We start from the raw sequence: 43,943 nt of genomic DNA on the forward strand, positions 1-43,943 counted from the left end.
TGGCTGCATTATCTTCTATTTTATCAAAAAGCACAGGCACATTATAAAGCTTAGCCGCTATTTTAGAGCAAATTGCTGCTGCATATTTATCTTGCGAAGCTAGATAAGCCGCATTAGCTGTAGATTTTGAAGGAACAAATTCTATAGCACTAAGTTCATGACTTTCTAAAAATTTACGACATTGATTATAACCTTGTGGATGCGAATAAATACGTTTGATTTCTTTTAAATTTTCATTAATTCCCACAAAAGAATGATGAATATCCATATAAATTTCACCAAAAATTTTAAGCTCATTATACCTACCTAGACAATCTAAAGTAATACCTACTGCACCTTCGGTATTATTTTCTATAGGCACAACACCGTATTTTGCTTCTTTGTTGCTTAACTCTTTAAAAACATCTTCGATATTAGCCAAGGCTATATAACGACTCATCGCTCCAAAACGACTTCTTGCTGCTTGATGAGTATAAGTTCCTTCAGGCCCTAAATAAGCTATAGTTTGAGGCATTTCTAAATTTCTTGAAACTGCAAAAATTTCTTGATAAATTGCCTCTATGGCATTTTGATCTAAAAGTCCTAAATTTGCATTTTTTAAACGATTGATAATGGCTCTTTCGCGCTCAGGACGATAAATACTTCCCCCGCTACTTTGTTTAAGCTCGCCTATGCTTTTAACATAAGTCATTCTTTCGTTTAAAAGTTCTAAAATTTTATCATCAACCGCATCGATTTTATTTCTAAATTCTTCTAAATTTAGCATTTTAGCTCCTTTAAAAACTCAAAAACACTAGGATAAACTCCATCAAGCAAATCCGTATCAAGCCCTTTTGTGTCGCTTATTTTGCCGCTTAAAACTAGTAAGGTTTTCATGCCGAGTTCTTTTGCCTTAAGCAAATCTCCTCTAAAATCATCACTAATGATTTTAATATCTTCAAAATCGATTTTTGAATTTTGTCTTCTTATCAAATTTAAAGCTTCTTTATAAAAAGCAATGCTAGGCTTACCCACAACCTCGTATTTAAAATCAATAGCATTTTTAAGCATAGCCATAATGCTACCTACACCAGGATAAGGCCTGCCATCTTTTTTATAAATGCTAGTTTCGTGCATAGCTATAAACCTAACTTCTCTTCTAGCAAATTCTATCATACTAGCAAAATCTGCAAATTTAAAATCATCATAACTAGCTACAAGCACAGCACTAGGATTTACAAAATCGAGCTCAAAACCAAGATTTTCAAGACTTTTTACAAACTCATCTGCACCAAAAGCCGCAACTTTACAAGGTTTTAAAAGGTGTTTTAAAACGCTAAAAGGATCAATATAAGCATTTTCTTTTATAGCCAATCCTTTTTGCTGTAATTTTTCTAAAAAATCAAGTTTTTTTGTATTGTTAGTAATAATAACATAAGGAAGATTTTTTGCATTTAAAAAATCGATCAATTCTTTAGCGCCATGGATTAAACTCTTATCATGATCAGAAATTAAAGTCCCTTGAACATCCAAAAAAAACATTTTAAGCCTTTAAAAATTTCTCTTCTAAAGCGATTTGATCTTCAAAATTTTCTCTTTGACGAATCAATCTTACCTGTCCTTCTTCGAGGGCTAATTCGCAAACTTTATTACGAGTATTGTAATTACTACTCATGCTAAAACCATAAGCTCCAGTATTTTTAATAACCATTATATCACCACTTTGAGTGCTGGGTAAAGACCTTGCTTTAGCAAAAAAGTCTCCACTCTCACAAATTCCGCCCACAACATCACATAAACTCTCTTGAGCTTGATTATAAGGTAAGATTATTTCATGATAAGCCTCGTATAAACTTGGGCGTATAAGATCATTCATCGCTCCATCTACTACAACAAAACGCTTGGTTTTATTTTGTTTTTCATAAAGCACCGAACAAACAAATTCTCCACTTTTAGCAACTAAATACCTTCCAGGCTCCATTCCTATAGTTAAATCAAGCCCATGAAGTTGTGCTAATACACCTTGTGCATAATTATAAAGATCAACTTCACACTCATCTTTTTCATAAGCCACACCCAAACCACCGCCTATATCAAAAAATTTAAGATCGATTTGCAAGGCTTTTAACTCTCTTACAAGTTTTGCAACGATGCCTGCTGCTTCATGAATGGGAGAAATATCTAAAAGTTGCGAACCTATATGAAAATGTACTCCAACGGGCTCTAAAAAAGATGAATTTTTTGCATAAAGATACATTTTTCTTGCTATATCAATTTCAACACCAAATTTATTTTCATTTAATCCTGTAGAAATATAAGGATGGGTTTTTGCATCAACATTTGGATTAACACGAATACTGATTCTTGCTTTTAGATTAAGTTCTTTAGCTACACTTTCTAAAAGCATCATTTCAGCTTCGCTTTCAAGGTTAATATATAAAATATCATATTCTAAAGCTTGTCTTAACTCTTCTTTGGTTTTTCCTGCCCCGCTAAAAATAATCTTATAAGCTTTTGCTCCTGCTTTTAAGGCACGCTTTACCTCGCCTATACTCACACAATCAAATCCACTATCTAAATTTGCAAGCATTTGCAACAAACTTAAATTTGAATTGGCTTTTACAGCGTAAAAAATTTGAGATTTTCTAGCCTTAAAAGCCTCTTTGAGATTTAAAAAACGCTCTTTTATGAAATCAAAATTGTAAATATAAAAAGGAGTATTAAATTCTTGCTTTAATTGTTTATAATCCATATTTAACCTTTAATTTTTATAATTTTACTACACAAAGCTTAATTTATCGATGCTTATAATACATATAAGCACTTAAACAACCCAAAATTATAGTAGGCGCTACAATGCCAATTTCACTTGCAATCACACTATTTTCGCTTAATCTAGTAAGCAAAAACAAGACTCCCCAAATCATCAAAGTCGCTACAAAAGCTATAAAAGTTACAAAAGCAAGATTAAAAAATCTTGCTATTACAGGAAAAAAATAATACATAATAAGCATTAAAAATGGTGCAAAAAAAGGAGTAAAAACAAATTTATAAAGATTGATTTTAAGAGCATCTGTATTGACATTTTGTGCTTTAAAAAGCTCAAAACTTTCAAGTGCATCAGATATTGAATAATCACTATTACTAGCAACCCCTTCTATAATCTTTGGTTTAAAACCCTCAAGTGATTTAAGCTCGGAGAAATCTTGTATTTTTAAACCATCATTAGCAAGTTCATAGTTTTTAGGTAATAATGTAATATTACCATCTCGCAAAATCCAACTTTCACCTTCAAAATGGGCATTTTTAGCACTTACAAAAGAGCTTAAATTTAAATCATTGATATTAAAAATTTTTATATTTTGAGCACTATTTTGTCCATTGTTTATCTTTGAAATATAAACAAAATTATTGTTAAATTTCAAAAACACTTCTCCACTTTGATTCATAATAGTGCCATTTTTTAAAATATTTCTCTTATAATCATTTGCATAAGCAAAAGAAGTAAAATTCAATCCTATATAAACACAACAAAAAAATAAAGCCCATAAAAAAGGAAATAAAATAACATAATTTCTGCTCAGTCCTAACGCATAAAGACTTACAAATTCATTTGCTCTGATCATAGAAATCAAAGAAACTACCAAGGCAAAAATCAAGGAAATGGGTAATACATAAGGCACTGCCGAGAAAGATAAAAACATAACATAAAGCAAATCAAGATTTGCGGCTTTTGGTAGATCTTTAAAATTTAAGAGCAAATCAATACCGCAATAAAAACCAAGTAAAGAAAAAAATATAATAAAAAAATTTTTTAGATAAATCCCTGAAATAAAACGAAAAAATATCCACATCTTAAGCCTTTAGGCTGTATTTGGATGATATAGCAGACAAATCATCATTTTCAATAAGCTCAAGCAAAGCTTTTTTTGTATGCTCTAAAACTTTGCTTAAGGTTATTTCTTCTTCGGATTTAAATTTACCTAAAACATGGGAAATCACATTTTCACCCTTTCCCACTCCTATACGCACTCTTTCATAATCATTTCCACATAAAGTATCTATGCTTTTAAGCCCATTATGTCCACCACTTGAACCGCCTTTTTTAAAGCGCAAGGCTCCTAAATTTATATCTATATCATCATGGATAACTATCATTCTTTCGCATTTATAAAAATCATTCACTGCTTTTACACTAAGTCCTGAATTATTCATATAAGTGCTAGGTTTAAGAAGAAGTAAAGAAGAACCTATTTTAAAAAGTTCTCCTTTAAATTTAGAGTTTGTAAGATTTGTAAAATTGCTTTCTTTTAAAAGCAAGTCAATTAGCATAAAACCGACATTATGACGGGTATTTTCATACTCTACGCCTATATTGCCAAGCCCTACGACTAAAATCATCTAGCTTTTTCTACGCCTACAACCGCTACTCTATCAGCATCAATCATAGTTACTCCCGCAGGAACTACAATATCACGAACAAGTAAAGCATCACCCACATCAAGTTTACTTACATCAAGTTCGAAGAAATTTGGTAAATTTTCAGCTGCACATTTTACTTTTAATCTTCTTTTTGATTGGATTAAAACACCTTTATTTTTAAGACCTATAGCTGTTCCTGTGATTTTAACTGGAACCATGTATTTAGAAATCACACCTTTTTGTGCAACTTTTAAATCCACATGTTTAAGTTCTGCAGTTACAGGATCTTTTTGATAATCCACAACTACAACGCTTAAAGTTTGAGAACCTACTTTTACATCAAAAATTAAAGTAGTTTTTTTACGAACTTCTTTAATAAACTCATTTACTTTAAAAGCGGCATTGATGTTTTCTAATCCTTTTCCATAGATGTTTGCAATTAGATAACCATCTCTTTTTAAAGCTTTAGCAGCTTTTCTACCGATACTCTCTCTAACGATACCTTCTAACATCTTTTGTCCTTTCTTAAAAAATGAGCTTCGATTATATCTAATTTTGGCTTATGGAAAAGTAAATTTATAGCTTCTTTTAATTTCTTTAAGATATAATTTGTTTTATAAATTATGTTAATTTAAGGCTTCATGTGAATGAAAAATTCAATATCAATATAGCTTGGTTTTTAATAATCTTAGGTGGGATTATAGAATGCTTTTGGGTAAGCGGACTTAAATATTCTACAGAAATTTGGCATTATATTTTAACAGCCATTGGAGTTTGTATTTCTTTTACTTGTTTTTTAAAAGCTTGTGAAAGACTTGAAGTAAGCATTACTTATAGTGTTTTTGTAGGCATTGGCACTATAGGAGTGGTTTTAAATGAAATGTTTATTTTTAACGAGGCTGTTTCTGTAATTAAACTTGTGCTTATAGCGATTTTACTTTTAAGCATTATAGCCCTTAAATGGGTAAGCAAGGAAGCTTAGTTATGGAATGGTTTTATTTGTTTTTAGCTACTGCTTGTGAAATTTTTGGTGTGGTGATCATGAAAGAACTTGTGAGCACTAAAAACAAGCTTTACCTTTTGGCTTTGATAGTGTGTTTTGGATTTTCTTTTACTTTTTTAAGCTTAAGTATGCAAAATATCGCTATGAGTGTTGCTTATGCTATATGGACAGGAGCTGGAACTGCTGGTGGGGTAATGATAGGAGTACTTTTTTATAAAGAAAGTAAAAGTTTTTTAAAACTTTTTTTAATCGCTGTGATTATTGCTTGTACAGTAGGTTTAAAATTTCTTTCTTAAGGATTTTTTGTGCAAATTTATGTGAGTGGAATACATACTGATGTAGGAAAAACACATTTTAGTGCAGCTTTTTGCGCGAATTTTAACTATGATTATTTTAAACTCATTCAAGCAGGAACTCCAACAGATAGCGAGTTTATTGCAAAATTTAGCCCAAAAACAAAGGTTTTTAAAGAAGGTATTTTTTTGCAAACTCCAGCTTCTCCTCATCTTGGAAAAATCAAAGAAAAGCTTGATTATAAAGCCTTAGATATTATTTTACCAAAAAGTGAGAACCTACTTATTGAGCTTGCGGGTGGGCTTTTTTCTCCTATGGATGAAAATTACACTATGATTGATTTTGTAAATATTTTTAAACACCCTACGATTTTAGTAGCAAAATACTATCTTGGAAGTATTAATCATATTTTACTTAGCATTGAAGCTTTAAAGCAAAGAAATATCAATATTTTAGCTCTTGTGATGATGGGTAAAAAAGATATCTTACAAGATGATTTTATAAAAAATTATGCAAAAATTCCCATAATCAATCTTGATTTTTTTGATGAAAATAGCATTTTAAATGAAGATTTTAAAGAGCAAATGCAAGAAATTTTACAACTTAAAATTCATTAAAAATCTGCTCTAAACTTTCCACCACATAAACGATTTGTTCTTTTGTGATGATGTAAGGAGGCATAAAATAAATCGTATTTGCTAAAGGTCTTAAAAGCAAGCCTTTTTCTAAGGCTTTTTGAAATACAAAAAGTCCCATGCGTTCGTGTTTATGGCTTAAAATATCAAAAGCACTAATCATTCCACAAGTTCTAAAATTTCCTAAAAAATCAAATTTTTTAAGTTTGGAAAATTCTTGCTGGATAAAGGTACTTAAAATTTGATTTTTTTCTAAAATATTTTCATTTTCAAAGATATCTAAAACCGCATTAGCTGCTGCACAAGCTAGAGTATTTCCTGTATAACTATGAGAGTGTAAAAAGGCTTTTTGCTCACTATAGGGTGCATAAAAGGCATTATAAATTTCATCCTTTGTAAGCACTACAGAAAGAGGCATAAATCCTCCTGTAATTCCCTTTGAAAGACAGATAAAATCGGGGCTTTGTTTGCATTGATGTAAGGCAAACAAAGTGCCTGTGCGTCCAAAACCCACTGCAATTTCATCAAAAATCACTTGCACATTAAAATCATGGCAAAGCTTGATCGCTTCATCAATAAAACCAGCTTCATACATGTGCATATTTCCCGCACATTGCACCAAGGGTTCAAGTATTAAAGCGCAAATTTCATTCGAGTGTTTTTCTAAAATATCTTTTAAAATTTCAAGCTCTTTAGTATAGTCTTTGCCTTGTGGCACAGGAGTGCTTAAACACTCTAAAAGCAAGGCTTTGTAAGTATCTTTATATAGCGCAACATCGCCCACGCTTAAAGCCCCTAAGGTTTCACCATGATAGGAATTGCTTAGGGATAAAAATTTATTTTTTTTCAAACCTTTATTTAAATGATAATGAAAACTCATCTTAAGTGCTACTTCAATGGCACTTGAGCCATTATCCGCATAAAAACATTTATTAAAATCACACCCCACTTTTTCACAAAGCCTAGCCGAAAGTTTGATGATAGGCTCATGTGTAAAACCTGCTAAAATCACATGTTCAAGCTCATCAACTTGTTTTTTAATGGCATTTGCGATTTTTTCATTACAATGACCAAAAAGATTTACCCACCAAGAACTCACGCAATCCATATAAGCTTTATCATCAAAATCATAAAGCCACACGCCTTTTGCTTTTTTTATAGGGATTAAAGGCAAGGTTTCGTGATCTTTCATTTGTGTGCAAGGGTGCCAAATGTGTTTTAAATCGAGATTTTTTAAGATTTGATTTTGCATTATAACTTCTTTTTTAAAAATATTTTGGCAAAATAATACTTTAAATTTTTAAATTTACAGGAAAAAAATGAAGCTTGAAAAAATTTTGCAAGATCTAGAGCAAAATCACAATCTAAGAACTCTAACGCCTTTAAAACATGAAAATAAATTTGTTTATAAGCAAAATCAAAAACTTTTAAATTTAGCAGGAAATGATTATCTTTATTTGGCGTCTTCTAAAGAGTTAAAAGCTGAGTTTTTAAATACCTTAAAAGAGCAAGATTTGTTTTTTTCAAGTTCTAGTTCAAGAAGTTTGAGTGGAAATTTTGAAATTTATGAAGAATTAGAAAGTTTTTTAAAGACTAAATTTAAAGATAAGGAAATTTTACATTTTAATAGTGGCTATCATCTAAATATCTCTTGTATAGCAGCACTTTCTAGCGTTTCTAAAACGCTTTTTTTAGCCGATAAATTAATTCATGCAAGTATGATTGATGGCTTAAGACTTGGCAGGGCTGATTTTTTTCGTTTTCATCATAAAGATATGAATCATTTAGAGAGTTTAATCCAAAAACATTATGATAAATATGAAAATATCATCGTTTTAAGCGAAGCTTTGTTTAGTATGGATGGAGATTTTAGCGATTTTAAAACTTTGTGTGAGCTTAAAAAACATTATGATAAAATTAAGCTTTATATAGATGAAGCACACAGCGTGGGTTGTTTTGATGAAGAAGGTTTGGGGCTTGTTAAAAAACTAGCCTTAGAAAATGAAGTGGATTTTTTGGTTTTTACCTTTGGAAAAGCCATTGCTTCCATGGGTGCTTGTATAATATGTGATGAAAAATATAAAAAATTTTTCATCAACAAGGCTAGAGCTTTTATTTATTCTACAGCCTTGCCACCTATTAATGTAGCTTGGACGCAATTTATTTTTAAAAAAATACCTTGTTTTAAGAAAGAAAGAGAAAAATTAGAGCTTTTAAGTACTTTTTTTAAAAGTAAATTGCAAGAAAAAAATCACACTGTTTTAGGTGATGCTTATATTATTTGCTTGCTTTTAGGTGAAAATAAAAAAGCCTTAGAAATTTCACAAAAACTCCAAAAAGCTGGATTTTTTGCTCCTGCAATCAAAGAACCTACCGTGCCAAAGAATACAGCCAGAATTCGTTTTTCTTTACACGCAGGACTTAACACAGAAGAACTTGAAAGGATAATAGAGCTTTTATGAAATATGAATTTTTATGTAAAAATCCTGATTCAAAAAAACTTATAGCGATATTTGGGGGATTTGCTTCACATCCTAGTCATTTTTCGCATTTAAAAAGCGATAAAAATGTGATTTTATTTTATGATTATGAAAATTTTGATTTAAATTTTGATTTCAAAGCTTTTGATGAACTTTTTTTAATCGCTTTTTCTATGGGAGTTTGTGTGGCAAATAGACTTTTAAAAGAGCTTAATTTTAAACAAAAAATAGCCATAAATGGCACAAATTTAGGCATAGATAAATCAAAAGGAATTCATCCTGCAATTTTTAAAAAAACGCTGCAAAATTTTAAATTAGAACATTTTAAAGAGGCTTTATTTAAAGAACGCAAAAGCTTAGCCAAAGATTTTATTTTTAAAGATGAAAAAGTTTTGAAAATAGAGCTTGAAAAACTTTTTGACTTTGCTTTAACAAAACAAGAAGAAAATTTGCTTTGGGATAAGATTTATTCAAGTAAAGAAGATGAAATTTTTCCGCCAAATGCCTTGAAAAATAGTTTTAAAAATTTGATTTTTTTAGATGAACCGCATTTTGCTTTTTTTCATTTTAAAATTTGGGATGAGCTTTGAATTTTTTAAAAGCAAAAGATTATGAAAAACATGCAAAAGTGCAAGATTTTATGGGTTTAAAACTTTGTGAAATTTTAAAAGATTTAAAAATTTCACATTTTGAAAAAGTGTTTGAATTTGGTTGTGGCAGGGGTGAATTTAGCAAAAAACTTCAAAATTTCATTACTTTTGATGAGTATTTAAAAAACGATATTTTAGACTTTAAAGAAAATTCTAATATTTTAATTTTTGATATGAACGAAATTGCAAAACAGGATTTAAGTAAAGAGAAATTTGATCTTATTGTTTCAAATGCAACTTTGCAATGGCTTGATTTAAAACGCATTTTACCAAGTCTTAGGGATATGCTAAATCAAAATGGGATTTTACTTCTTTCTACTTTTGCAGAACAAAATTTAAAAGAAATCAAACAAAGCACGGGTTTTGGTTTAAAATATTTTAGCTTAAATGAATTAGAGCAAATTTTTAAAGTCTATTTTAATGAGGTAAAAATTACTCAAGAACTCATAGAATTAAGCTTTGATAATGCTTTAGATGTTTTTAGACATTTAAAATTAAGCGGGGTAAATTCTTTAGGATTTTATCCTTTAAATAAAAGCTTTTTAAAAGAATTTGAAGAAAAATTTCAAAACAAACTCACTTATCATCCTGTATTTATTTTATGCAAAAATGATATAAAATGAATTTTTTGTGTTATAATCCAAAAATTAAATTTTTACACAAGGAAAACTAAATGAAAAAGTTTATAGTATTTTTTGGGATTTTGTTTTTTGTTTCGTGTTTAAATGCGCAAAATTTAAGCATTTTCGTAGCTTCTTCAGCTTCAAAGGCGATGAGTGAAGTTAAAGATGAGTTTTTGAAAACACATCCAGAAGATAAAATAGAATTGGTTTTTGGTGCTTCTGGAAAATATTATGAACTTTTAAAACAAGGAAGAGAATTTGATCTCTTTTTTTCAGCGGATACTAAATATGCTAAGGCTATTTATGATGATAAAAATGCCTTAATAAAGCCAAAAGTTTATGTTTTAGGAGTTTTGGCTTTGTATAGTTTGGATGAAAATTTACTCCAAGGAGGCGTTGAAAATTTAAAAGAAAAGGCAGGTAAAATCACGCATCTAAGCATAGCCAATCCTAAAGTAGCTCCTTATGGAGTAGCAGCTAAAGAAGTGCTTGAAAATTTGGATTTAAATGAGCTTTTTAAGGATAAAATCGTTTTAGGTGAAAATATCTCAGTGCCTGTTTTACATGTAGATAGTAAAAATGCAGATATAGCTATAGTGGCTTATTCTTTAGTTTCTCCTATCAATCATCCTAAGGGTAAGGCTGTTATAATTGATGCAAAGTATTTTAGCCCTTTAGAGCAAAGTTATGTTATCACAAAATACGCTAAGGATAAAAAATTAGCCTTTGAATTTAGCGAATTTATTGGCTCTTCAAAAGCAAAAGAAATTTTCAAAAAATACGGATTTAGCACACCATGAACCTTATAAAAGGACAAATTTGTGAACTTTTAAATCAAGAGGATATAGTTATTGTTAAAATACTTTCTAAAGAAGTGATTTTTAGTGTTTTAATGCTTGAATTAAAATCTTTAGAAAATTTAAAAATTGGCGCGAGTGTAGAACTTCTTTTTAAAGAACATGAGCTTTGTTTTAGCACAAGTAAAACTCTTTTAAGTGTTGAAAATTCTTTTTTAGCTAAAATTACAAAAATTAAAAAAGGCGAACTTTTGTATCAGGTATTTTTTGATTTTAAAGGTAATGAGCTTTCTAGCATCATCACCAAAGAAAAAGCCTTAGAACTTGAACTTTGTGAAAATCAAGAATGGCTTTGTTTTGTAAAAGCAAATGATATTGTATTAAGGAGTCATAGTGCTTGATTCAGCTTTTTTACAAACCCTTTATCTTACTTTTAAACTTGCTTTTATCACGACTTTTATCCTTTTTTTTATCGGTGTATTTTTAGCTTATTTGTTAAGTTTTGTGCGTTTTCCTTTTAAAACAATCCTTCAAAGCTTTATTTCTTTGCCTTTGATTTTACCTCCTAGTGTTTTGGGATTTTATTTGCTTGTAACTTTTTCGGCTAATAGTTTTTTAGGGCAAGTTTTAAAAGAATATTTTAATCTTTCTTTGGTTTTTAGTTTTGAAGGTCTTGTTTTTGCTTCTTTGATCTTTTCTTTGCCTTTTATGGTAAATCCTTTGCAAAGTGCCTTTTCATCGATCAATCCAAATTTGCTCGATGCTTCTTATAGTTTAGGTAAAAGTAAAATTTATACTCTTTTTAGAGTGATTTTACCTAATTCTAAAGCAGGAATTTTTAGTGCTTGTGCGATGAGTTTTGCCCATACTGTGGGTGAATTTGGAGTCGTGATGATGATAGGAGGACATAAACAAGGTGAAACTTTAGTAGCTAGTATAGCTATTTATGATGAACTTGAAATCTTAAACTATAGCTTGGCACATCAATATGCTTTTATATTGTTTATTTTTTCTTTTTTAGTGCTTTTTAGTCTTTATTTTGTCAATAAAAAAATGAGTTTTCAATGATAAAAATTGATATCAATCATCCTATGAATACCGCCAAAGGAAGACTGGATTTAAATTTTAAAAAAGATATAGAATCAGGAAAAATTACTGCACTTTTTGGCGAAAGCGGAGCAGGAAAAACCACTCTTTTAAAAATCATAGCAGGACTTATAGAGCCTAAATTGGGGCGTATAGAAGTAGATAATGAACTTTGGTTTGATTCTTCAAAAAATTTTAGTTTAGCTTTGCAAAAAAGAAAAATTGGTTTTGTTTTTCAAGATTATGCACTTTTTCCAAATATGAATGTAAAAGAAAATATCGCCTATGCCGCTAGTTCTAAGACAAAGATTAGTGAGCTTTTAGCCTTAATGGGTCTTGAAAATTTGGCTAAAATTTATCCTAAACATTTAAGCGGAGGACAAGCGCAAAGAGTGGCCTTAGCAAGAGCTTTAGCAAGGGAACCAAAAATTTTGCTTTTAGACGAGCCTTTGAGTGCTTTGGATTTTAAAATGCGCGCCAATTTACAAGATGAATTGGCTAAAATTTTAGAATATTTTAAGATAAGCACTTTATTAGTCAGTCATGATCTAACTGAAATTTATAAGTTAAGTCATAGAATTTTAGAGCTTAAAAATGGAAAAATCATTAAGGATTTTCCTAAAAATGAATTTTTTACTCATTCAAGTATTAGTGCAAAATTGCGTTTGAGTGCAACTTTGCTAGAAATTAAAAAAAGTGATATTTTAGTGGTTTTAACCTTGCTTTTAAATCAAGATATTATTAAAATCACTCTTAGTGAAGAGGAATTTTTAAAAGCTTATCAAGATATAAAAATCGGCGACACTCTCATACTTTCAGTAAAAGCTTTTAATCCTATTATTGTTGGAAAAATTTAAGGCATTAAGTCTTTGATGTCTATACCAAATTCTTTAGAAATTTGATAAAGATGAGCAAGATTATAATTTGCTCCATGTTTTCTAGTTTCTATTTTTGCAATATAATTTGGTGATTTATGTCCTAAAATGCTAGCAAGCATTAGCTGAGATATTTTTCGCTTTTTTCTTTCTTTTTTAACTTTTTCTACAATTTTATTAAAAAAAATATCTAATTCTTGTTCCAATTTGAATACCTAAATTGTTATTTTTAGAATGATAAAAAAGCAAGTGTAAAATAACAAACACTTATAAGTGTTTGTTAAGCTTTAAGTCTTTATAATTGATTTTTCATTTTTTAAAAAGGAGTTAATTGTGAAAAAAATATTTTTATTTTGCATTTTTTACACTACTGTTATATTTGCAAATCCCATGCCTTTTGGCTTAGAACTTGGTAAAGCTAATTTCGATGAAGTTGTAAAAAAATATCCGAACTTTTCAAATGCTGGTACTAGTATTTACACAGGGGGTAAGATTATTGAAGTAAGTTCAAGTGATTTTGAGCTTGAGGGTTTAAAAGATAAAGTTCTTTTTATTTTTGATAAAGAAAATAGATTAACACTAGTGCAATTAAAATTTCATAAAGATCGTTTTAATGATATTTTATCTTCGCTTTCAAAATATAAAATTATCAAAAAAGAAGTACCTTATGTAGGTAATCGTTATGTAAAATTACAGGATGGAGATTGTAAAATAGAACTTGAATCACCTCATTTAAGTTTTGAGATGTATTTAACTTATAAAACTAATCAATTTGAAAAACTTTATAAAGACTATATCAAAAAAGAAGAACAAGAACGCAAAAATAAACAAAATTCTATACTTTAAGGAGAAATCATGAAAAAATCAATTTTTAAAATCACATTAAGTAGTGTTTTGGCAGCTAGTTTACTCACAGGTTGTTTAACAACTACTTTACAAACTAATGCAACAATGAGTCAAAGTATTTTTCTTGATCCTGTGGCTAAGGAAAAAAGAATTGTATTTTTAAATATCAAAAATACAAGCGGACATGATGTAAATTTAGAACCTAAATTAAGAAGTGCTTTGGAAGCTAAAGGATATAAAGTTATAGATGATCCTGATAAAGCAAATTATATTTTAAGTACTAATATTTTATATTGCGATAAAAAACAAGAAAATAATGCTGTAGGCGGTGCTGTTGCAGGAGGTGCTACGGGTGTGGCAGTTAGTGGCTATAATGGCGGCGGTGCAGGAAGTATGGTTGCTGCAGGTGCTGCAGGTGCTTTAGTAGGAGGACTTTTAGGAAAACTTACCGAAGATACAATTTGGCAAATGCAAGTAGATATTAATATCAAGCAAAAAGCTGATGGTAAAGTTTTAACTTCTAGTGGTAATGTTAGCGGACAAGCTAGCGTAAGAGATTCCCAAAGCTCAGGCTTTTTAAATAGCTTTGGCGGAAATGTTCGCAGTGATAAAGTAGGACATTTAAGTTCAAATCAAATCAATAATACACAACAAACTTATGAAGGCAAATATATAGAAAAAAATACTATTATTTTTGCAGAAGCTGTGAAAACAGGACTTAAACTTCCTGAAGCTACGCCTATTTTAGAAGATAAAATTGCAAATCAGATTGCAGGATTATTTTAATTTGTTATGATTGCTAGATATTTTTCTAGCAATTCTTCTCTTATTTTAATATTTTTAATGTCCTTTATATCAACATTTAAAGCAAAAGATAAAATTTTGTTTTCAGTCTTTACAAATCCAACAATCCAAGCTAAATTGATATTATCATTAAAACCTGTTTTAGCATAAATTTTTTGGATTTTATCTTCCTTAAAAAGAATAATTTCTTTAACTTCTTCTTGACTTTTTTTGGAAAAAGGTAAAGAATTTTGCGAAAGTTTAAAAAGCAAATCAGCTTGATTTTTTGCAGAAATTTGTAAAGAATTATCGAGCCAAAAGGTATCGATTTTTGAAATTTTTGCATTTCCATAAGAAAGTTTATTTAAGCTTTCTTGCATGGTTTTAAGTCCTATTTTTCTTGCCAATTCTTTAAAAGCAGGCACTTGAGAGCGTTTTATAGCTGAGCTTAAACTAGCATCTTGTTTCCAAGAGGGCAAAAATACTTTTTCGCCCTTATAATGATAAAAAATTTCCTTTGTATCTCTAACTACACCATTATCAAGTGCAATTAAAGCATTAAAAATTTTAAAAGTTGAAGCAGGAGAAAAGGCTTGTTTAGCTCTTTTAAAATCATTACTTGCATAATTTTTTCCATCAAAGACTATAAAAGTCCCACTTGTATTACAATCTTTAAAAAAATTACCAAGTATTTTATCCTCTCCAATGGCTATATTCAAAAACAATATAAATACAATAAAATTTCTCATTGCTCTTTATATTTTGATAAGACTTTTCTCATTGCTAAACTTGCTAAAGCCAAACCAAAAGAAGCTGTCACACCCATAAAAGAACCTAAATCTTTACAATGTGCTTCTTCATCAGAAAATACCACATCAAAATTTCCCTTAAAGCCTGATTTTCTAAGTTCATAACGAAATTTTTTCGCTAAAGCATCACCGTGAGTTTTAAAAATACTTGTAGTTTTAATGCGTGTTGGATCAAGCTTTCTAGCTCCACCTGTTGAAGAGATAAAAATTTGTTTTTTAAAATCTATAAGATGAGCCAAAGCTACTTTTGCAGGGATATCATCAATGGCATCTATGATAAGATCAAACTCGCTTAAATCAAAATTTTTTAAAAAATTTTCATCGATTTTACTGACTATACTTTTAACCTTATAAATTCTTTCAAATACTTTAGCCTTTTCTTCGCCTATATTTTCGCTATGAATTTGGCGATTTTGATTGGTAATTTCAAATTTATCCGCATCGATTAAAGTAAGGTTTTTAAAACCACTACGATAAAGCGCATCAACGCAAATTCCACCCACTCCACCAAGTCCGCAAACCAAAACTTTTGTTTGTGAAATTTTTTGAAATTTTTCTTCTCCAACTAGCCATTTTATACGTGTAAATCTATCATTCATCATTTGCCTTTAACCATTTTTTAACTTTTTTCATTCTTTCATAAGCTGTAAGATCCAGCATTATAGGTGTTATTGTAGCGTAGCCTTTTTTAAGTAAGGCAATATCGCTATTTTTCTCATCTTCAAAGTCTAAATTCGCCGCTGCAAGCCAATAGTACTCCACTCCTCGTGGATTGACATTTGAATGGGCTTCAAAATTATAAACCCTTTTGCCTGCTTTACAAATTTTAATGCCTTTGATTTTTGATTTTGCAGGAAAATTGATATTTAAAAATTCTTTTTTTTCCAAAGGAAAACCTTTATCAAAAATATTTTGAATGATTTTTTTGGTAATTTTTAAAGCATTTTTATAGTCTATTTCTTTTTCGCTTTTTTTATAAAATTGAGAAAGAGCGATAGCAGGAATTCCTTGTAAAACCGCCTCCATAGCTCCTGCGCAAGTTCCTGAGTAGGTAATATCTTCACCTACATTTGCTCCTTTGTTAATCCCACTGATTACAAGATCAGGCAAGCGTGTTTTATAAAGTGCGTGAAGTGCAAGATAAACACAATCTGCAGGAGTGCCATCATCAAGTTTGTAAAATCTTTTTCCTACTTTAACAAAACGCAAAGGTTTGGTTAGGGTTATGGAGTGTGAACAAGCTGATTTTTCACTAGCAGGAGCTACTATGGTGATCTTGGCTTTAAATTCTTTTTTTAACATCTTAATGAGTTTTTTAAGTCCTTTGCTCTCATAGCCATCATCATTAGTGATAAGAATTTCTTTCATTGCTTTTCCTTATTGGATATTTTAACATAAAAAGCTTTAAGAATAAATACAAATAAAGCTATATAGAAATGTTCTTTATAATTAATTCTTTTATTCTCAACTCAATAAAGTAATTCACAATTAACTTAATTAACTTAATTTTTATTATTTAGTCCAATCTACACTTTAGAATCACGATTTTAATCGTAACTCTTCTAGTGTTCAAATATTTTGAATTCCATACTCATTTATATTTTTATTCTTAAAAACTTAAAATTCCATAGTTTAAATTTTAATAATAAAAAAACTTTTTTATTATTAAAATTAATTTTCATTATTGATGTTAATATATTTTTTTTATAACTATAATTTTTCCAAAAAATTAAAATTTTATTCTTTTATAGAAGACAATTATTTAATCTTAAATTATAATTTTTTATATATTTTTAAAATTATATTATTATACTTATCGACATCTTAATTCACTTTAAGGAGAAAAAATGCAAAAATTTCATTCTATGATAGTATTAAGCTTATTATTGATATTTTTTATCGGATGCTCTTCTAAAGAGCTTAATCCTCTGGGACGATCTTACGGTGATTTGCATGATAGCGATCCACTTAAAATAGGAAAAACACCTACAATACCAGCCAAACAAGAAACTCCTGCTTTAGTTGATGGTTCAGATTTGATACCAAAAGATGTTCCTTTAGAACCACCTGTAATAAAAACAAATACTTTTAAAGGTAATGATTTTGTTAAAGGACCTTCGCCTAGATTACAATCAAATGGAAAATTTAATGATGCATCTGTATATGAAAATAGAGGATATCCTAGTGATTTTGTAACCATAATGGGTCCATCAGGAGCAGCTTTAACTGTATGGGCTTTAAGACCGGGAAATTGGATATGGGGCTATACTTTATATTCAAGTATACCTTTTGGCGATGCAAATGTCTGGCAAATCATAGAATTTCCTCAAAACAAAGTTATGATTAAAAACGTTAAGACGCTTACATGTCTCAATGCTTATGGCGAAGGGGTTGTCCATTACCCTTGTGATCAAAGCAATTTTGCTCAATTTTGGATATTATTTCCTATGAGTAATGGTGCTTATCAAATTTATAATTACGCAACTCAAAAATGCATTCAAACACCTATAAATGATGTAATGAAAGAATTTGATTTTAGTTATTATAAAATATTTCTTACTGATTGTTTAAAATCAGGAGAAAAAAATTTAGATAGACAGTGGTATATAGCACCGCCTACTTATGCTACTCATAGTCCCTATAGATAAATTTTGGAGTTAATTATGAAAAAAATATTATTGATTATTTTAAGTATCAATTTGAGTTTTGCTTCTTTAGAAGATTATAATGTTGGAACATGGAATTTACAAGGTTCTTCAGCATCAACAGAAAGTAAATGGAATATTAGCGTTAGACAACTTGTTACGGGAAGCAATCCTATGGATGTCTTAGCTATTCAAGAAGCAGGTGTTTTACCATCCACTGCAGTAATGACACAAAGACAAGTTCAGCCTGTTGGGGTGGGTATTCCTATCCATGAATACGAATGGAATCTAGGAACCTTATCTCGTCCTAATTCAGTTTTTATATATTATTCAAGAGTTGATGTAGGAGCAAATAGAGTTAATATGGCAATAGTAAGCAGAAGACAGGCAGATGAAGTAATTGTATTACCTCCTCCAACCGTTGCTTCAAGACCTATCATAGGAATCCGTATTGGCAATGATGTATTTTTCAATGCACATGCTTTAGCAAGAGGAGGAAATGATGCAGGTGCTATAGTTACTGCTGTTGATATGCATTTTAGAAACATGCCTCAAATTAATTGGATGATCTTGGGAGATTTTAATAGAAATCCAGGCTCATTAGCATCTTTATTAGATCGAGGATTAAGGGATCGTATATATTTTGTTTCTCCTGCTTCTTATACTCAAGCAAGCGGCGGTGTTCTTGATTACGCTGTTACAGGAAATTCTGATACAACCAGAAGATATACTCCCCCAGCTATACTAGCCATACTAGCTGCTGCTGGACTTAGAACGTTTTTAGCTTCAGATCATTTTCCTGTGAATTTTAGAAAATTTTTTTAATATAAGGTGTTGTTATGAAAAAAATTGTTATTTTAATATTAGTTTTATTAAGCTTATCTAAATCTATCGAAGAACCTGGCGATTTATCTGATTTTACACCAATGTTTGCTATTAGATCCTTACAGACAGGAATTAGTTTAAGCCCTTTTAGAGAGACTTCGGAAGATTTAAAAGACCAAAATTGGATCTTAAGAGAAATTATACTTAGCGATGAATTAAAACAAAAAGATGAATTAGGAGAATTGTTACACTTTGGTTATGTGCAATTTGTAAATCCAAACGATGATGATATTTGTTTGGCAATACTAGAAAGTGGTTTTTTTGGAGGGAAATCATGCAAACAAGATTTAAAAGATGGAAAGTTAGAAACTATATTTTCTATTATGCCAACAACTAGCTCAGCAGTTCAAATAAGATCTTTAGTTGAAGGTGGAAGAGAATGTATGAAAATATTTTACAACCCAAATGTTCCAATAGAAAAACGTTTTGGTATACAACCATGTACTTTAGATCCAGCTTTATTTTTAGATTTAAACGAATTAATGTTTTTTACTCCAGCTATTATAGAAGCAACCCCTATTTATTAATTACTTGCAAGCAAGCTAAAATAATAAGCTTGTGAGTAATTAAAATATTTAATAAATCGATGCAAAAAATAAATAATTTTCAAAAAATACTACTGGAGAAAATAATAAACCTTCATATACACTTTTAGCGTGTATTTTTCCACAACTTCTTTTAATTAAGCCGAAATAAGATAAAATGTTTAAAATATTGATAAGGAAATTTTTTGAAAACCTTTTTAGTTTGTGCTTTAGAGCCTTCAGCAAATTTGCATTTAAAAGAAGTTTTAAAAGCTTATAAAAAAGATTTTGGCGAATTTGAAATTCATGGGATTTATGATGAGAGCTTATGCAAAGAATTTGATCTAAATTCTAAGCCACTTTATAGCTCACATGAATTTAGTGCTATGGGTTTTATAGAAGTTTTACCTTTGATTTTTAAAGGAAAAAAAGCTATAAAAGAACTTGTAAATTTAAGTTTTACTCAAAAAATAGATGGGATTTTATGTATAGATTCGCCCGCTTTTAACATACCTTTTGCAAAGGCTTTAAAAAAAACAGGTAGTAAAATTCCACGCATTTATTATATTTTGCCTCAAGTTTGGGCGTGGAAAAAAGGTCGCATACCTATCATAGAAAGTCATTTTGATATTTTAGCTTCTATTTTACCCTTTGATAATCAGTTTTTTAACAAAAGCACTTATGTAGGCCATCCGCTTTTAGATGAGATAAAAGAATTTAAAAATAAAGAAGACATTAACAATATACTTTTAAAAAAAGATGATGAAAAAACTATAGCCTTTTTACCAGGTTCAAGGCGTAGTGAAATTAGGCGTTTGATGCCTATTTTTAAAGAACTTTCTCAAAAATTTAAGGGTGAAAAAATTCTTTGTGTTCCCCCATTTAATCTTGAAAAATTAGAAATTTATGGTGATATTAGTGAATTTAAAATAGAAAGTAACACTCCAAAAGTGCTTAAAAAAGCTGATTTTGCCTTTATTTGTAGTGGAACGGCTACTTTAGAAGCAGCTTTAGTGGGAACTCCTTTTGTTCTTGCTTATAAGGCAAAGGCTATCGATATTTTTATCGCAAAACTTTTTGTAAAATTAAAACACATAGGACTTGCAAATATTTTTTGTGATTTCGCTGGAAAAGAAGCTTTAAATCCTGAATTTTTACAAGATAAAGTCAATGTTTTAAATTTATATGAAGCTTATAATAAATATGATTATAAGGCATTTTTTGCTAAAGTTTATTTTTTAAAAGAATATTTACAATTTGGAAGTGCTAAAAATTTAGCAAAAATCCTAAGCGAAATATAAAAGGATAAATTATGCAAAAAGAACCAATGAGTCAATTTGGCTATGATAAGTTAGCCGCAGAATTAAAAGATTTGAAAGATAATCAACGTCCCGCTGTTGTAATAGAAATCGATACAGCAAGAAGTCACGGGGATTTGAAAGAAAATGCGGAATACCATGCTGCAAGAGAAAAACAAGCTTTAATTGAAAGTCGTATAGCAGAGCTTAGTGACTTGCTAGCAAGAGCTCAAGTGATCGATCCTTCAAGCTATGAACATGATAGTGTGAAATTTGGCTCAAGTGTTGTGATCATGGATTTGGATACAGAAAAAGAAAGCAAATATACTCTAGTAGGAATTTGCGAAGGAGATTTAGATAAGGGTTATATTTCCATCGCATCTCCAATAGCAAAAGCTATGCTTGGAAAAAAAGAAGGAGATGATTTTAAAGTGCGTTTGCCAAAGGGTGAGAGTGAATTTGAAATCCTTTCTATAAATTATGAGCCTTTGAAATTTTAAGGATAAAAAATTTTACTACAAAATGGAGCGATTTTAATCGCGGATGCTCATGAAAATGAACAGAGAAAGGGATTTTGGGAATTTTTACAAACCTTAAAAAAAGGTAAAATTTCCACCCCTCAACTCATACTTATGGGTGATATTTTTGATTTACTTATAGGTGAAATCTCTGCTACACATGAATTTGCTAAACCTTACATAGAACTTTTAGAAGAATTGGCCTTAAAGATTGAAATTATCTACTTAGAAGGCAATCATGATTTTAATCTTTCTTGTTTTTTTAAAAGGGTGAAAATTTTTAACTTACAAAAGCAACCCATAAAGCTTAATTTGCATACAAGTAAAGGTAATAATCTTGTTTTAAATAACGCTTTTATAAAATTAGCTCACGGGGATATTTTTTTACCACCTCTTTTACAATTTACTCTTAAAACATTAAGAAATCATTATTTGCTTATATTTTTGAATTTTTTAAATATTATTACTTGTAATTTTATTTCAAATAAAATTCTTCAAAATCAAAACAAAAAAAACCTTTTTTATCAAATAAAAGATTTTGAAAATTTAGCAAAAAAAAGATATGAAAGATATGAAAATTTAGGATTTTGGGTATGTGAAGGACACTATCATCAAAATCATCAAATCAACAAAGAAAACATTAAATATCTTAACTTAGCTAGTTTTGCATATGAGAGAAGTTTTTTTGTAGTAGAATATCAACAAGAAATCAAATTTCGAGAACAGAAATTGAGGGGTCAAAATGTTTGATGAAAATATCGTGAAAACGGGTTCAAATGAAATGGAGCTTGTCGATTTCCGTATCTTTAAGCAAGGACACGATAAAGTCTATGAAGGAATTTATGGTGTAAATGTTTCTAAGGTAAGGGAGATTATAAAAATCCCAAGCCTTACAGAACTTCCAGGTGTACCTGATTACATCGAAGGTATCTTTGATCTTCGTGGAGTGGTTATACCTGTAGTCAATCTTGCCAAATGGATGCAAATCACTGAGCCAGAAAGCACTATGCTAAAACCTAGAGTTATTATTACTGAATTTAGCAATATTCTTATTGGTTTTATAGTTCACGAAGCAAAAAGAATTCGTAGAATAAACTGGAAAGATATAGAACCAGCAACTTTTTCTACAGGATCAGGTGCTTTAGATAAAGGTAAAATCACAGGTGTAACACGCATTGAAAATGATGAAGTGTTGCTAATTTTAGATCTTGAAAGTGTTGTTGAAGATTTAGGAATTTACGCTCCAAAAACAGATATAGATTTTGGAAAAATAGAAAAATTTACTGGAACAGCACTTATACTTGATGACAGCATGACTGCTAGAAAACGCGTCAAAGAAATGATGCAACAGATGGGCTTTCAAGTTGTTGAAGCTAAGGACGGCGTAGAGGGCATAAACAAATTAGAAGAATTAAGCCAAGTTTATGGTGAAAGTTTAAATGATACTTTAAAAATTATAGTAAGCGATGTCGAAATGCCACAAATGGATGGTTTCCACTTTGCTGCACGCATTAAAGAAGATTCAAGATTTAAAGATATTCCTATAGTCTTTAACTCGTCTTTATCAAATGAATTTATGAATGAGAAAGGTGTTCAAGAAGCTGGTGGAGAAGGCTATCTTGTCAAATTTAACGCTAGCGATTTCTTCAATGAAATTGCAAAGGTTATTAAAAAACATCAATCTCAAGAACAGGGGTAAAATATGGAAGATATGCAAGAAATACTTGAAGACTTTTTGGTTGAAGCTTTTGAGCTTGTTGAGCAAATCGACCATGATTTAGTAGAGCTTGAATCAAATCCAGAAGATTTAGAATTATTAAATAGAATTTTCCGTGTTGCACATACGGTTAAAGGATCATCAAGTTTCTTAAATTTTGATGTTTTAACAAAGTTAACTCACCACATGGAAGATGTTTTAAATAAAGCAAGACATGGCGAGTTAAAAATAACTCCAGATATCATGGATGTGGTTTTAGAGTCTATTGATAGAATGAAAACTTTGCTTAATTCCATTCGTGATAATGGCAACGATACTGCTATTGGTATGGATATAGAACCAATTTGCGCAAGATTAACAGCTATTTCAGAGGGAGAGTCTCCTGTTGCGGCAACAGATTCAAATGAAAAATCTACTCCACAAGCAGAACCAGAAGCACCAAAACAAGAAATAGCTACTCCAGAACCTGAAGTAGATGTTAATCAATTAAGTGATTCTGAAGTTGAAGCTGAAATAGAAAGACTTTTAAAAGTTAGAAAAGCTGAAGATCAAGCTCGTCGCGCACAAAAGAAACAAACAACAAATGCGGCACCTAAACCGACTAACAATACAGCAAATAAACCTGCAGAAAGTGGAGAGAAAAAAGTTCCTGCTTCAGGTAGCAATGCTAGCAGTATGGATCAAACCATACGCGTGGAGGTAAAAAGATTAGATCACTTAATGAATCTAATTGGGGAGCTTGTTTTAGGTAAAAACCGTTTGCTTAAAATTTACGATGATGTTGAAGAGCGTTATGAAGGAGAAAAATTCCTTGAAGAACTTAATCAGGTTGTAAGTCAATTAAGTATTATTACAACTGATGTTCAGCTTGCTGTAATGAAAACAAGAATGCAACCTATAGCAAAAGTTTTCAATAAATTTCCAAGAGTTGTTCGTGATTTGAGTCGTGAATTAGGAAAGCAAATAGAACTTGAAATCACAGGTGAAGAAACTGAACTTGATAAATCTATCGTAGAGGAAATTGGCGATCCTATCATGCATATGATTAGAAATTCATGTGACCATGGTGTTGAGGATCCAGCAACTCGTGCAGCTAATGGAAAACCTGAAAAAGGTATAGTTCAACTTAAAGCTTATAATGAAGGCAATCACATCGTTGTAGAAATTACAGATGATGGTAAAGGACTTGATCCAAATGGCTTAAAAGCAAAAGCTATAGAGAAAAATTTGATTACCGAAAGAGAAGCAGATCAAATGACAGACAAAGAAGCTTTTGCTTTGATTTTCAAACCTGGTTTTTCAACTGCGGCTAAAGTAACAAATGTTTCAGGTCGTGGTGTAGGAATGGATGTTGTTAAAACCAACATCGAAAAACTAAATGGGGTAATTGAAATTGATAGTGAGCTAGGTAAAGGAAGTTCGTTTAAACTTAAAATTCCTCTTACCTTGGCAATCATTCAATCTTTACTTGTAGGAACTCAAGAGGAATTCTATGCAATTCCACTTGCAAGCGTTCTTGAAACAGTTAGAGTACCAATTGATGATATCTATACTATCGAAGGTAAAAATGTATTACGCTTAAGAGATGAAGTGCTTTCTCTTGTGAGACTTTCAGATGTATTTGGAGTTAAACAAGTCCTTGAAAGCGGTGATCAAACTTATGTCGTTGTTATAGGGGTAGCAGAAAGCAAGCTTGGTATTATAGTAGATACTCTTGTAGGACAAGAAGAAATAGTTATTAAATCTATGGGTGATTATTTACAAAATATCCAAGGTATAGCAGGAGCTACAATCCGTGGTGATGGTAGAGTGACATTAATCATCGATGTAGGTGCTATGATGGATATGGCCAAAGAAATTAAAGTTGATATTAAAGCGCAATTAGAATCAAATGCGAAAAAACCTAAAGAACAACCAAGTGATTATAAAGTCTTAATTGTAGATGATTCTAAAATGGATAGAACTTTAATGCAAAAAGCTTTAGAACCACTAGGAGTTAGTTTAATTGAAGCAACCAATGGTGTTGAAGCATTGAATATTATAAAATCTGGCGAACATGATATTGATGCAATGCTTATAGATATCGAAATGCCAAGAATGGATGGATACACCTTAGCTGGTGAAATTAGAAAGTATTCTAAATATCGTAACTTACCACTCATTGCAGTTACTTCAAGAACAAGTAAAACTGACCGCTTAAGAGGTGTTGAAGTGGGTATGACTGAATATATCACTAAACCTTATTCTCCAGAATACTTGGAAAATGTGGTTAGAAAAAATTTGAAACTAGGATAAGAATATGAGTAATGAAAAATTAGAGCAAATTTTGCAAAAACAGCAAACTCAGATGGCTGGTCCTGATGTCGATCAAAGAGAAGATGATATCATCCAACTTGTCGGCTTTGTAGTTGGAGATGAGGAATATGCGATTCCAATTCTTAATATACAAGAAATCATCAAACCTATAGAATATACTAGAGTTCCTAGCGTACCTGATTATGTTCTAGGGGTTTTTAATATGCGTGGTAATGTTATGCCACTCATTGATCTAGCTCAACGCTTTCATTTAGGAAGTTCTAAAATGACACCTCAAACAAGATATATTGTTTTAAGAGGTGAGACAAATGGAACTGGAGTTGGAGGAAATGCTGGTTTTGTTATAGATAGATTAACTGAAGCAATTAAAATTCACAGAAACAGAATCGATCCACCGCCTGAAACTTTAATTAAAGACAAAGGTATGATTTATGGTATAGGAAAAAGAGATGAAAATATCTTAACTATACTCAAAGTAGAAGCTTTACTTAAGCGCGAATTTTAATGATTAAACTTTGTGTTTTTGACTTTGACGCTACTTTAATGGATGGTGAAACCATCGATATTTTAGCTACAGCGCATGGCAAGGGTAATCAAACAAGCGAAATTACCCGCCATGCCATGACTGGAGAGCTTGATTTTTTCGAAAGTCTTCAAAAACGAGTAAGCCTTTTAAAAGGTATGTCTTATAAAAAAGTTTTAGAATTAAGTAGCACACTTCCACTAATGCATGGAGCACATGAACTTATCCAATATTTAAAATCTAAAAATATACAAATTGTTATTTTTAGCGGTGGTTTTCATGAAGGCATAGATCCTGCTATGCAAAAACTTGGAATTAACCTCGGTTTTGCAAATTATCTGCATCATAAAAATGACATTTTAACAGGGCTAGTTGGTGGGGAAATGATGTTTTCAAATTCAAAAGGCTTAATGCTACAACGATTAAAAAGCTTTTTAAATTTGAAAACAGATGAAGTGATGTGTGTTGGCGATGGGGCAAATGATTTGGCAATGTTTAACGAAAGTGGATTAAAGATTGCATTTTGTGCTAAAGAAATTTTACGTTCTAAAGCTGATATTTGCATAGATATAAAAGACTTAAAAGAAATAATAAAGGTAATATAATGAAAAATTTTTCTCTTTGGTGTGATTTTATAGAAAATAGTTTTTTAGATAATGAATTTTTAAATTTATTATCACATGGAATTAATGGTGCTACTTCAAATCCTGCTATTTTTAAAAATGCTATTTTAAATTCTCCAATTTATAAAGATAAAATTCTTAAATTAAAAGGAAAAAAAACAAAAGATATTTATGAAGAATTAGCAATTTCTGATATTCAAAAAGCAGCTGATAAATTAGCTCCTCTTTTTTATCAAAAAAACGATGGATTTATAAGTATTGAAATAGATCCAAGACTTCATGATAACACGACTCTTAGTTTAGGCGAAGCTAAAAGACTTTATAGTGCTATTAGCAAAGAAAATGTAATGATTAAAATTCCAGCTACAAAAGCTTCTTATGAAGTAATGTATGAACTTATGAAAAATGGTATTAGCGTCAATGCTACCTTAATTTTTTCTCTTGAACAAAGTCAAAAATGTTTTGAAGCTTTAAATGCAGGTTTAGTCGAATTTAGAAAAAACAATATAGCCTTAAAAGAACAAAATACTAGAACACCACAAGCTGTTATAAGTATTTTTGTAAGTCGTTTTGATAGACTTTTAAATCCTAAAGCCAAAGAGCAAAATCGTATTGGAATTTTAAATGCAAATTTAGCTTATAACAATATCTACTCAAAAAATGAACCTAATATTCGCGCCTTGTTTGCAAGCACTGGAGTTAAAGGAGATGATCTGCCAAAAGACTATTATATCAAAGAACTTCTTTTTGAGAATTCTGTTAATACTGCTCCTCTTGATGCAATAGAGGCATTTAAAGGAAAAATGGATTTTAAAAAACCTTTAATGAATTTTGAAATTTATACAGAACTTAATCAAATCATTTCTCAAAGTGAACGAGAAAAAGCTTGCAATGATTTGTTAAGCGATGGCATAGAGCAATTTTGTATTGCTTTTGAAGATATTTTAAAAGCTCTTTAATTAACGTATTTTTATCATTTTATTCTTTGAAAGTTTTAATATTTTTGATGGGATATTTTCGAAAAATTTCTCATCAAGTATTATATCAGCAACACTTCTAGCCCATTCTTCATCAAATTCTTTTCCATGCTTATTTGCCGAAGATGAATAAAAATAGCCATTTTTACTTAAAAAATTCGCATGTTTACACTCTTTCACAACGCGAATGGCCTGATTATTTGGATAAATAAAAGTTGTTTTTTTGGAACGACGTACTAAATTTTTAAAAGATTTTGGAATTCTTGCTAAACTTTTTAACTCGCAAAATTTCGCAGAAGTGATTAAGCAAGGTTGATTTTTATCTCTACCTTTTAAAGCATTAATCTCTTCTAAATTTTTACTTAAAAATCCTACCGTAGTATCTGTTTGAGCTAAATAAATCAAGATTTAAGCCACTCTTGCAAACTCTTTACATCTAAGCAAGATTTACTCTGTATAGCTTTAATCGATTTTGCACCTGCTAAAGCTGAGCGCAAATTTGTAAAATAAGGTATTTTAAAACGAATAATATTTTCACGAATTTTTTTTGTATCGCCTTTAAAACTGTGACTATCGCTTGTATTGATAACTAAGTGAATTTCCCCATTTTTCAATTTATCTTCAACATTGGGGCGTCCTTCTGAAATTTTATGCACAAGCTCGCACTCAAAACCACTTTCTAAAATTTCCTTGCAAGTTCCCCCTGTTGCCATAAGTCTAAAGCCAAGCTTTACATATTCTGCAGCGATTTTTTTGGTATATTTTTTATCCTTATCTTTTAAGGAGATAAATACCACACCTTGCTCTGGAAGATGATTAAACGATGCGATTTGACTTTTTGCGTAAGAATTTGCAAAATCCTTACTTATACCCATAACTTCACCTGTTGAACGCATTTCAGGGCCTAATTCTAAATCACTTCCACTAAGTTTTGCAAATGGAAATACTGCTTCTTTTACACTCATATATTTTGGAGTTTTAGGGCGTAAAATTTTAGTATCAAAATTAACCACTTTGAAAGTATCATAAAATTTCAAAGCTTCTTTTAAATTTCCTTGCCACATCACACGCGTTGCTACTTTTGCCAAAGGGATACCCGTAGCTTTACTAACAAAAGGCACAGTACGACTAGCTCTAGGATTTACTTCTATCATATAAAGCTCATTATTATGTAAAGCAAATTGTATATTTAAAAGCCCTACAACTCCTAAATTTAAAGCAATATCTGCGGTTTTTTGTGCAATAAATTCTTGCATTTTTTCATCGATATTGCAAAGTGGTAAAGAACAAGCACTATCGCCTGAATGAATTCCTGCTTCTTCTATATGCTCCATAATTCCTGCCACATAAACATCTTTGCCATCACAAATCGCATCAACATCAATTTCTGTAGCATTGTCTAAAAACTGATCGATCAAAACAGGACTTTTATCACTCACATCTACAGCTTCTTGCATATAGAGTCTAAGTTCGGCCTCATCATTTACCACACGCATCGCACGCCCACCTAAAACATAACTTGGTCTTACAAGCACAGGATATCCTATATCACTAGCTTTAAGCACCGCTTCTTCCACACTTGTTGCAGTGGAATTTTTTGGCTGATTGATACCTAGTTTTGTAATAAATTCGGCAAATTTCTTTCTATCTTCTGCCATATCAATTACTCTTGCGCTAGTACCTATAATCTTAGCTCCAAAAGCACTCAAACGCTTAGCAAATTTCAAAGGAGTTTGTCCACCAAAATGCACAATCACTCCATCAGGTTTTTCACGCTCAATCACCGCTCTTAAATGTTCAAAATCAATAGGCTCGAAATACAAAATATCACTTGTATCATAGTCAGTCGAAACGGTTTCAGGATTACAATTATACATAATGGTTTTAATACCCATATCTTTAAGCGCAAAAGAAGCATGTACGCAAGCATAGTCAAATTCTATACCCTGTCCTATGCGGTTTGGCCCCCCACCTATAATCATCACTTTTTTTTCTTTTTTATCCTTAGCATCGTTTTTACTTTGAGTGAGTTCGCTTACATTGATACTTGAATAAAGATAAGGAGTTAAAGCTTCAAATTCACCCGCACAAGTATCTACTTCGCTAAATTCTGCGATGATTTTTTGCTTCATTCTCGCATAATAAATATCATTTTGGCTTAATTCTAAATTATCTTTCAAATTTACAAGCAAGGCTATCATTTTATCTGAAAAGCCCATAGTTTTTGCTTTTCTCAAAAGAGCTTTATTGTTTAAAATATCCATATCAATTTGCTCTTCAAAATCTACAATTTCTTTAATCTGTGTTAAAAACCAAGGATCTATTTTACAAAGCTCATAAAGTTCTTCTACGCTAAAACCTTCCCTAAAAGCTTGAGCAACATAAAGCAAACGCTTTTCGTTAGCGTTGCGAATTTTAAAGATAAGATCGTTTTTATCTTCAAATTTCACTCTATCAAAACCACTCAAAGAACGCTCAAGAGAACAAAGTGCTTTTTGTATACTTTCTTTAAAAGTGCGTCCTATAGCCATTACCTCACCCACGCTTTTCATAGCTGTACCTAAAGTTGTATTTGCTCCTGGAAATTTTTCAAAAGTAAAGCGAGGAATTTTTGTCACAATGTAATCAATCACAGGCTCGAAAGATGCAGGAGTTCCTGTAATGTCATTTTTAATCTCATCTAAACTAAAGCCTACTGCCAAAAGTGTCGCAACCTTTGCTATAGGATAACCCGTTGCCTTAGAAGCTAAAGCACTTGATCTTGAAACCCTTGGATTCATTTCTATAACTATCATTCTTCCATTTTTTGGGTTGATAGCAAATTGTACATTACTTCCGCCTGTATCTACGCCAATTTCACGCAAAATAGCAAAAGAAGCATTACGCATAACTTGATATTCTTTATCCGTCAAAGTTAATGCTGGAGCTATTGTAATACTATCTCCTGTATGAACTCCCATAGGATCGATATTTTCTATACTACAAACTATGATACAATTATCCGCTCTATCGCGTATAACTTCCATTTCATATTCTTTCCAACCTAACAAACTTTCTTCAATCAAAATTTCATGGATAGGCGATAAAGCTAAAGCAGTATTAGCGAGTTCTTTAAATTCGTCCATATTATAAACCACACCACTTCCAGCACCTCCTAAAGTATAAGAAGCACGGATCATCAAAGGAAAGCCGATTTCATCTACGGCTTTTAAAGCTTCATCATAATTATACGCATACATCGATTTTGGCAAATCCATGCCGATTTTTTTCATACATTCTTTAAAGACTTGACGATCTTCGCCTTTTTTAATCGCCTCAGGATTTGCGCCTAAAAATTTTACATCTCCTAAAAGTCCGCTTTCATAAACTTCCATAGCAACATTTAACGCTACTTGTCCACCCATAGTTGGCAAAATTGCATCAATTTTTTCTTTTTTAATAATACTTAAAATACTTTCTTTTGTTATGGGTTCTATATAAGTTGCATCTGCAAATTCAGGATCTGTCATGATAGTTGCAGGATTTGAGTTGATTAATACTACACGATATCCTAATTCTTTTAAAGTCTTTGCGGCTTGAGTTCCAGAATAATCAAATTCACAAGCTTGTCCTATCACAATAGGACCACTTCCTATAAGTAAAATACTTTTAATATCTGTTCGTTTTGGCATAAATTTTCCTAAGAGCATGAATTTGAGCTGATTATAACAAAAATTAGTTTTATAAACTTTGAAATTATCGATATAATTTTAAAAAATAAACACCCTGCTTTTAATCTAGGAAATAATACATAAAGAAATTTAAGATTTTTTATAAAATTCTCATTCGATTATAAAAATTTATTTGATAATTTAACAAAATTTTTAGCACTAAACAAAGTTATAATAATTAGCAAAAATATAGAAAATTTTTAAAAAGTCTAACCCTTGACTTATAAATTATCTACTACATATAAATAAGCAGGAATGCTGATCTTAACATAAGGCTTTACTTCTACACTTTGATACATATCTTCATCATCAACTCTATTCACAATCCCAACAGGGACATCCGAAAAGAAAATATTATCAAGTCCGCTTGTTAAGATTTCATCTCCGACATTAATTTTCGCCCACTTTGGAATAAATTTAACCACAACCTTGCCATTTTCACCTTGAATTAAACCTGGAGCTTTGGATTTTCCTATATAAACAGAAAAAACACACTGATCATCACCTTGCAGAAGAGCCATTGTTCTGCCATCTTTATTAATAGCTATACCTGCAGTATATCCTTGATATATTAAACCACGATTTTTACCAACGGGAATTTTGCTCCAATCTAGCCATAATTTTTTATAATCATTCAATTGAACATAAGAAATAACTCTAGTTAAAGAAACTTGAGGTAAATATTTTGTAGAATTTTGATCCTCTAAAATACGATTTAATTGATTTGCAAAACTAGTTACCTTTACGGCAATGTCTTCTAATTCTTTATTTCTAGCTTTTAATTGCTGAATTTGACTTGCTTGATTAAAATGTTCTGAAATTTTTTCTTTCAAATAATCTTTAATATTATAAAAATTACCTATAACAAAGTCATTAACACGGAGAACATTTTGCTTGATAAGTCTTCCATAATAAAAAGATATAAAAACCAAAAAGGCTAAGACAAGAACATAAAAAATCTTATTCTTCATTGGTTAATTGTTGCAATAATGAAATTTCCTCTAAAGCTTTACCTGTTCCTTTTGCTACAGCTAAAAGCGGTTCATCTGCGATATAAACTGGCAAACGTACAATTTCACTTAAGTATTTATCAAGACCACGAATCAATGCTCCGCCACCTGTTAAAACTACACCATTTTCTACTATATCACTTGCTAAATCAGGCGGCATCATTTCAAGAACCATTTTTAAAGCATCAGCAATTTCTTTTAAATACTCACGCATTGCTTCTCTTACATCTTCACTTGTAAGTTCAATACGACTTAAAAGTCCGCTTACTTGATCGCGTCCTTTTACCACCATAGAAAGTTCTTTTGGAAGTTGTATTGCTGAACCTATAGTGATTTTGATCTCTTCGCCTGTTCTTTCACCTATAATAAGATTGTATTTTTCTTTTACATAATTAACTATACTCATATCAAGCTTATCTCCAGCTGTACGAATAGACTTTGAAATCACAAGTCCACCCAAAGAAATCACTCCGATCTCAGTAGTTCCACCCCCTATATCTACTACCAAATTTCCTTTAGGTTCTTGTATAGGCAAACTTGCACCAATAGCCGCTGCCATAGGCTCTTCAATCAAAAATACCTCTCTTGCACCTGCGCTTAAAGCACTTTCTCTTACCGCTTTTCTTTCAACTTGAGTTAAACCATAAGGAACAGAAATGATAATTCTAGGGCGTAAAAAACTTTTTCTACGGTGTGTTTTTTCTATAAAATAGCGGATCATTTTTTCAGTCATATCAAAATCTGCAATCACGCCATCTTTCATAGGACGAATAGCTTCGATATTACCTGGAGTTTTTCCCACCATATCTTTAGCTTCTTTACCTACGGCTAAAATTTTTGCTTTGGAACCATACCTTTCTCTTTCAACTGCCACAACAGAAGGCTCATTTATCACTATACCCTTATCTTTTACCAAAACTAGCGTATTAGCTGTTCCTAAATCAATCCCCATATCACTAGAAAAAAATCCTATAAGTTGATCTAATATCATTTCTATCCTTTTTAACTTATTTTTCTTTTTATTAATAATGCTTTTGCATTGTCTTTAACAACTTCTTTAGTTATTACAATATCATAATTTTTATACTCTGGTAACTCAAACATTAAATCTACCATCATTTCTTCTATAATACTTCTAAGTCCCCTAGCCCCTGTTTTTCTCTCCAATGCAAGTTGTGCGATAGCTCTTAGAGCATCTTCTTCAAATTTTAAATTTACCCCATCAATAGCAAAAAGCTTTTGATATTGTTTAATAATGGCATTTTTAGGCTCAGTTAAAATTCTTACCATATCCTCTTCATTAAGCTCATTTAAAGATGCAATCACATGCAAACGACCTATAAGCTCAGGAATCAAACCAAAATGCACCAAATCATCAGGTTCGATTTTCTCAAGTAAAGCTTTATTTTCTTCTTTTGCATCATCAAAAAATCCCACAACTTTATCGCCAAGTTTTCTTTTTAAGATAGTTTCCAAACCATCAAAAGCTCCACCACAAACAAATAAAATATTTGAAGTGTCAATTTGTATAAATTCTTGATTTGGATGTTTTCTTCCCCCTTTTGGTGGAATATTTACCAAACTTCCTTCGATAATCTTAAGTAAAGCTTGTTGCACACCCTCTCCACTTACATCACGAGTAATAGAACGATTTTCACTCATTCTAGCAATTTTATCAATCTCATCAATAAAAACTATACCTTTTTGAGCTCTTTGCACATCTCCATCTGCAGCTTGTAAAAGACGTGTTAAAATATTTTCCACATCCTCACCTACATATCCTGCTTCAGTTAAAGAAGTTGCATCACAAATTGCTATAGGTACATCTAAAAATTTAGCCAAAGTTTGTGCTAATAAAGTTTTTCCACTTCCTGTTGGCCCAACAAGTAAAATATTTGACTTAAAAAGCTCTGTATCATCATCTTGAAGTTCGGCTTTAAAAAGTCTTTTATAATGATTGTATACTCCAACACTAAAAACTTTTTTAGCTCTATCTTGCCCTATGACATAACGATCTAAATAAGCTTTTAATTCTTTTGGAGTGATATCTTTAAATTCTGTATTATGGCTTTGTTTAGGTTCTTTAAATTCTTTTTCTTCTCCATAAATAATACTATAAGCACCTTCAACGCAATATTCACAAATAAAAGCATCATCATTTTCATTTGCTAAAATTCTTCTTTGTGGATTCTCCACTTCATTGCAAAAACTACATTTTCTAGGCATTATTTTTACCCCTATAGACAGGAATTCCGCGCTTTGTTTCTAATATAAAATGGCACATTTTTTTAACATTTTCACTTTCTTGATTTTCAAGCAAATTTTTAGCATTTTCTTTTAAATCTCCTTGCCTAAATAAAGTTTTAAAAGCTCTGCTAAGTCTATCTACTTCATCTTTATCAAAACGACGACGAATACCTACTAAATTTAAACTTCTAATACTTGCACGATTTCCTTCTGCTAAACAAAACGGTACTATATCCTGAGAAAGTGCACTTGCTCCTGCTATCATACAACCCTCGCCTACTTTGACAAATTGATGAATAGGTGTAAGCCCGCCTACAACCGTAAAATCTCCAAGCTCTACATGTCCTGCTAAAGTTGCATTATTGGCCAAAATGATATTATTTCCTAAAAGACAATCATGTGCAATATGACAATAAGCCATAATAAAAGCATTATCCCCTATACGAGTAAAACCATCTCCTTTAGCTGTGCCTGAATTTATCGTTGCAAATTCTCTAATAGTTGCATTTTTTCCTATAATAACACCGCTTTTTTGTTCTTCTTTATAAGATATGTCCTGAGGAATATCACCTACTATAGCATAAGAAAATACACGAGAATGATCACCTATAGTTGTATCTGAAAGAATTCGAGCACCTTGTTTAATGACAACATCATTACCTATTTTAGCATCTTTGCCTACATAGGCATAAGCTTCTATTACAACATCGTCACCAAGTTGTGCACCCTCTTCGATCACCGCACTTGGATGAATTTTTTTCATTATTTATCCACTATCATAGCTTTAAGCTCAGCCTCTGCAACTAAATTTCCATCTACAAAAGCTTGCCCTTTAAAAATCCACATATTGCCACGATTTTTAACCACGCTCATTTCATAATCAAGCCTATCTCCAGGACGCACAGGATTTCTAAATTTTGCTCCATCTATGCCTGTGAAATAAACTACTTTACTTTTTGGATCCACTTTATCTTCCATACTTTCAAAAGCTAAAACTCCGCCTGTTTGAGCCATACCTTCTAAAATCAAAACTCCAGGATAAATAGGATGCCCTGGAAAATGTCCCATAAAAACATGGTCACTTATACTGATGTTTTTATATCCTCGAACCACTTCTTTAACTTTTAATTCTGTAATTTTATCTACTAGTAAAAAAGGATAACGGTGTGGTAAGATTTCTTGAATTTGCATTACATCTATCATTATTAAATTAACCTTGAAAACAATTAAAAATTTTATTATATAAAAAAATCATTAAAAATTACATTAACAAAAAAAGTTTTTCTTAATAAATTTCTTAAATTTCTACAAGCACCTCTTGATTATCATGATAAATTTCACTTTTTGCTATCACTTCATATCTTGAAGGTAAAATATTTTCAAGGATGATAATAGGGCTAAGATTATAAGTTCCAAACAATTTATTACGCCATTTAATTTCTGCTTGCACACTCAAAGGTCTTTTTAAAAAATCTTCAAAATTTTTCCATTTGTTTTTAAAAAATGCATTAAAACGCCAAAATTCAACAAAAACCATTTCATCTTTAGTGCTTCTATAAAAGCCTTCTTTTAAATTTTGTTTTAAATTTTCGTCATCCAAAGAAAATCTTGTATAAGCGTTTTTAAAATGCGAATAAAATAAAATATGAGATTTAACAGGCTTTTTATCTAATTTTATTAAAGCACTTAAAAGACGATAATTTAAAAATTTCTCTCTTAAAATTTCAAATTTTATACCTTTTTTTTCCCATAAAACTACTTTTTTATAAAGAGCTATTCTTGCTTCTATACTTGCAGGTAAAATTTGCTTATTTGCAGGAGACATTAATTCATCAATAAAATTCTTATCTTGTTTTTGTTTTTTAAGCCCATAAATACAACCACAATAGTTTTGATGATAAAGCATTTCTTTTTTTGCTAAAGCAAACTGCCTTTGAGTGCCGCCATTTTTACGAAAATCAGGAGCTAAAAACTCTACTCCATAAGGCTCACATTCCTTTTGTAAAGCATTTTTTAACTGTTCTAAATCTTTTTTAGGGCTGGTTAAAAGGGTAGTAGTAAGCTTTTTTTCTCCTATTTTAGCAGCAAATTTAACACTAGATCCCATTCTTACATCAAAGCAAATTTCACACCTTGCACCTTTTTCAGGCTCATTTTCATAACCACGCACAGCATTAAGCCATTTTTCATACTCATACTCACCTTTATAAAGCTTGATACCAAGTTTATCACAAGATCTTTTTACATCTAAAAATCTTAGTTCGTATTCGCTTAAAGGATGGATATTTGGATCATAAAAATACCCTATGATTTTTTCATTAGGATAAGTTTTTCTAAGTTCTTCAACAAAATAATGACTATCTACGCTACAACAAATATGCACTAGCATTAAAGACTTTCAAGCACTTTTAAAGCATGATCTTTCACACGCACATTGCTATAAATTTGAACAATCTTACCTGTTTCATCGACAACAAAAGTAGAGCGGATAAGACCTTCATATTCTTTTCCGTAATTTTTCTTAAGTCCCCAAACTCCATAAGCTTTAGCAACTTCTTTTTCACTATCGCTAAGTAAAATATGCTTTAAATCAAATTTAGAGATGAATTTTTCATGACTTGTCACACTATCAGGACTGATACCAATAATCACTGCATTTTTATCATTAAATTTATCATAATTTGCACTAAAATCACAAGCTTCTGTAGTACAACCTGGGGTATTATCTTTTGGATAAAAATACAAAATCACCTTTTTGCCAATAAAATCTTTTAAGGCTATTTTTACCCCGTCTTGATTTAAAAGCTCAAATTGAGGTGCTTTATCTCCTATGTTTAAACTCATTTACTTGCCTTTGCTTTGATAGCTTCAACGCTTTCTCCACCAAAGCCTATGTCATAATTTTCTACATCTTCTAAAACCACCACAACTCTTTCTTTGCTTTTATTATATTTTTTACTTAAAAGCTCAGTAATATCAGCTATAAGTTCTGCTTTTTGCTCTTTGCTTAAAGCCGGTTTTGCTAATTTAATATTTACTAATGGCATTGTTTCTCCTTATAAATTTTGTAATTATTTCAAATCAAATTTAATACTTTGTATAATAAACTTAATCATAATTTAAGAATAATTTATTAAAATTATGATTTTTATTATCAATTAAAATTACTTTCTAGGAGAAATAGTGCTTAAAAAAATATTCTTATTTATGATTTGTTTTAACATTTTTTTAACAAATGAAATCTTGGCAAAAGAGATAATGATCAAAGATGTTTTAGGAAGAGAAGTAAAGGTTAATTTACCCGCTAAACGAATCATCATAGCTTTTTATTTTCCTGATTTTCTAGCCGTTGGAGGCAAAAATGCTTTTGATAATGTGGTAGCCATTTCTAAAGACTCTTGGGCTAATTATATGCCACAAAATTATGAACTTTTTAGCTCCATTATTCCTAAAATCAAAACCTTAGACGATATAGGAGACCCACAATTTGGAACTTTTTCAGCAGAAAAAGTTATCGCCTTAAAACCTGATCTGCTTATCTTGGCTGATTGGCAATATGATATGATAAAAGACAATCTTAGCTTGATCGAAAAAGTAGGCATTCCTATAGTAGTCATCTCCTATAACAAAGAAACTTTAGAACAACATCGTTTAAGCACCCAAATTTTAGGTCAATTATTAAATCAAAAGCAAAGAGCTAATGAGATCATTGATTTTTATGAAAGCAAAATCAAATACATACAAGAAAAAATCGCCAAAGCCAATCTACCCAAGCCCAAAATTTACATAGAACTTGGAAATAAAGGTCCTAAGGAAAACAGTTTTACTTTTGGAAACGACATGTGGGGATCTTTAGCCAATCTGGTAGGAGGTGAAAACATCGCTCAAAATTTAGTTCAAAAATGGGGAGTAATTAGTGCTGAGCAAGTATTGGCTTCAAAACCTGATGTTATAGTAATTTCAGGTAGAGAAAATGAGCTAAATAAAAATAAAGAAGCCATGGTAATGGGAATAGGAATTGATGAAAAAGAAGCTTTAAAAAGACTTGAAGGTTTTAAGCAAAGAGAAGGTTATACTGCTTTACCTGCCATACAAAATCATAGACTTTATGGATTTTATAATCATTTAACTAGAACTTTAAGCGATGTTGCAGGAGCTGAATTTTTAGCTAAAGCCTTATATCCTGATCTTTTTAAAGATCTTAACCCAAATCAAACCTATAAAGAATTTCATGAAAAATTTATGCCCGCAGTTCCTAAAGGAACTTTTGGAATACAGGCAAACTAAATGGACTATAAAATCAAACAAACCCTAAAAGAACATAGAAAAAGAGAATTAAAACGATTTTTTATTATTTTAACTTTTTTCATCATTGCTTTTATATCTTTAATTTTTGATATCGCCACAGGCCCTTCCATGTTAAGCATAAAAGAGGTAATTAAAACTCTTTATGCGGGTATAAATTCCAATATTCAAATAGATCCTACTTCTGCAATTATCATTTATGATTTAAGATTTCCCATAGCTTTAATGGCTCTAGTTGTAGGTGCAACTTTAGGTATAGGTGGAGCTGAAATTCAAACCCTGCTTAATAATCCCATGGCAAGTCCTTACACTCTAGGTCTAGCTGCTGCCTCTGGCTTTGGAGCTTCTTTAATCATAGCCTTTGGAACCTTTGGCTTGCCTTTAATCATAGCTATCCCTATAGGTGCTTTTATAATGACCATGCTTTCAGCCAGTATTTTATTTACTCTTGCCAATTTAAGAAATTTTAATTCATCTATGTTAATATTGGTAGGAATTGCTTTATTGTTTTTATTTCAGTCTTTACTTTCTTTAGTTCAATTTATAGCCTCTCCTGAAGTCTCTCAACAAATTTTATTTTGGCTTTTTGGAAGCTTACAAAAAGCCACTTGGACAAATTTACTTATAGTCTTTTTAGTGAGTTTGGTTTGCACCCTTTTCCTAATCAAAGATTTTTGGGCATTAACAGCTTTAAAATTAGGAGAAACAAGAGCTATAAGCATGGGAATTAATCTTACTTTTTTAAGATTTAAAACCTTAGTTTTAGTTTCCATTATGACAGCTACAGCCATATCCTTTGTAGGTGTTATAGGTTTTATAGGTTTAGTAGCTCCACATATTGCTAGAATGTTAGTAGGAGAAGATCAAAGATTTTTTCTACCTAGTGCTATGCTAGTAGGTGCTGCTTTTTTATCAATTGCTTCTGTACTCTCTAAAATTATCATTCCTGGTGCTTTATTTCCAGTGGGTATTATAACTTCTTTTGTAGGGGTGCCATTTTTCTTTTGGATTATTTTTTCAAGGAAAAAACAATGCTAAAACTTGAAAATGTAAATATCAATAGAGCTTCTTTATGTGTCGCAAAAGATTTGAATTTAAATTTTGAAAAAGGAAAAATTTATGCTATCTTAGGTCCTAATGGAGCAGGAAAATCTTCTTTGATTTCAGCAATTTTTGGCACTATTAAATTTGAAGGAAAAATAAGCTTTAAAGATGAAATTCTTAGCCTAAAAAACTCTCACTCTTGGAGAAAAAATATAGGCTATATGCCTCAAGATAATTCAATAGATGCTAATTTAAGTGCTTTAGAGGTGGTTTTACTTGGTTTTATTGATCATCTTGGAATTTATTTAAGCGATGAACAACTTTTAAAAGCTGCTAATATAATGCAAAAATTAGGTATTTTAGATCTTGCTCAAAGAGATATCATGAGTCTTTCAGGGGGTCAAAGGCAAATGGTAATGTTTGCTAGCGTATTACTTAAAAATCCAAAAATTTTGCTATTAGATGAACCTGTAAGTGCTTTAGATATGCATCATCAATGTGTTTTACTAGAGGCAGTTAAAAAACAAACTCAAAAAGAAAAACTTATTACCTTAATAGTTTTGCATGATCTTTCTTTAGCGGCTCAATTTGCCGATGAACTTGTGATCTTAAATGATGCTAAAATTGTAGCTAAAGGTTATGCTAAAAATATAATTACAAAAGAACTCATAGAAAAAATTTACCATATTAAAGCTGAAATTTTTTACAATCAAGAGGGCTTACCCTTTGTTGCAGCAAAATCCGCCTACTAAAGGCTTTCCTAAAAATTGTCTTGCAAATTTATGATCTCAATATTTATAATATTTCTTTTTAATTCTAATAAAAATTAGAATTAAGTATTATTTAAGAAATATAAAACTCATTATAAAAACTTAAATTAACTTTAAATATATTTAACTTAAAATATATTTAAAGTTATTAAATGTATAAAAAATATTAGCTTATTTTTGATAAAATAAACATTTATTATTTCAATCAAAAGGTTTGATTATGAGTATAAAAGCAAATAAAATTTGGATGGATGGAAAATTAGTTGATTTTAAAGATGCAACTTTACACTTTTTAACCCACTCTTTGCATTATGGCAATGCTGTTTTTGAAGGAACTAGAGCCTATAAAACAGATAAAGGATTGGCAATTTTCAGACTTGAAGATCACACCAAAAGACTTTTAGAGTCTGCAAAAATTACTCTTTTAAATTGTCCTTTTTCTCAAAAAGAGCTTGAAAATGCACAAATTGAACTATTAAAAGCAAACAATTTTAAAAGCAATGTCTATATCCGCCCTTTGATCTTCTTAGGCGATGGAGTTATGGGACTTTATCATATAAAAGCTCCTGTAAGAGTTGGGATTGCAGCTTGGGAATGGGGTGCTTACCTTGGAGAAGAAGGTTTAGAAAAAGGCATAAAAGTAAAAATTTCGTCTTTTGCAAGAAATAGTGTTAAATCATGCATGGGAAAAGCTAAAGCAAGTGCGAATTATCTTAACTCTCAAATTGCAAAATTTGAAGCTATTGAAGCAGGCTATGAAGAAGCTTTGATGCTTGATGAAGAAGGTTTTATCGCAGAAGGAACAGGAGAATGTTTCTTTATTGTAAAAGATGGGGTTTTAATCACACCTCCAAATGATTTTTCTTTAAAAAGCATTACTCAAGATACAGTGCTTAAAATTGCTCATGATCTTGGTGTCACTGTGCTTCGCCAAAGAATTTCAAGAGATGAAGTTTACACTGCTAATGAAGCATTTTTCACCGGAACAGCCGCTGAAATCACACCTATTAACAATATTGATGCAAGAATAATAGGAAATGGTTTAAGAGGATCTGTAACTAAAAAACTTCAAGATGCTTATTTTGATGTAGTTTATGGACGCAATCAAAAATACGCATCTATGCTAACTTATATTTAAAAAAGGAAATAAATGCCAGCTGATTTGAATGATTATTTCAATAAAAAAAATGGAAATTCTAACAATAACGGAAACAACAACCGTCAAAATTTCAATTTCAAAGCACCAGAATTTAATTTTAAAGGTTTTGGAAAATTCTCTCCGTTTATTTATGGGGTGATTATTATTATCTTATTTTTAATCGTTGCAAAACCTTTTATGGTAATAAATTCTGGAGAAATGGGGATTAAATCAACAACAGGTAAATATGACCCAAATCCATTAGAACCAGGACTTCACTTTTTCTTACCTTTTGTACAAAAAATAACCATAATCGATACTAGAGTAAGACAAATCAACTATGCTTCTATAGAGGGAAGTAATGAAAATTTATCTTCGGGTTCAGGTGTTATTAATAAAAATAGTATTTCTGTACTTGACTCTCGTGGATTGCCTGTATCTATTGATGTTACAGTACAATACCGCTTAAATCCTTTGCAAGTTCCTCAAACTATAGCTACTTGGAGCTTAAATTGGGAAAATAAAATTATCGATCCAGTTGTTCGTGATGTAGTGCGAAGTGTTGTAGGAAAATACACAGCCGAAGAACTTCCTACTAATCGTAATACAATAGCCACTCAAATAGAAGAAGGTATAAGAAAAACCATAGAAGCCCAACCAAACGAACCTGTAGAACTTCGCGCTGTACAACTTAGAGAAATTATTTTACCTTCAAAAGTAAAAGAACAAATCGAACGCGTGCAAATTGCAAAACAAGAGGCTGAAAGAACTAAATATGAAGTAGAAAGAGCTAATCAAGAAGCCTTAAAAAAAGCTGCCTTAGCTGAAGGGGAAGCAAATGCAACTATAATCAGTGCCAAAGGTAAAGCTATGGCTGTTAAGATAGAAGCAGATGCACAAGCTTATTCTAATAAAGAAATCGCAAACAGCTTAAACACTCCTTTACTAAATTTAAAGCAAATTGAAACTCAAAAAGAATTTAATGAAGCTTTAAAAGTCAATCAAGATGCTAAAATTTTCTTAACTCCAGGTGGAGCAGTACCAAACATTTGGGTTGATACCAAAGATGCTAAAAAGCAAAGTTCTGCCAACATGAACTAAAAGGATACGCAAGTGGAAAAACTAAGAGAAATCGTGCTTTTTTACACTACTCATTTATATTTAGTAGATTATATGCTGATTTTATTAGTTTTTTTTCTCTTCACTTGTGTTTTACTTCTTTGTGTATTTTTACGCCATAGACCTATAGTAGCACTTTTTATTATTGCATTTGATATTATTGTTTGTTTTTTAGTTTATATCTATGGGTATAAACTAATAGACAATGAAGTAAGAACTCGGAAAACCGCTATTACGAATCAAAAAATAATACAAAGTTCAAATGATTTAATTGTTGATTTTAACATTACAAATAATTCAAAAAATAATTTTAAAGAATGTAAAATTACAGCTAAAATTTTTGCGGATAAAATACCTAATGATAATATCATAGAAGAATATAAAAAGAAATTTATCCCTTTTAGACAAAAAAGTAGAGAAATTAAAGATCTAAAGAAAAATGCAACCCAATTTCAAAGAATTGCTTTCGAAAATTTTAACTATGAAAATAACTATACCATACGCTTAGTTTCGGAGTGTTTTTAATGCATTTTACAATTTTTCATATTATAGCTTTTATCATTTTACTTATTTGCTTTGCCTTGATTTGTATTTTAATCTTTCTAAAAGTTAAACAGAAAGAAATGGCTTTGATTTCTTATACCATAGCTACTATTTTTACCGCACTTTTGATATATTCTATTTTTCTAACAATCAATCAATTCACCACTCAAGCCGATCTTAGCAAACTAACCTACACAAGAGATCTAAGACATGAAAGTGTTATCGTAAGCGGAAAGGTTCAAAATCTTACTAAATTTGAAATCAGAAAATGCTATTTGATACTTAGCATATTAAATCAAAAAAAAGTAGGGGGAGAAATTTTCAATGATAAAAATATTCGCAATGCCAAAATGCAAAATACAAGTGTTTCTTACACTATAGAAATTATAGACAAACTTCCAGGTAATACTTATAAAGAATTTAGAGCCAGTATTCCTTTTCCTCCAAGTTTTGATAACCCTGAATTTTATCACACCCTAAAATGTATTTGATTTAGAAAATACTTAATATTGACAATTAGAATTTCTCTATACCACATTTCATTAAATCTTAAAGAATTAAACATATATTATTTTATAGAGATGACTAGCTTTTTAGCTAGTCATCTAAGATTAAAACCTCTTCTTCTTAACATCTTCTAAGATATTATTAGCTATATCACTTACTGTACTAGAAATAATAGCTGATTCATTAGCAATTTCAACATTATCTTTAGTAGTTTGATCAATTTGTGCTACGCTATCATTGAT

51 protein-coding genes and 1 pseudogene (1 of these 52 cut by a window edge) are annotated in these 43,943 nt (G+C 30.7%); 30 read left to right on the forward strand and 22 right to left on the reverse strand.

The window, feature by feature from the left end:
- The 6 genes in view from pheA to ELQ11_RS03210 are tightly spaced (at most 43 nt apart) and all read right to left on the reverse strand, a layout consistent with a single transcriptional unit that may run on beyond the window.
- On the reverse strand, nucleotides 1-766 hold the 5' portion of the coding sequence (pheA, locus tag ELQ11_RS03185) for a prephenate dehydratase (protein ID WP_070239982.1). Its footprint begins 308 nt before the window's first position; only the first 766 of its 1,074 coding nucleotides appear in the window; its start codon is at nucleotides 764-766; the stop codon falls past the left edge of the window.
- A complete protein-coding gene (locus tag ELQ11_RS03190; protein ID WP_126264463.1) occupies nucleotides 760-1,521 on the reverse strand; it encodes an HAD-IIA family hydrolase in 762 nt (253 codons plus the stop codon). Before ELQ11_RS03190 ends, pheA begins: the two co-directional genes overlap by 7 nt.
- A 1-nt stretch (nucleotide 1,522) precedes the next feature.
- Nucleotides 1,523-2,731: a diaminopimelate decarboxylase gene (gene lysA / locus ELQ11_RS03195; RefSeq protein WP_070282957.1), complete on the reverse strand. Its 1,209-nt coding sequence runs from the start codon at nucleotides 2,729-2,731 to the stop codon at nucleotides 1,523-1,525.
- A 43-nt stretch (nucleotides 2,732-2,774) separates the two neighbouring features.
- On the reverse strand, nucleotides 2,775-3,833 hold the full coding sequence (locus ELQ11_RS03200; RefSeq protein ID WP_126236939.1) for an LptF/LptG family permease: 1,059 nt from the start codon (nucleotides 3,831-3,833) through the stop codon (nucleotides 2,775-2,777).
- A gap of 1 nt (nucleotide 3,834) precedes the next feature.
- A complete protein-coding gene (pth, locus tag ELQ11_RS03205) occupies nucleotides 3,835-4,380 on the reverse strand; it encodes an aminoacyl-tRNA hydrolase (RefSeq protein ID WP_002857525.1) in 546 nt (181 codons plus the stop codon).
- Nucleotides 4,377-4,913, reverse strand: a complete 537-nt coding sequence (locus ELQ11_RS03210; RefSeq protein ID WP_002791314.1) for a 50S ribosomal protein L25/general stress protein Ctc — start codon at nucleotides 4,911-4,913, stop codon at nucleotides 4,377-4,379. Before ELQ11_RS03210 ends, pth begins: the two co-directional genes overlap by 4 nt.
- A 131-nt stretch (nucleotides 4,914-5,044) precedes the next feature.
- Here ELQ11_RS03210 and ELQ11_RS03215 point away from each other — a divergent pair, with 131 nt between their 5' ends.
- Genes ELQ11_RS03215 through bioD form a run of 3 tightly spaced genes read left to right on the forward strand, consistent with a single transcriptional unit; the run spans nucleotide 5,045 to nucleotide 6,315 of the window.
- On the forward strand, nucleotides 5,045-5,383 hold the full coding sequence (locus ELQ11_RS03215) for a multidrug efflux SMR transporter (protein WP_002870735.1): 339 nt from the start codon (nucleotides 5,045-5,047) through the stop codon (nucleotides 5,381-5,383).
- Between the two features lie 2 nt (nucleotides 5,384-5,385).
- Nucleotides 5,386-5,700, forward strand: a complete 315-nt coding sequence (locus ELQ11_RS03220) for a multidrug efflux SMR transporter (RefSeq protein WP_002794052.1) — start codon at nucleotides 5,386-5,388, stop codon at nucleotides 5,698-5,700.
- Between the two features lie 9 nt (nucleotides 5,701-5,709).
- Nucleotides 5,710-6,315: a dethiobiotin synthase gene (gene bioD / locus ELQ11_RS03225; RefSeq protein ID WP_044779543.1), complete on the forward strand. Its 606-nt coding sequence runs from the start codon at nucleotides 5,710-5,712 to the stop codon at nucleotides 6,313-6,315.
- Here the strand turns inward: bioD and ELQ11_RS03230 are convergent.
- Nucleotides 6,302-7,585 (reverse strand): adenosylmethionine--8-amino-7-oxononanoate transaminase, encoded by a 1,284-nt coding sequence (locus ELQ11_RS03230; RefSeq protein WP_070252445.1) that lies wholly within the window; start codon nucleotides 7,583-7,585, stop codon nucleotides 6,302-6,304. The two genes, bioD and ELQ11_RS03230, sit on opposite strands and share 14 nt — an antisense overlap.
- Nucleotides 7,586-7,652: 67 nt before the next feature.
- On the opposite strand from ELQ11_RS03230, the gene ELQ11_RS03235 reads away from it, so the two are divergent.
- The 7 genes from ELQ11_RS03235 to ELQ11_RS03265 are packed head-to-tail and all read left to right on the forward strand — an operon-like array spanning nucleotide 7,653 to nucleotide 12,826.
- Nucleotides 7,653-8,795, forward strand: a complete 1,143-nt coding sequence (locus ELQ11_RS03235) for a pyridoxal phosphate-dependent aminotransferase family protein (RefSeq protein ID WP_070252446.1) — start codon at nucleotides 7,653-7,655, stop codon at nucleotides 8,793-8,795.
- On the forward strand, nucleotides 8,792-9,403 hold the full coding sequence (locus ELQ11_RS03240) for a pimeloyl-ACP methyl esterase BioG family protein (protein WP_070252447.1): 612 nt from the start codon (nucleotides 8,792-8,794) through the stop codon (nucleotides 9,401-9,403). The genes ELQ11_RS03235 and ELQ11_RS03240 overlap by 4 nt, the downstream gene beginning before the upstream one ends.
- Nucleotides 9,400-10,086 carry a malonyl-ACP O-methyltransferase BioC gene (gene bioC / locus ELQ11_RS03245; protein ID WP_070252448.1) on the forward strand — a complete coding sequence of 229 codons (687 nt, stop codon included), beginning with the start codon at nucleotides 9,400-9,402 and terminating at the stop codon, nucleotides 10,084-10,086. The genes ELQ11_RS03240 and bioC overlap by 4 nt, the downstream gene beginning before the upstream one ends.
- Before the next feature lie 50 nt (nucleotides 10,087-10,136).
- Nucleotides 10,137-10,886 carry a molybdate ABC transporter substrate-binding protein gene (gene modA, locus ELQ11_RS03250; protein WP_002870729.1) on the forward strand — a complete coding sequence of 250 codons (750 nt, stop codon included), beginning with the start codon at nucleotides 10,137-10,139 and terminating at the stop codon, nucleotides 10,884-10,886.
- Nucleotides 10,883-11,284: a molybdenum-pterin-binding protein gene (locus ELQ11_RS03255; protein WP_002861084.1), complete on the forward strand. Its 402-nt coding sequence runs from the start codon at nucleotides 10,883-10,885 to the stop codon at nucleotides 11,282-11,284. The genes modA and ELQ11_RS03255 overlap by 4 nt, the downstream gene beginning before the upstream one ends.
- Entirely contained in the window at nucleotides 11,277-11,951 is a 675-nt protein-coding gene (gene modB, locus ELQ11_RS03260) for a molybdate ABC transporter permease subunit (RefSeq protein WP_070243313.1), read from the forward strand. The genes ELQ11_RS03255 and modB overlap by 8 nt, the downstream gene beginning before the upstream one ends.
- On the forward strand, nucleotides 11,948-12,826 hold the full coding sequence (locus tag ELQ11_RS03265; protein ID WP_070252449.1) for a sulfate/molybdate ABC transporter ATP-binding protein: 879 nt from the start codon (nucleotides 11,948-11,950) through the stop codon (nucleotides 12,824-12,826). Before modB ends, ELQ11_RS03265 begins: the two co-directional genes overlap by 4 nt.
- Here ELQ11_RS03265 and ELQ11_RS03270 read toward each other — a convergent pair.
- Nucleotides 12,823-13,050 (reverse strand): helix-turn-helix domain-containing protein, encoded by a 228-nt coding sequence (locus ELQ11_RS03270; protein WP_002870726.1) that lies wholly within the window; start codon nucleotides 13,048-13,050, stop codon nucleotides 12,823-12,825. The two genes, ELQ11_RS03265 and ELQ11_RS03270, sit on opposite strands and share 4 nt — an antisense overlap.
- Nucleotides 13,051-13,177: 127 nt before the next feature.
- Between ELQ11_RS03270 and ELQ11_RS03275 the strand changes: the two genes are divergently transcribed.
- A complete protein-coding gene (locus tag ELQ11_RS03275) occupies nucleotides 13,178-13,690 on the forward strand; it encodes a hypothetical protein (RefSeq protein WP_002861080.1) in 513 nt (170 codons plus the stop codon).
- A gap of 9 nt (nucleotides 13,691-13,699) precedes the next feature.
- Entirely contained in the window at nucleotides 13,700-14,476 is a 777-nt protein-coding gene (traT, locus tag ELQ11_RS03280) for a complement resistance protein TraT (protein WP_044779551.1), read from the forward strand.
- On the opposite strand, the gene ELQ11_RS03285 is transcribed toward traT, so the two are convergent.
- From ELQ11_RS03285 to surE, 3 genes are read right to left on the reverse strand one after another with little or no spacing between them, the layout of a single operon-like run.
- Nucleotides 14,473-15,222, reverse strand: coding sequence for an OXA-184 family class D beta-lactamase OXA-638 (locus ELQ11_RS03285; RefSeq protein ID WP_044779552.1), 750 nt, complete (start codon nucleotides 15,220-15,222; stop codon nucleotides 14,473-14,475). The genes traT and ELQ11_RS03285 overlap by 4 nt on opposite strands.
- Complete coding sequence (locus ELQ11_RS03290) at nucleotides 15,219-15,884, reverse strand: ThiF family adenylyltransferase (protein WP_134225142.1); 666 nt, start codon at nucleotides 15,882-15,884, stop codon at nucleotides 15,219-15,221. Before ELQ11_RS03290 ends, ELQ11_RS03285 begins: the two co-directional genes overlap by 4 nt.
- On the reverse strand, nucleotides 15,874-16,650 hold the full coding sequence (gene surE, locus ELQ11_RS03295) for a 5'/3'-nucleotidase SurE (protein WP_044779553.1): 777 nt from the start codon (nucleotides 16,648-16,650) through the stop codon (nucleotides 15,874-15,876). The genes ELQ11_RS03290 and surE overlap by 11 nt, the downstream gene beginning before the upstream one ends.
- Nucleotides 16,651-17,129: 479 nt before the next feature.
- Here surE and ELQ11_RS03300 point away from each other — a divergent pair, with 479 nt between their 5' ends.
- The 11 genes from ELQ11_RS03300 (at nucleotide 17,130) to ELQ11_RS03350 (ending at nucleotide 27,290) form a co-directional block, all read left to right on the forward strand.
- Nucleotides 17,130-17,930 carry an RICIN domain-containing protein gene (locus ELQ11_RS03300; protein ID WP_044779554.1) on the forward strand — a complete coding sequence of 267 codons (801 nt, stop codon included), beginning with the start codon at nucleotides 17,130-17,132 and terminating at the stop codon, nucleotides 17,928-17,930.
- Nucleotides 17,931-17,945: 15 nt separating this feature from the next.
- On the forward strand, nucleotides 17,946-18,752 hold the full coding sequence (locus ELQ11_RS03305; RefSeq protein ID WP_044779555.1) for a cytolethal distending toxin subunit B family protein: 807 nt from the start codon (nucleotides 17,946-17,948) through the stop codon (nucleotides 18,750-18,752).
- A 14-nt stretch (nucleotides 18,753-18,766) separates the two neighbouring features.
- Nucleotides 18,767-19,339 (forward strand): cytochrome c oxidase subunit IV, encoded by a 573-nt coding sequence (locus ELQ11_RS03310; RefSeq protein ID WP_044779556.1) that lies wholly within the window; start codon nucleotides 18,767-18,769, stop codon nucleotides 19,337-19,339.
- 203 nt (nucleotides 19,340-19,542) lie between these two features.
- On the forward strand, nucleotides 19,543-20,637 hold the full coding sequence (gene lpxB, locus ELQ11_RS03315) for a lipid-A-disaccharide synthase (RefSeq protein ID WP_072223998.1): 1,095 nt from the start codon (nucleotides 19,543-19,545) through the stop codon (nucleotides 20,635-20,637).
- 11 nt (nucleotides 20,638-20,648) lie between these two features.
- Nucleotides 20,649-21,134 carry a transcription elongation factor GreA gene (gene greA, locus ELQ11_RS03320; protein WP_002851733.1) on the forward strand — a complete coding sequence of 162 codons (486 nt, stop codon included), beginning with the start codon at nucleotides 20,649-20,651 and terminating at the stop codon, nucleotides 21,132-21,134.
- A 9-nt stretch (nucleotides 21,135-21,143) separates the two neighbouring features.
- Nucleotides 21,144-21,902, forward strand: coding sequence for a UDP-2,3-diacylglucosamine diphosphatase (locus tag ELQ11_RS03325; protein ID WP_323754870.1), 759 nt, complete (start codon nucleotides 21,144-21,146; stop codon nucleotides 21,900-21,902).
- Nucleotides 21,895-22,851, forward strand: a complete 957-nt coding sequence (locus tag ELQ11_RS03330; RefSeq protein WP_002870846.1) for a chemotaxis protein — start codon at nucleotides 21,895-21,897, stop codon at nucleotides 22,849-22,851. The genes ELQ11_RS03325 and ELQ11_RS03330 overlap by 8 nt, the downstream gene beginning before the upstream one ends.
- Nucleotides 22,852-22,854: 3 nt before the next feature.
- Complete coding sequence (locus ELQ11_RS03335) at nucleotides 22,855-25,164, forward strand: chemotaxis protein CheW (RefSeq protein WP_072223999.1); 2,310 nt, start codon at nucleotides 22,855-22,857, stop codon at nucleotides 25,162-25,164.
- Nucleotides 25,165-25,168: 4 nt separating this feature from the next.
- Nucleotides 25,169-25,690 carry a chemotaxis protein CheW gene (locus tag ELQ11_RS03340; protein WP_002870848.1) on the forward strand — a complete coding sequence of 174 codons (522 nt, stop codon included), beginning with the start codon at nucleotides 25,169-25,171 and terminating at the stop codon, nucleotides 25,688-25,690.
- A complete protein-coding gene (gene serB, locus ELQ11_RS03345) occupies nucleotides 25,690-26,313 on the forward strand; it encodes a phosphoserine phosphatase SerB (RefSeq protein WP_002870849.1) in 624 nt (207 codons plus the stop codon). The genes ELQ11_RS03340 and serB overlap by 1 nt, the downstream gene beginning before the upstream one ends.
- Entirely contained in the window at nucleotides 26,313-27,290 is a 978-nt protein-coding gene (locus ELQ11_RS03350) for a transaldolase (RefSeq protein WP_002921692.1), read from the forward strand. Before serB ends, ELQ11_RS03350 begins: the two co-directional genes overlap by 1 nt.
- Here the strand turns inward: ELQ11_RS03350 and ELQ11_RS03355 are convergent, their stop codons facing one another.
- From ELQ11_RS03355 to ELQ11_RS03400, 10 genes are all read right to left on the reverse strand, one after another.
- On the reverse strand, nucleotides 27,291-27,713 hold the full coding sequence (locus ELQ11_RS03355) for a Sua5 YciO YrdC YwlC family protein (protein ID WP_044779561.1): 423 nt from the start codon (nucleotides 27,711-27,713) through the stop codon (nucleotides 27,291-27,293). It lies immediately after the preceding gene.
- Nucleotides 27,710-30,979 (reverse strand): carbamoyl-phosphate synthase large subunit, encoded by a 3,270-nt coding sequence (carB, locus tag ELQ11_RS03360; RefSeq protein WP_126264649.1) that lies wholly within the window; start codon nucleotides 30,977-30,979, stop codon nucleotides 27,710-27,712. Before carB ends, ELQ11_RS03355 begins: the two co-directional genes overlap by 4 nt.
- A gap of 260 nt (nucleotides 30,980-31,239) precedes the next feature.
- Entirely contained in the window at nucleotides 31,240-31,989 is a 750-nt protein-coding gene (gene mreC, locus ELQ11_RS03365; protein WP_002861060.1) for a rod shape-determining protein MreC, read from the reverse strand.
- Nucleotides 31,979-33,019, reverse strand: coding sequence for a rod shape-determining protein (locus tag ELQ11_RS03370; protein ID WP_002851700.1), 1,041 nt, complete (start codon nucleotides 33,017-33,019; stop codon nucleotides 31,979-31,981). Before ELQ11_RS03370 ends, mreC begins: the two co-directional genes overlap by 11 nt.
- Before the next feature lie 11 nt (nucleotides 33,020-33,030).
- Nucleotides 33,031-34,254 (reverse strand): ATP-dependent Clp protease ATP-binding subunit ClpX, encoded by a 1,224-nt coding sequence (gene clpX, locus ELQ11_RS03375; RefSeq protein ID WP_002860329.1) that lies wholly within the window; start codon nucleotides 34,252-34,254, stop codon nucleotides 33,031-33,033.
- Nucleotides 34,247-35,038 carry an acyl-ACP--UDP-N-acetylglucosamine O-acyltransferase gene (gene lpxA / locus ELQ11_RS03380; RefSeq protein ID WP_070317702.1) on the reverse strand — a complete coding sequence of 264 codons (792 nt, stop codon included), beginning with the start codon at nucleotides 35,036-35,038 and terminating at the stop codon, nucleotides 34,247-34,249. The genes clpX and lpxA overlap by 8 nt, the downstream gene beginning before the upstream one ends.
- Nucleotides 35,038-35,478, reverse strand: coding sequence for a 3-hydroxyacyl-ACP dehydratase FabZ (gene fabZ / locus ELQ11_RS03385; RefSeq protein WP_002851782.1), 441 nt, complete (start codon nucleotides 35,476-35,478; stop codon nucleotides 35,038-35,040). Before fabZ ends, lpxA begins: the two co-directional genes overlap by 1 nt.
- A gap of 94 nt (nucleotides 35,479-35,572) precedes the next feature.
- Nucleotides 35,573-36,664 carry an epoxyqueuosine reductase QueH gene (locus ELQ11_RS03390; RefSeq protein ID WP_002870855.1) on the reverse strand — a complete coding sequence of 364 codons (1,092 nt, stop codon included), beginning with the start codon at nucleotides 36,662-36,664 and terminating at the stop codon, nucleotides 35,573-35,575.
- Nucleotides 36,664-37,119: a thioredoxin-dependent thiol peroxidase gene (gene bcp / locus ELQ11_RS03395; RefSeq protein ID WP_072224002.1), complete on the reverse strand. Its 456-nt coding sequence runs from the start codon at nucleotides 37,117-37,119 to the stop codon at nucleotides 36,664-36,666. The genes ELQ11_RS03390 and bcp overlap by 1 nt, the downstream gene beginning before the upstream one ends.
- Nucleotides 37,116-37,322 carry a 4-oxalocrotonate tautomerase family protein gene (locus ELQ11_RS03400; RefSeq protein ID WP_002870857.1) on the reverse strand — a complete coding sequence of 69 codons (207 nt, stop codon included), beginning with the start codon at nucleotides 37,320-37,322 and terminating at the stop codon, nucleotides 37,116-37,118. The genes bcp and ELQ11_RS03400 overlap by 4 nt, the downstream gene beginning before the upstream one ends.
- 136 nt (nucleotides 37,323-37,458) lie before the next feature.
- On the opposite strand from ELQ11_RS03400, the gene ELQ11_RS03405 reads away from it, so the two are divergent.
- The 7 genes from ELQ11_RS03405 (at nucleotide 37,459) to ELQ11_RS03435 (ending at nucleotide 43,685) form a co-directional block, all read left to right on the forward strand.
- Entirely contained in the window at nucleotides 37,459-38,562 is a 1,104-nt protein-coding gene (locus ELQ11_RS03405) for an ABC transporter substrate-binding protein (protein WP_002870858.1), read from the forward strand.
- Nucleotides 38,563-39,618 (forward strand): iron ABC transporter permease, encoded by a 1,056-nt coding sequence (locus ELQ11_RS03410; RefSeq protein ID WP_072224003.1) that lies wholly within the window; start codon nucleotides 38,563-38,565, stop codon nucleotides 39,616-39,618.
- Nucleotides 39,612-40,376 (forward strand): ABC transporter ATP-binding protein, encoded by a 765-nt coding sequence (locus ELQ11_RS03415; protein WP_002870860.1) that lies wholly within the window; start codon nucleotides 39,612-39,614, stop codon nucleotides 40,374-40,376. Before ELQ11_RS03410 ends, ELQ11_RS03415 begins: the two co-directional genes overlap by 7 nt.
- A gap of 238 nt (nucleotides 40,377-40,614) precedes the next feature.
- Nucleotides 40,615-41,532 (forward strand): branched-chain-amino-acid transaminase, encoded by a 918-nt coding sequence (ilvE, locus tag ELQ11_RS03420; protein WP_072224005.1) that lies wholly within the window; start codon nucleotides 40,615-40,617, stop codon nucleotides 41,530-41,532.
- A gap of 12 nt (nucleotides 41,533-41,544) precedes the next feature.
- Nucleotides 41,545-42,633, forward strand: coding sequence for a prohibitin family protein (locus ELQ11_RS03425; protein WP_002870862.1), 1,089 nt, complete (start codon nucleotides 41,545-41,547; stop codon nucleotides 42,631-42,633).
- 12 nt (nucleotides 42,634-42,645) lie between these two features.
- Entirely contained in the window at nucleotides 42,646-43,176 is a 531-nt protein-coding gene (locus ELQ11_RS03430) for a DUF2393 domain-containing protein (RefSeq protein WP_126214680.1), read from the forward strand.
- Nucleotides 43,176-43,685 carry a DUF2393 family protein gene (locus ELQ11_RS03435; RefSeq protein ID WP_126214682.1) on the forward strand — a complete coding sequence of 170 codons (510 nt, stop codon included), beginning with the start codon at nucleotides 43,176-43,178 and terminating at the stop codon, nucleotides 43,683-43,685. Before ELQ11_RS03430 ends, ELQ11_RS03435 begins: the two co-directional genes overlap by 1 nt.
- 120 nt (nucleotides 43,686-43,805) lie before the next feature.
- Here ELQ11_RS03435 and ELQ11_RS03440 read toward each other — a convergent pair.
- Nucleotides 43,806-43,943, reverse strand: a pseudogene (locus ELQ11_RS03440) (methyl-accepting chemotaxis protein); the annotation flags it as partial.

This window comes from Campylobacter sp. US50a (assembly GCF_004379015.1).
Taxonomy (GTDB): Bacteria; Campylobacterota; Campylobacteria; order Campylobacterales; family Campylobacteraceae; genus Campylobacter_D; species Campylobacter_D jejuni.

Excerpts from the sequence above, each read along its gene's own strand:
- traT (WP_044779551.1), top strand. The coding sequence starts at position 13,700 with ATGAAAAAATCAATTTTTAAAATCACATTAAGTAGTGTTTTGGCAGCT.
- ELQ11_RS03240 (WP_070252447.1), top strand. The coding sequence starts at position 8,792 with ATGAAATATGAATTTTTATGTAAAAATCCTGATTCAAAAAAACTTATA.
- ELQ11_RS03390 (WP_002870855.1), bottom strand. The coding sequence starts at position 36,664 with ATGCTAGTGCATATTTGTTGTAGCGTAGATAGTCATTATTTTGTTGAA.
- ELQ11_RS03340 (WP_002870848.1), top strand. The coding sequence starts at position 25,169 with ATGAGTAATGAAAAATTAGAGCAAATTTTGCAAAAACAGCAAACTCAG.
- carB (WP_126264649.1), bottom strand. The coding sequence starts at position 30,979 with ATGCCAAAACGAACAGATATTAAAAGTATTTTACTTATAGGAAGTGGT.
- greA (WP_002851733.1), top strand. The coding sequence starts at position 20,649 with ATGCAAAAAGAACCAATGAGTCAATTTGGCTATGATAAGTTAGCCGCA.
- ELQ11_RS03305 (WP_044779555.1), top strand. The coding sequence starts at position 17,946 with ATGAAAAAAATATTATTGATTATTTTAAGTATCAATTTGAGTTTTGCT.
- ELQ11_RS03330 (WP_002870846.1), top strand. The coding sequence starts at position 21,895 with ATGTTTGATGAAAATATCGTGAAAACGGGTTCAAATGAAATGGAGCTT.
- ilvE (WP_072224005.1), top strand. The coding sequence starts at position 40,615 with ATGAGTATAAAAGCAAATAAAATTTGGATGGATGGAAAATTAGTTGAT.
- ELQ11_RS03300 (WP_044779554.1), top strand. The coding sequence starts at position 17,130 with ATGCAAAAATTTCATTCTATGATAGTATTAAGCTTATTATTGATATTT.
- ELQ11_RS03370 (WP_002851700.1), bottom strand. The coding sequence starts at position 33,019 with ATGATATTAGATCAACTTATAGGATTTTTTTCTAGTGATATGGGGATT.
- bcp (WP_072224002.1), bottom strand. The coding sequence starts at position 37,119 with ATGAGTTTAAACATAGGAGATAAAGCACCTCAATTTGAGCTTTTAAAT.
- ELQ11_RS03235 (WP_070252446.1), top strand. The coding sequence starts at position 7,653 with ATGAAGCTTGAAAAAATTTTGCAAGATCTAGAGCAAAATCACAATCTA.
- ELQ11_RS03335 (WP_072223999.1), top strand. The coding sequence starts at position 22,855 with ATGGAAGATATGCAAGAAATACTTGAAGACTTTTTGGTTGAAGCTTTT.
- ELQ11_RS03290 (WP_134225142.1), bottom strand. The coding sequence starts at position 15,884 with ATGATGAATGATAGATTTACACGTATAAAATGGCTAGTTGGAGAAGAA.
- ELQ11_RS03190 (WP_126264463.1), bottom strand. The coding sequence starts at position 1,521 with ATGTTTTTTTTGGATGTTCAAGGGACTTTAATTTCTGATCATGATAAG.
- ELQ11_RS03285 (WP_044779552.1), bottom strand. The coding sequence starts at position 15,222 with ATGAGAAATTTTATTGTATTTATATTGTTTTTGAATATAGCCATTGGA.
- ELQ11_RS03210 (WP_002791314.1), bottom strand. The coding sequence starts at position 4,913 with ATGTTAGAAGGTATCGTTAGAGAGAGTATCGGTAGAAAAGCTGCTAAA.
- pth (WP_002857525.1), bottom strand. The coding sequence starts at position 4,380 with ATGATTTTAGTCGTAGGGCTTGGCAATATAGGCGTAGAGTATGAAAAT.
- ELQ11_RS03350 (WP_002921692.1), top strand. The coding sequence starts at position 26,313 with ATGAAAAATTTTTCTCTTTGGTGTGATTTTATAGAAAATAGTTTTTTA.
- ELQ11_RS03415 (WP_002870860.1), top strand. The coding sequence starts at position 39,612 with ATGCTAAAACTTGAAAATGTAAATATCAATAGAGCTTCTTTATGTGTC.
- ELQ11_RS03400 (WP_002870857.1), bottom strand. The coding sequence starts at position 37,322 with ATGCCATTAGTAAATATTAAATTAGCAAAACCGGCTTTAAGCAAAGAG.
- modA (WP_002870729.1), top strand. The coding sequence starts at position 10,137 with ATGAAAAAGTTTATAGTATTTTTTGGGATTTTGTTTTTTGTTTCGTGT.
- ELQ11_RS03265 (WP_070252449.1), top strand. The coding sequence starts at position 11,948 with ATGATAAAAATTGATATCAATCATCCTATGAATACCGCCAAAGGAAGA.
- ELQ11_RS03255 (WP_002861084.1), top strand. The coding sequence starts at position 10,883 with ATGAACCTTATAAAAGGACAAATTTGTGAACTTTTAAATCAAGAGGAT.
- lysA (WP_070282957.1), bottom strand. The coding sequence starts at position 2,731 with ATGGATTATAAACAATTAAAGCAAGAATTTAATACTCCTTTTTATATT.
- surE (WP_044779553.1), bottom strand. The coding sequence starts at position 16,650 with ATGAAAGAAATTCTTATCACTAATGATGATGGCTATGAGAGCAAAGGA.
- ELQ11_RS03200 (WP_126236939.1), bottom strand. The coding sequence starts at position 3,833 with ATGTGGATATTTTTTCGTTTTATTTCAGGGATTTATCTAAAAAATTTT.
- clpX (WP_002860329.1), bottom strand. The coding sequence starts at position 34,254 with ATGCCTAGAAAATGTAGTTTTTGCAATGAAGTGGAGAATCCACAAAGA.
- ELQ11_RS03310 (WP_044779556.1), top strand. The coding sequence starts at position 18,767 with ATGAAAAAAATTGTTATTTTAATATTAGTTTTATTAAGCTTATCTAAA.
- fabZ (WP_002851782.1), bottom strand. The coding sequence starts at position 35,478 with ATGATAGATGTAATGCAAATTCAAGAAATCTTACCACACCGTTATCCT.
- ELQ11_RS03425 (WP_002870862.1), top strand. The coding sequence starts at position 41,545 with ATGCCAGCTGATTTGAATGATTATTTCAATAAAAAAAATGGAAATTCT.
- mreC (WP_002861060.1), bottom strand. The coding sequence starts at position 31,989 with ATGAAGAATAAGATTTTTTATGTTCTTGTCTTAGCCTTTTTGGTTTTT.
- serB (WP_002870849.1), top strand. The coding sequence starts at position 25,690 with ATGATTAAACTTTGTGTTTTTGACTTTGACGCTACTTTAATGGATGGT.
- lpxA (WP_070317702.1), bottom strand. The coding sequence starts at position 35,038 with ATGAAAAAAATTCATCCAAGTGCGGTGATCGAAGAGGGTGCACAACTT.
- ELQ11_RS03410 (WP_072224003.1), top strand. The coding sequence starts at position 38,563 with ATGGACTATAAAATCAAACAAACCCTAAAAGAACATAGAAAAAGAGAA.
- ELQ11_RS03230 (WP_070252445.1), bottom strand. The coding sequence starts at position 7,585 with ATGCAAAATCAAATCTTAAAAAATCTCGATTTAAAACACATTTGGCAC.
- ELQ11_RS03435 (WP_126214682.1), top strand. The coding sequence starts at position 43,176 with ATGCATTTTACAATTTTTCATATTATAGCTTTTATCATTTTACTTATT.
- ELQ11_RS03220 (WP_002794052.1), top strand. The coding sequence starts at position 5,386 with ATGGAATGGTTTTATTTGTTTTTAGCTACTGCTTGTGAAATTTTTGGT.